At 48.9% G+C, this 57,671-nt stretch carries 44 protein-coding genes, 3 tRNA genes and 4 pseudogenes (1 of these 51 cut by a window edge); 8 read left to right on the forward strand and 43 right to left on the reverse strand.

Translation table 11 applies throughout. The features are described 5' to 3' along the window. The 5 genes from NE473_RS01680 to NE473_RS01700 form a co-directional block, all read right to left on the reverse strand. Positions 1-221 carry the 5' end (the start) of a carbohydrate ABC transporter permease gene (locus NE473_RS01680; RefSeq protein ID WP_006776571.1) on the reverse strand. The gene continues 694 nt to the left of window position 1, outside the view, so the window shows 221 of its 915 coding nt (coding positions 1-221); its start codon is at positions 219-221; its stop codon lies beyond the left edge, outside the window. Between the two features lie 13 nt (positions 222-234). Beyond that, positions 235-1,356 carry a glycoside hydrolase family 88/105 protein gene (locus NE473_RS01685; protein WP_055648959.1) on the reverse strand — a complete coding sequence of 374 codons (1,122 nt, stop codon included), beginning with the start codon at positions 1,354-1,356 and terminating at the stop codon, positions 235-237. A gap of 121 nt (positions 1,357-1,477) precedes the next feature. After that, entirely contained in the window at positions 1,478-2,842 is a 1,365-nt protein-coding gene (locus NE473_RS01690) for an ABC transporter substrate-binding protein (protein ID WP_006776567.1), read from the reverse strand. A gap of 24 nt (positions 2,843-2,866) precedes the next feature. Further along, positions 2,867-3,610, reverse strand: a complete 744-nt coding sequence (locus NE473_RS01695; RefSeq protein ID WP_055648960.1) for a cupin domain-containing protein — start codon at positions 3,608-3,610, stop codon at positions 2,867-2,869. 14 nt (positions 3,611-3,624) lie between these two features. Beyond that, a complete protein-coding gene (locus tag NE473_RS01700; protein WP_055648961.1) occupies positions 3,625-4,917 on the reverse strand; it encodes an ABC transporter substrate-binding protein in 1,293 nt (430 codons plus the stop codon). 312 nt (positions 4,918-5,229) lie between these two features. Here NE473_RS01700 and NE473_RS01705 point away from each other — a divergent pair, with 312 nt between their 5' ends. The 3 genes from NE473_RS01705 to NE473_RS01715 all read left to right on the forward strand — a co-directional run bounded on the left by NE473_RS01705 (position 5,230) and on the right by NE473_RS01715 (position 10,032). Beyond that, a complete protein-coding gene (locus tag NE473_RS01705) occupies positions 5,230-7,197 on the forward strand; it encodes a sensor histidine kinase (protein ID WP_055648962.1) in 1,968 nt (655 codons plus the stop codon). After that, positions 7,194-8,813, forward strand: a complete 1,620-nt coding sequence (locus NE473_RS01710) for a response regulator transcription factor (RefSeq protein ID WP_055648963.1) — start codon at positions 7,194-7,196, stop codon at positions 8,811-8,813. The genes NE473_RS01705 and NE473_RS01710 overlap by 4 nt, the downstream gene beginning before the upstream one ends. A 361-nt stretch (positions 8,814-9,174) precedes the next feature. After that, positions 9,175-10,032, forward strand: a complete 858-nt coding sequence (locus NE473_RS01715) for an Rpn family recombination-promoting nuclease/putative transposase (RefSeq protein WP_055648964.1) — start codon at positions 9,175-9,177, stop codon at positions 10,030-10,032. 75 nt (positions 10,033-10,107) lie between these two features. Here NE473_RS01715 and NE473_RS01720 read toward each other — a convergent pair. From NE473_RS01720 to NE473_RS01735, 4 genes and pseudogenes are all read right to left on the reverse strand, one after another. Next, positions 10,108-10,431: pseudogene (locus tag NE473_RS01720) on the reverse strand (diguanylate cyclase domain-containing protein); the annotation flags it as partial. 175 nt (positions 10,432-10,606) lie between these two features. After that, positions 10,607-12,265 carry an ABC transporter ATP-binding protein gene (locus NE473_RS01725; RefSeq protein ID WP_055648965.1) on the reverse strand — a complete coding sequence of 553 codons (1,659 nt, stop codon included), beginning with the start codon at positions 12,263-12,265 and terminating at the stop codon, positions 10,607-10,609. Between the two features lies 1 nt (position 12,266). Beyond that, positions 12,267-14,099: an ABC transporter permease gene (locus NE473_RS01730; protein ID WP_006777150.1), complete on the reverse strand. Its 1,833-nt coding sequence runs from the start codon at positions 14,097-14,099 to the stop codon at positions 12,267-12,269. Positions 14,100-14,183: 84 nt separating this feature from the next. Further along, the gene (locus tag NE473_RS01735; RefSeq protein ID WP_006777149.1) at positions 14,184-15,590 is read right to left on the reverse strand and encodes a hypothetical protein; all 1,407 of its coding nucleotides are present in this window, start codon (positions 15,588-15,590) and stop codon (positions 14,184-14,186) included. 379 nt (positions 15,591-15,969) lie between these two features. Here NE473_RS01735 and NE473_RS01740 point away from each other — a divergent pair, with 379 nt between their 5' ends. After that, positions 15,970-16,254, forward strand: coding sequence for a hypothetical protein (locus NE473_RS01740; protein ID WP_055648966.1), 285 nt, complete (start codon positions 15,970-15,972; stop codon positions 16,252-16,254). 74 nt (positions 16,255-16,328) lie between these two features. Here the strand turns inward: NE473_RS01740 and NE473_RS01745 are convergent, their stop codons facing one another. The 4 genes from NE473_RS01745 to yicI all read right to left on the reverse strand — a co-directional run bounded on the left by NE473_RS01745 (position 16,329) and on the right by yicI (position 22,328). Next, positions 16,329-17,093 carry a response regulator transcription factor gene (locus NE473_RS01745; RefSeq protein ID WP_022031202.1) on the reverse strand — a complete coding sequence of 255 codons (765 nt, stop codon included), beginning with the start codon at positions 17,091-17,093 and terminating at the stop codon, positions 16,329-16,331. Then, positions 17,086-18,840 carry a sensor histidine kinase gene (locus tag NE473_RS01750; RefSeq protein WP_022031201.1) on the reverse strand — a complete coding sequence of 585 codons (1,755 nt, stop codon included), beginning with the start codon at positions 18,838-18,840 and terminating at the stop codon, positions 17,086-17,088. Before NE473_RS01750 ends, NE473_RS01745 begins: the two co-directional genes overlap by 8 nt. 12 nt (positions 18,841-18,852) lie before the next feature. Continuing rightward, positions 18,853-19,932: an ABC transporter substrate-binding protein gene (locus NE473_RS01755; protein WP_055648967.1), complete on the reverse strand. Its 1,080-nt coding sequence runs from the start codon at positions 19,930-19,932 to the stop codon at positions 18,853-18,855. A gap of 143 nt (positions 19,933-20,075) precedes the next feature. Continuing rightward, positions 20,076-22,328 carry an alpha-xylosidase gene (gene yicI, locus NE473_RS01760; RefSeq protein WP_055648968.1) on the reverse strand — a complete coding sequence of 751 codons (2,253 nt, stop codon included), beginning with the start codon at positions 22,326-22,328 and terminating at the stop codon, positions 20,076-20,078. A 243-nt stretch (positions 22,329-22,571) separates the two neighbouring features. Between yicI and carB the strand changes: the two genes are divergently transcribed. Continuing rightward, on the forward strand, positions 22,572-25,799 hold the full coding sequence (gene carB, locus NE473_RS01765) for a carbamoyl-phosphate synthase large subunit (RefSeq protein WP_055648969.1): 3,228 nt from the start codon (positions 22,572-22,574) through the stop codon (positions 25,797-25,799). 48 nt (positions 25,800-25,847) lie between these two features. Here carB and NE473_RS01770 read toward each other — a convergent pair whose 3' ends face one another. From NE473_RS01770 to NE473_RS01780, 3 genes are all read right to left on the reverse strand, one after another. Then, a complete protein-coding gene (locus tag NE473_RS01770; RefSeq protein WP_055648970.1) occupies positions 25,848-27,032 on the reverse strand; it encodes a radical SAM/SPASM domain-containing protein in 1,185 nt (394 codons plus the stop codon). Next, the gene (locus NE473_RS01775) at positions 27,032-27,853 is read right to left on the reverse strand and encodes a hypothetical protein (protein WP_055648971.1); all 822 of its coding nucleotides are present in this window, start codon (positions 27,851-27,853) and stop codon (positions 27,032-27,034) included. Before NE473_RS01775 ends, NE473_RS01770 begins: the two co-directional genes overlap by 1 nt. Before the next feature lie 249 nt (positions 27,854-28,102). Beyond that, positions 28,103-29,614 (reverse strand): catalase, encoded by a 1,512-nt coding sequence (locus tag NE473_RS01780; RefSeq protein ID WP_155560679.1) that lies wholly within the window; start codon positions 29,612-29,614, stop codon positions 28,103-28,105. A gap of 384 nt (positions 29,615-29,998) precedes the next feature. Here NE473_RS01780 and tdh point away from each other — a divergent pair, with 384 nt between their 5' ends. Both tdh and NE473_RS01790 read left to right on the forward strand, forming a co-directional pair. Continuing rightward, a complete protein-coding gene (gene tdh, locus NE473_RS01785; RefSeq protein WP_022031194.1) occupies positions 29,999-31,054 on the forward strand; it encodes an L-threonine 3-dehydrogenase in 1,056 nt (351 codons plus the stop codon). Between the two features lie 15 nt (positions 31,055-31,069). After that, a complete protein-coding gene (locus NE473_RS01790; RefSeq protein ID WP_022031193.1) occupies positions 31,070-32,275 on the forward strand; it encodes a glycine C-acetyltransferase in 1,206 nt (401 codons plus the stop codon). A gap of 74 nt (positions 32,276-32,349) precedes the next feature. Here NE473_RS01790 and NE473_RS01795 read toward each other — a convergent pair whose 3' ends face one another. From NE473_RS01795 to NE473_RS01915, 26 genes and pseudogenes are all read right to left on the reverse strand, one after another. Beyond that, a complete protein-coding gene (locus NE473_RS01795) occupies positions 32,350-32,784 on the reverse strand; it encodes a YolD-like family protein (RefSeq protein ID WP_006777283.1) in 435 nt (144 codons plus the stop codon). 22 nt (positions 32,785-32,806) lie between these two features. Beyond that, positions 32,807-34,336: a Y-family DNA polymerase gene (locus NE473_RS01800; protein ID WP_055648972.1), complete on the reverse strand. Its 1,530-nt coding sequence runs from the start codon at positions 34,334-34,336 to the stop codon at positions 32,807-32,809. Positions 34,337-34,489: 153 nt separating this feature from the next. After that, a complete protein-coding gene (locus tag NE473_RS01805; protein ID WP_172682229.1) occupies positions 34,490-36,007 on the reverse strand; it encodes a DUF4240 domain-containing protein in 1,518 nt (505 codons plus the stop codon). A 228-nt stretch (positions 36,008-36,235) separates the two neighbouring features. Further along, a pseudogene (locus tag NE473_RS33055) lies at positions 36,236-36,631 on the reverse strand (SMI1/KNR4 family protein); the annotation flags it as partial. A gap of 76 nt (positions 36,632-36,707) precedes the next feature. Further along, positions 36,708-38,399: a DUF3592 domain-containing protein gene (locus NE473_RS01810; RefSeq protein WP_055648974.1), complete on the reverse strand. Its 1,692-nt coding sequence runs from the start codon at positions 38,397-38,399 to the stop codon at positions 36,708-36,710. A 14-nt stretch (positions 38,400-38,413) separates the two neighbouring features. Further along, on the reverse strand, positions 38,414-38,854 hold the full coding sequence (locus NE473_RS01815) for a TetR/AcrR family transcriptional regulator (RefSeq protein ID WP_242866047.1): 441 nt from the start codon (positions 38,852-38,854) through the stop codon (positions 38,414-38,416). A gap of 6 nt (positions 38,855-38,860) precedes the next feature. Further along, positions 38,861-39,034, reverse strand: a pseudogene (locus tag NE473_RS32765) (TetR/AcrR family transcriptional regulator); the annotation flags it as partial. Between the two features lie 204 nt (positions 39,035-39,238). Beyond that, positions 39,239-40,246: a response regulator gene (locus NE473_RS01825; RefSeq protein WP_055648976.1), complete on the reverse strand. Its 1,008-nt coding sequence runs from the start codon at positions 40,244-40,246 to the stop codon at positions 39,239-39,241. A gap of 12 nt (positions 40,247-40,258) precedes the next feature. Beyond that, entirely contained in the window at positions 40,259-40,450 is a 192-nt protein-coding gene (locus NE473_RS01830) for a hypothetical protein (RefSeq protein ID WP_006777171.1), read from the reverse strand. Between the two features lie 102 nt (positions 40,451-40,552). After that, positions 40,553-41,266, reverse strand: a complete 714-nt coding sequence (locus NE473_RS01835; RefSeq protein WP_055648977.1) for a response regulator transcription factor — start codon at positions 41,264-41,266, stop codon at positions 40,553-40,555. Next, positions 41,229-43,205 (reverse strand): sensor histidine kinase, encoded by a 1,977-nt coding sequence (locus tag NE473_RS01840; protein ID WP_055648978.1) that lies wholly within the window; start codon positions 43,203-43,205, stop codon positions 41,229-41,231. The genes NE473_RS01835 and NE473_RS01840 overlap by 38 nt, the downstream gene beginning before the upstream one ends. A 60-nt stretch (positions 43,206-43,265) precedes the next feature. Beyond that, the gene (locus NE473_RS01845) at positions 43,266-43,922 is read right to left on the reverse strand and encodes an ABC transporter ATP-binding protein (protein WP_055648985.1); all 657 of its coding nucleotides are present in this window, start codon (positions 43,920-43,922) and stop codon (positions 43,266-43,268) included. Next, entirely contained in the window at positions 43,919-44,383 is a 465-nt protein-coding gene (locus NE473_RS01850) for a hypothetical protein (protein WP_256265148.1), read from the reverse strand. The genes NE473_RS01845 and NE473_RS01850 overlap by 4 nt, the downstream gene beginning before the upstream one ends. Positions 44,384-44,407: 24 nt before the next feature. Then, complete coding sequence (locus NE473_RS01855; RefSeq protein WP_256265149.1) at positions 44,408-45,418, reverse strand: hypothetical protein; 1,011 nt, start codon at positions 45,416-45,418, stop codon at positions 44,408-44,410. 4 nt (positions 45,419-45,422) lie between these two features. Further along, positions 45,423-46,184 (reverse strand): hypothetical protein, encoded by a 762-nt coding sequence (locus NE473_RS01860; protein WP_055648987.1) that lies wholly within the window; start codon positions 46,182-46,184, stop codon positions 45,423-45,425. A gap of 145 nt (positions 46,185-46,329) precedes the next feature. After that, positions 46,330-47,622 (reverse strand): sensor histidine kinase, encoded by a 1,293-nt coding sequence (locus NE473_RS01865; protein WP_055648988.1) that lies wholly within the window; start codon positions 47,620-47,622, stop codon positions 46,330-46,332. After that, positions 47,619-48,344 (reverse strand): LytR/AlgR family response regulator transcription factor, encoded by a 726-nt coding sequence (locus tag NE473_RS01870; protein ID WP_055648989.1) that lies wholly within the window; start codon positions 48,342-48,344, stop codon positions 47,619-47,621. Before NE473_RS01870 ends, NE473_RS01865 begins: the two co-directional genes overlap by 4 nt. A gap of 437 nt (positions 48,345-48,781) precedes the next feature. Then, positions 48,782-49,351, reverse strand: coding sequence for a hypothetical protein (locus NE473_RS01875; RefSeq protein WP_256265150.1), 570 nt, complete (start codon positions 49,349-49,351; stop codon positions 48,782-48,784). 223 nt (positions 49,352-49,574) lie between these two features. Continuing rightward, positions 49,575-49,982, reverse strand: a complete 408-nt coding sequence (locus NE473_RS01880; RefSeq protein ID WP_022032166.1) for an ASCH domain-containing protein — start codon at positions 49,980-49,982, stop codon at positions 49,575-49,577. A 140-nt stretch (positions 49,983-50,122) separates the two neighbouring features. Beyond that, positions 50,123-50,956, reverse strand: coding sequence for a nitroreductase family protein (locus NE473_RS01885; RefSeq protein WP_081034784.1), 834 nt, complete (start codon positions 50,954-50,956; stop codon positions 50,123-50,125). A 154-nt stretch (positions 50,957-51,110) separates the two neighbouring features. Then, entirely contained in the window at positions 51,111-51,767 is a 657-nt protein-coding gene (locus NE473_RS01890; protein ID WP_155521554.1) for a hypothetical protein, read from the reverse strand. Between the two features lie 292 nt (positions 51,768-52,059). Further along, positions 52,060-52,407, reverse strand: a complete 348-nt coding sequence (locus NE473_RS01895) for a hypothetical protein (protein WP_006777074.1) — start codon at positions 52,405-52,407, stop codon at positions 52,060-52,062. Between the two features lie 176 nt (positions 52,408-52,583). Then, on the reverse strand, positions 52,584-52,808 hold the full coding sequence (locus NE473_RS01900) for a helix-turn-helix domain-containing protein (RefSeq protein WP_039893653.1): 225 nt from the start codon (positions 52,806-52,808) through the stop codon (positions 52,584-52,586). A gap of 411 nt (positions 52,809-53,219) precedes the next feature. Further along, positions 53,220-53,291: transfer RNA gene (locus tag NE473_RS01905), tRNA-Glu, on the reverse strand. Positions 53,292-53,297: 6 nt separating this feature from the next. Next, a tRNA-Lys gene (locus NE473_RS01910) sits at positions 53,298-53,369 on the reverse strand. 4 nt (positions 53,370-53,373) lie between these two features. Continuing rightward, positions 53,374-53,443, reverse strand: a tRNA-Cys gene (locus tag NE473_RS01915). Between the two features lie 635 nt (positions 53,444-54,078). Here NE473_RS01915 and NE473_RS01920 point away from each other — a divergent pair. Beyond that, positions 54,079-54,457, forward strand: a pseudogene (locus NE473_RS01920) (ATP-binding cassette domain-containing protein); the annotation flags it as partial. A gap of 80 nt (positions 54,458-54,537) precedes the next feature. Here NE473_RS01920 and NE473_RS01925 read toward each other — a convergent pair. After that, positions 54,538-57,456, reverse strand: coding sequence for an InlB B-repeat-containing protein (locus NE473_RS01925; RefSeq protein ID WP_055648991.1), 2,919 nt, complete (start codon positions 57,454-57,456; stop codon positions 54,538-54,540). Positions 57,457-57,671: the final 215 nt, after the last annotated feature.

A 57,671-nucleotide genomic window follows, 5' to 3' on the forward strand; every position in this document is an offset into this window, starting at 1 on the left:
TATTTCTTTGTATGAAATATGCTTAAATAGTTATCGAGACCGATGAATTCCGTTCCCGGCTTAAATAAGCTGTAGTTAGTAAAGCTGTAAAACAGGGACATGATAAATGGATAAAATTTAAAGATCATGAATCCTATTATCCATGGAAGGATGTAGAAAAATCCCCTGTATTTACGGTAAAAATTCTTCCAGTTTCGTGTCTTTGCAGGCTGTGCTTCCATACTCTCACTCCTATCAATCCATTTTCATCAGTTCGGCCGTTACCATCATAAGTACCCCCACGGCCTTTACATCATCATCAACTACCGGCTCCGATAAGTAGTAGGCGATGCTTCCATCCCGTTCTGTACGGGGTCCCAGACCTGCCACTGCGCACGTTCCGGATAAATGGTAAGCTCCGTCTTCTGCCTGGTATATGTTCTGTTCCAGCACGGCATCGTAGATTTCTTTTCCTCTTTCGGCATATTTTTCTTCCAGAAGAGCGCCCAGGCGGCAGCCCTTTAAAACTGCGTAGGCCACCATGAGCGACCCTGATGTTTCCAGGTAATTCCCCTCCTGATCCGGCAGTGCAGGAAGCTGGAAGAACAGTTTGCTCTTCTCATCCTGATACTTTAAAATTCCGTGAACCGCCTCTCTTAAAAGCTCACCGAATCTGGCTTTCACCTCATAGATTTCCTCGGAAGCCAGCTCATAGCAATCCACCAGCGCCATTAAATACCAGCCGATGGAGCGAAGCCAGAAGTTGGGTGACAGCCCCGTCTCGGGATCGGCCCATTTTCTGTCTTTGTATTCGTCGTAAGCGTGGTAATACAGGCCGGTCTTCTCATCATAGAGAAGCGTTCTTGCCTGGTTGAACTGGTTCATAATATCGCTGTAATTCTTCCGTTCGTTAAAACGGTTTTCATACTCCATATAAAACGGCTGTCCCATGTAAAGGCCATCCAGCCAGACCTGGAACGGATAGATCAGCTTATGCCAGAAATTGCCGGTAGTCAGGCGGGGCTGATAGGTCAGCTGGGTCATCAGAGTATCGCACGCCCTCCTGTACCGCTCCTCTCCTGTCTCATCATAGAGAAAGTAGAAGATTTTTCCCGCATTGATAAAATCGAGATTGTACTCTTCCCGGTGGTAACTCTTTATCGTTCCGTCCTCTTCAATATAGGGACTCACCATCTTTACGATAAAATCCAGATACTCCCGGTCTCCCGTCAGCTTATAAAGACGGGAGGCGCCGACAAATAAGCAGCCGTCCTCATAATTCCATTCATACATGGACTGACCATCAATTTCCACCAGATAATCGTCGAGCCCTTCGTAATTTTTCATGTATTCTTTGAAGAATGGTGTCAGATTCATTAAATACAGCTCCTCCTTTTTATTTTTAGTTGAATTTTCCAGACAATTGGCTGAAAAAGGGTACAAAAAGGGAACGCCGCCCCGGCAGCGTCCCTTTTTTGTTATATCCTGTCACTCTTAATTAGTATGGGTTAGCCGCATTCACGTCATTGATGGAATCGATTAGGTACTGTGCCATCTCCGCCGGATCTGCTCCTGCGCTTAAGTTGTCAAATACTTCATAGTAAGCGCCGGTACGCTCCTTTAATGCAGAGTTCTCAAAATTAGGATCAAAGGTATAATGACAGAACGCAAGCACCTTCTGGTTGCCTTCCAGCGTCTGACCGCCTAAAATGTCCGCATCCTCCAGAATCTTCTTCGCAGCTGTGTTGCACACGGTTCCGCGCTCGGTTCCCATTAATTTCACGCCATTTTCGTTGGAGGTGATGTACTCCAGAAGTAAGGCGGCCTCTTCCTTGTGTTCAGAGGTCTCTGTGATGGCGAAGCCCTGGGAAACCTTGCTCATACCAGCCGGATTCGGTCCCAAATCGGTCGGGTAGTCGCCCAGTACCAACTCCTGGCCTTCATCTAAAGAGTCAGCGATTTCCTGAACGTTGGAATCATACTCGGTCAGTCCTGCGTAGTGTCCGTCCATCCACTTCTTGTTGGATAAGAAATTTTCCGCACCGTCCCCGGCAATGGTGGCGATCTTCGGGAATACATGGTCTTCCTCCAGAGAGTTGATCCATTCCATGCCCTCTGTCACTTCTTCCACCGAGTAATTGACGGATAAATCCTTAATCCATTCTTTTCCGTACTTCTCCTGCAGGTACATGACCATCCAGATCATTCTCTCGTAGCCTTCCTCGGCCAACGGATAGTAATCGTCGCCCAGTTTTTCCTGAAATGCCTTTCCCGCCGCGCGAAGCTCTTCAAAAGATGTGGGAATGGCAACACCGGCCTTGTCGAAGGTAGTCTTGTTGTACATCGGAAGCTTTCCTGTGATGGAAATCGGAACTCCCTGAAGCTTTCCGCCGACGGTCATGGCTGCCAAGTTGGTCTCTGACCAGTTGTCAAGGGAGATGATGTCTTTAAACTGATTTAAATCTGCGAACTTGGAACCGTCGGATGAAAACTGGTAAAGCCAGTTCCAGTTAATCTGCATCAGATCAGGAGCGGTTCCTCCTGCCAGCTGGGTGGCCACTTTATCGGTCCAGCCATCCCAGGAGGAGTATTCACATTCTACGGTTACCCATGGATATTCCTGTTCAAATGCCTCGACGGCCGCCATGGTCGCCTTATGTCTTGTCTCACCGCCCCACCAGGAGAATCTCAGGGTGACCGGCTCTTTTCCATCCGTCGTGGATGCGCCGCCTGCAACTGTGGCTGCCTCCTGAGACGTCTGTGCCGCCGCCTGTGTCGTTTCTTTTGCGCCATTGCCCCCGCATGCCGTAAGTGATGCTGCCATTGCCGCAGCTAAGACCGCAGCCGTTATTCTTTTCATCATATTAAGTCCCTCTCCTTGTATGAATTACTGAGCTTTTTTTGCCGCCAGCTCTGCCTTTGTCAGTTCAATCTCAAACCAGACGTAGTTCACCGTCTCATCCGGTTCAATTTCAATCGCATGTTCAATGTCGGTTGGAATGAAGGCCCAGTCGCCTTCGTGAAGCTCGATCTCCTCATCCGCCGCACGGTAGATGAATTTCGTACCCGGCATTCCATAATACCACTGATAAAGGTTGTCGTGGCTGTGAGGATCCGCCTTGTTCGGTCCTTTTCCGATGATGGCGCCCATCGTCATACGGGTAAGAAAATGGGTATCCAGAATAGAAAGCGCTTTGATGCCTTCCGGACGGAAGCCTTCAATATATTCGATGCAGCCGCTCAGCGGACAAAATCTCGGCAGTGCAATGTGCCAGTGATCGAACTGCTCGTAATCTTCCGGAAGCATGACACAAGTCAGCTGCAAAAATTCCATGTCTGTTACGGCGTGTAAAAGATTCTCTTCTTTGTCCATGTTTGGAATAAACAGAGACGGTTCCTCGATGTTAAACGCCTTCTTCGGTGTGGCCACATAGCCTTCGCCTTTGGTAAAGTAATAAATCTGTGTCTGATCGCCAAAGGTTTCCAGCGTCACCACGGTTCCTGCTGCCACCCTGCATTTGTAGGTATGTACGCCTTCCACCATGCCCGGAAGCATCTCTGCCCTTAAAATTCCATTGCCTGCTGCCTCAAACTTCATGTCTTCTTTTTTCTGATAATGAATCACTGACATTTTGAATAACCTCCCTAATTATGTTTCATATAATCTTTCCAGAGAGATTGATAATCCTGTAAAACCTCCTCCCGGCTCAAATCACCGGTTAAGTAAAAGCCCCAGAGTTCGGCACTCTTATTTTTCAGTTCCCCCGGAAGGCAGTTGACTACGTCGAGCGCGGTCTCGCCTTCGTTTATGCTTTTCTTTACTTCGGCCGCCAGAGGAGACAGCCCCTCTAAGCTTTCGTCGTTCATGTCCATGACCGGAAGACAGCCCATCGTCTCTTTTAGATACCGGGACGCTTCCTCCGATGTGGCAAGCCAGTAAAGGAACTCCCCGGCTTCCTCCGGATGGCGGCTGCTTTTTACCACAGACAGCGCCTGCACTTCCACGATCAGCTTATTTCTCTCCGCTTCCTCGTAGAGGGGGATCGCTCCGATGGAAATATCCTTTTCCAGTACCGGTTTGGACTTTGCCAGAACCGGCGCAAGCCAGCTGCCCTCGTCATTTAGCATTGCGTATTTTTCGATGAAGAAGTAATCTCTCGCGGTCGGTGCTCCCGTCGTTAAGGAATCCCGGTTTCCGAAGCGAAGCGTCAGATCAAAATAGTCCGCCAGCGCCTGCCAGTTCTCTTCATACTCCTGCTGCCGCTCCTCTTCTAACAGAGATTCCATATATGCGGCAGGATTGTCCGCCGCCATCGCAGGAAGCATGAATAAGTTATTGGCCATGGTGAGCAGCGTCTCTTTATAATGGTTCATCATGGGCTTTATTTCCTGGTCTTCCAGATCCGTGCATAACTGTTCAAATTCGGATTTTGTGACGGGAAAACGATCCCAGCCGGCTGCTTTTAAAAGCTTTCTGTTATAGGCGATCCCGATCCCCTGAATCTGAATGGGGACTGAGTAGACCGTTCCCTCCAGACTTCCCATGGTGCGGTACGGCATCGGAAGCTTCTCCAGTGAAGTGAAATCTTCCAATGGAAGCAAATGGTCTTTCCATTCTTCCATGGAGCCCTCAAAGCCTACGCAGATGATATCCGGAAGCTTCTGTGATGCCAGACTGACCCGCAGCAAATCGGAATACATACTGCGGTCCACCAGATTCCACTCAATGCGTTCAATCTCCGGGTGATCCTTTTGATACAGTTTTTCCAGTTCTTTCCCATAGCCGCCCCATTCGGAAGACGGCATGCTCACTGTCAGCACAATTCCCGGTTCTGCGGGTAAATCCGCCGCATCACGTTCCGCATTTTGGCTTCCGCACCCTGTTAATCCCAGTATAATCCCCGCTGTTATCAAACCAGTTTTAATCCTTCTCTTCATCGTAAAACACTCCCCCTGATGGATTGATATCACAATATTTCTTTTAGTATACCATGACACTTTCAGGGAGGAAACTAAAAATAGCCATCACTCTGTTTTCTGGATTCTCTCTCTCTTTCTTTGTTGTGACTTCATTGTAATAGAATGCGGCTCTTTTTTACACTCACGTTTTTGATATGATAGGAGGACAATTTTGACTTCACCGTTTGGAAGAAAGGAATGCACACCCAAACACTTAATGAGGTCTTTCACGAATTTAGTGTTTATGGTAGAATGGTGTCAGATCACTGTGGGGTTGGGGGAAATAAGTGTATGAACAGTCAGCGTTTTGTCAGCATCCGAATCAAATTATTATCACTGCTCTTTATCTGTATTCTCGTACCGTTTCTGGTATATTGGTTCTTTTCCTACGAGTATATCAAAACGTCTCTGGACGAGGAATTTGTCTCTCAGACGACCGATACGATGCACGCCACCGGAAACAGCATTTCCGACTATGTGAAGCTGGTGGATTATACGGCGCGCGGTCTCTACTTTAACTCCGAGGTCATGGATATTCTGTCGGGAAGGGAACAGTCTGTATCCAGCTACCGCCTGCTTCAGACGGAATCGCGGATCTTTGATTTTCTGCAGACGCTCTATTCCAGTGTGCCGGACGCCTCGCAGATTCAGCTTTCCGCATTTAACTTAAAAAAATCCCTGCTGCTCCAGTCCGATATGCAGCGGTATGAAAAGGACCATATTTACTTAAGCCAGGAGCGGCGTTTCCCCTGCGAACCGTACCACTCCTATGTGACATCGGCTCATATGCAGTCCAACTATAATTTCCAGGAATTGTCCGGAAGAGAATTTTCCCTGGTTTTTTCTCTGCACATGCCGATTTACCAGATTCCTTCCGTCACTGATTCCCTGGGAGAAATAACCATCGACATTCCCGTATCTGTCTTAGATTCCATCTGTTCCCCCCTGTTTAAGGAAAAGGAATACCTCTGTCTGGTAGATGGGAATGGAAGTTACGTCTACAGCAGCAAACCGGAAGAAATAGCCACACAGACCCGCAATCCGGTTATTCAGGACATTCTTTCCGCCTCCCTGGAACCGGGAGACCCCGTGGTCCTCGACGCGGATTCCGAGGATATTGTCATCTGCAGCCGCATCTCGGAGGCTCCGGTGGACTGGTATTTAATCAAAATATCACCGAAAGCCTTTGTATATGAAAAGGCAAGCCGCTTCTTCCACATGATGCTGTACTCCTTTATCCTTGTAACGCTGGCGGAGATCCTTCTGATCGTCATAACCGTCATTCGCTTTACCGCGCCGATCCGCAAGGTTACGGCCTATGCGGAAGCCGTCAGTGCCGGCGATCTGGATGCCAATATGTCTTCCTATATCACCTACACGAAAAATGATGAGATTGGATCGCTGCTCATTACTATCCGAAAGATGATGTACTCCATCAAAAACTTCATCATACACCAGTATCAGCTGGAGCTGGCAAACCGGACAAGTGAATTAAAGGCCCTTCAGGCTCAGATCAACCCTCACTTTATCCACAACACGCTCCAGTGTCTGGCAACCAATGCCTTAGAGGGCGGCAATCTGCCTCTGTACCAGTCCATCACGGCTCTGGGCCAGATGATGCACTACTCCATGGATACCGCTCACAATCTCGTTCCTCTAAACAACGCGCTTCATTACATCGAGCTGTATTTGAAGCTTCAGAAGCTTCGTTTTCCAAATTCACTGGAGACAGAATTTGATATATCCGATGAGGCGGGAACCATGCTGATCCCGAAGATGACGCTGCAGCCTCTGGTTGAAAATTCCATACGCCATGGGAATCTGCTGAAGCTGGAATGCAGCCGCTTAAGCATCCGTGCGTATGCAGAAGGCAACTATCTTCACCTCTTCGTGATCGATACCGGAACCGGAATTGCGGCAGAAAAGCTGGAAGAACTGACCCGTTCTCTTCATCAGGTAAAGGCAGCGGCGGCTTCCTCTGACGCGGTAACCTTTGTCGACTCCCTAAACCGCTTTTCAAAAGAGCAGCCATCCCGCAGTTCTGCTGTTTTAAAGAGCGAACAGCAGCTGGAGGCAGATAAGGAAAACCGGTACGTATCAAACAACATCGGGATGCAGAACGTCTATCAGCGTCTCCTGCTGAATTATAAAAACCAGTGTTCCATGGAGATTCTTTCCGATGGAAAGACTGGCACCACCATACATATCCAGGCGGACTACCGGATGCTGGAATACACAGAAGAAAGGAGCAGGTCATGAAAGTACTGATCGTAGATGATGAAGCCCACGTGATCCGGGCCGTAAAACTTCTTGTTCCGTGGCAGGAGCTTGGGATCACAGAAATCCATGAGGCCCTTACGCCCCAGGAGGCGATCCGTATCATGGAGGCAGAACAGCCTGAGATCCTGATTACCGATATCGTCATGCAGGATTTATCCGGCATTGATTTGATGAAATATATTACGGGAACCATGCAGCACATCAAGGTTATCGTCATTTCCGGCTATAATAACTTCGACTATGTGAGAAGTTCCCTGCAGCATGGAGGTGTGGATTATCTCTTAAAGCCGCTGGATCAGGACCAGCTGATCGCGGCTGTAAAAAAAGCGGTCCTCGCCTGGAACCAGGAACACAATTTGTATCATACGGCTCTGGTACATAAGGATCAGATCAGTTCCATGACGGCCTTATGCCGGGAAAACCTGGTGTCAAGACTGATTCATGGCGATCATCCGGAGCATGCATACAATAAGCTGACAGAACTGTCTCCCGAGCTGTCCGGCCTCACCGACTGCGGGATTGCCTATTTTAATGCCGAGCCATTCGTCCTTCCCGGGGATGATTCCTGGAAAGAACCGTTTCACCGCTATCGCGATTCCATTTCTGCTTTCTTAACCAGATGGAATGCCGGTTTTCTGCTTCCGGCAGACCGCGTCCATGAGATCACGGCGTTTTTGACTGTATGGGATCCGTCATTAATGGAAAAGCTGAAGGAATTCCTGACAGACAGGCAGAGCACTCTGCCATTTCCTGCATGCATGGGAATTGCTTCCGGCCGTTTTCCTGCTGGAATTATAGAAGTATATCAGGAAGCCAAAAAGGCATTCGGCGCCTTTGATATGGCTGTCTTTTCTCCTGTATCTTTCAAAACGGATTCCCTGACGCAGGTCATGCAACTTCGAATGACAGACAGTCAAAAGGAGCTGGATAACCGCATGCTGCTCTCCGCCTTTCTAACCGGCAATGAAGAGCTGATCGCTGACAGCCTTGCTCTCTGGATCAAAAACCGCACGGCAAATTATAACCCGTATCTGGCTGTTATATGGAACGCCGTACAGGATGAAAACCAGCTGATTGACTCATGGGCGGATCTGCTGAAACAACGCCATAAAGGCTTTGTTCACGCTTCCGGCTATCAGGTTATGCGCTTCTGCGATACCATGGATGAATCCATGCATTTGTCTTTTCCCCGCTTTTTGAAGCGGATGCAGGCGGATATCTCGTTTCTCTATCAGGAACTTAAGTCTGTACACGCTCCGGAGGCAGACATGATTTACCAGGTTGCCCACTACATTGAACTGAATTATAACCAGCCCTTCAGCCAGGCCGCCTGTGCGCAGATGTTTTTCGTCAATCAGGAATATCTTTGCCGTAAGTTCAAACAGACGTTTCATGTGACCATGATTACTTATTTGAACAATATAAGAATCAGCCACGCAAAGGATATGCTGAAGGATCCCCTGGTAAAGATACGTCAGATCGCTCATGAAGTGGGATTTGAGGACGAAAAATACTTTTCGCGCCAGTTTAAAAAATCCGCGGGTATGACGCCGAATGATTACAGAGCGCTTTATATGGAAAATATTGGGGAGTAAGACAGAGGGAACGGAGGCTGCCGAGAAGTGTGGTTCCTCATAAGGCTGAGAGAGATTTCGGAATTTTCGTTCCGCCAGGGAGCCGGGTCCGGAACGAAAATCCCGAAATCTCGGCTAAAGTAATTGACGAAAGCGGCTTTTCATAATTCTGTAAGTTTACAAGTTTATCCTGCTTCATTGCCGTTTTTACTTGCAAAGTACCCGACAATTGTTTATAGTATTACTATCATAGTTTTGATCGCCGCAGTATTCCGCTGCGCTGCATCTTCTGCCACAGCTTCTGAGTACAGAAGAATCCAGGCATTCTGCCGAAGAAATTCCACATTATTAAATCTAATACTGACCAAGGAGAATCGTGCTTATGAAAAAATGCAAACTGGAAGATTTAAACCTGATGGATGATTTCCTGTTTCAGGAAATGGTTTCCAAAGAAGGAATCGGGGAGGAATTCTGCCGGATTCTTCTCAGTACGATTCTGGGACGGCCTATACAGAAAATTAAAGTTATCCCTCAAAAAGTTTTACTCGGGATCGATACCGGCTGCCACGGCATCCGGATGGATGCGTATATTGAGGACAGGTCCGGAGACGGTATCGAGGTTGCCGCAGATATCTATGATATTGAGCCCAATAACACGTATGAAAAAGAAACACTGCCTAAGCGGACCCGCTATTATGATGCCCTCATCGACTCGCAGCTCCTGGAGACAGGGGCAGATTACAGCAAATTGAGAAATGTCATAATTATTATGATTCTTCCATACGATCCGTTTGGCATGGATCGTATGGTATATACGGTGAAAAACCATTGTCTGGAAGAACCGTCTGTTCCTTACGACGATGGCCTGGTAAAGCTGTATCTGTACACGAAAGGCACTGTCGGAAATCCTGGAAAATCTCTGTACGATATGTTAAAATATATGGAGAAGAGCACGGAAGACAATGTGACAGACGATAACATTGCCAAAATCCACGATCTTGTCAGTAAGGTGAAGCGTGATAAGGAGGTTGGAATTAATTATATGAAATCTTGGGAACGGGAACAGTTCATTCGCAGGGAAGGACTTGAAGAAGGACTGGCTGAAGGCTTGACGGAAGGTCAAAATCGGATCAATCAGTTAAATCTTAAGCTGATTGCCGCCTCCCGCACAGAGGATATGATCCGTGCGGCCGGGGACAAAGAATTTCAGCATAAGCTTTTGGAAGAATTCGGAGTCTGAATAAAAATCAGCAAAATCAGCCCACACAGCATTTTCCACCCTGCTGCGTGGGCTGATTTTTCGTTTAATATTCTGTCACCGTTTCATTTTATGAGTTTCTTTTTTCTTTGTATACATCTTTCGGTCTGTAGGCTCCAAAATATCAGATACGGCTGCAAACGGCAGTTTTCCCACCTCCACCACCCCATAACTGACCGATAGCCGGATCGGCACATTCTGCTCTTTGAAAGTCTCTTTCATCTTCTGACAGGCTTCTTCCAGCATGTTCTCCGCCTCTTCTTCCGTCTTATCCGGAATCAAAATCAGAAATTCGTCACCACCAAGCCGGCATATGTTGTCATCACCGAAAAAATCAGCCATCATCCGTGCCACACCCGTCAGATAGAGGTCGCCTGCCTTATGGCCGTGGGTATAATCAGCAGGATCAGAATCAGATACAGGTAATTCCCCTGATTATCCTCTGTCACTATATTATATGATGGAAATAAAAAAGTGGGAAGGGCCTGAGTTACCATGATAAACGACAGATGACTAAGCACACCTGGCATATCTCATAATAACTCCGGCCCTTCTTCTATTTTACAAATTGAATCTTACCCGCAGTCACGCATTTCCCTGACTTCCGGTCAAACAGCAGAATATCGTTTCCTTCGATATCCACACCGGCCTTCTCACCGATCTGGTAGGTGACGCCTCCAAAGATCACACCCGTCAGCAGGTAATCGCCGACACGGAGTTTCACGGTGGACTCCATACCGGTAGGCATGGCTCCGTAGATCGTAGCATTTAAGCTTCCCTGACCGGCAGGACTCAGCTTAATGCATTCCGGTCTTACGCCGATGACAAAGTCTTCGTCTGTGATCACAGGATCGTCTTCCACCGCGTAATCGCTCTCGTCAACCTTCGCAATATGGTATTTAAAGGTCTCGTCTTTATTTCCTTTTTCCACGGCCTTTTTGTCTTTTAAGATTTCCTGTTTTTTCTTCTCGGCCTCCTCATCAGCCTGGTTCCGTTCCATAAACCAGCGATCCATGGAAAGCGGTTTTTCCGGCAGGAATACGGCTTTTTCACCGTCCAGGACGGTCAGCTCCAGGGAACCATCAGTTCTCTGTCTGCCCTTTGCCTCCATGAAGTTGATAGAAGGATTCCCGACGAAATCTGCCACGAAGAGATTGCGCGGACGGTTGTATACATCTAAGGGGGCCTCGTACTGCTGGAGTACGCCGTTGTTGATGAGACAGATCTTTGTAGCCAGTGTCATGGCCTCCATCTGATCATGGGTGACATAGACGAAGGTACTGCCCGTCTCCACATGCAGACGCTGAAGCTCATAACGCATCTCCAGACGCAGCTTGGCGTCCAGGTTCGACAGCGGTTCATCCATGAAGAGCACCGCGGGTTCGGGAGCCAGGGTCCTGGCAATGGCAACACGCTGCTGCTGTCCGCCTGACAGTTCCGCCGGGTAACGGTTCATGAACGGTCCGATCTTAACGATACGGGAAACACGTCTCACCGCCTGTTCTACCTCTTCTTTATGAAGCTTTCTGTTCTCTGTCAATAGTTTCCCGCCGTTTACTACGGCAAATTCACTGTTTAATTCCTGGCCCTTTCCTCTGTAGGATGCCCGGATCGAATCCAGCTTTGTCTGCAGTTCTGCCGCTTTTGCCTTCGCAGCGCCGTCCGGGTCAGAACTCTCATGAATCTTAAAGTCAAACAGCGTTTTTGCCGTGTAGATCGACAGCGTGTAGGCGTCAATCAGTTTTAAGTAGACCTTATCCATATCCAGTCTGCCCTTTTTGTCCCGGCACTCTTCCACCAGCTCGGCGATCCGTTTTCCGTTCTTCAGGGCCTGTATCAAATCGTTTGCAGTCTTTGCTTCGAAATCAATCTGAGGCATTTCCTCCTTGATGTTGCTCAAACCGAAGGAAATGTTCTGATAAACCGTCATGTTGGGCCACAGCGCGTAGTTCTGGAATAAGAAGCCCACTTTACGTTTGTTAGCCGGTACATTGATCCCCGCCTCACTGTCAAATACCACCCGGTCTCCGATGGAAATCCGTCCGCTGGTAGGTGTCTCCAGTCCTGCGATCATACGAAGGGTCGTTGTCTTTCCGCAGCCGGAGGGGCCCAGCAGGGTGATGAAAGAATTATCTTCTATTTCAAGGTTTAAGTTATCTACCGCGTAGAACTTCCCCCATCTCTTTGTCACATTTGTCAATTTAATTTCTGGCATGTTAATTACCTCCGATACCGTCGTCCAGACTTGCTCCGGTCAGTTTATTTACTAATGTGTTAAATATCAGGATCGTTACGATCAGGATTAAGTTAATGGCGCTGGAAAATGCATATAATCCCATTTCATCAAAGTAATCCAGAGTCGTGGAAAGTATGAAGCCCTGCGTACAGAGAAGCAGGAATAAGGATAACTCTCTTAAACACGTCATAAACGGAAGCATATATCCGCTGATGATAGCCGATTTCTGAATCGGTATGATGATTCGGAACATCCTCTTAAACCATGGCAGATCCTGAATAATCGCCGCCTCCTCAATCTCATTGCTGATCTGAAGCATGGAGTTTAGGGCGCTTCTGCTGGCAAATGGTATGTACTTGATGGTTCCTGCGATGATTAACAGCGTATAGGTGTTGAACAGATTGATCTTTTCGTTGGAAAAGAGAATGAAGAACGCGGCGCCAACGGCGATGGAAGGCATTAAGTACGGCAGGAATGCCACGCCATTTACGTAGTTGGCCCATTTGCTTCTCCTGTTCTTGGATACCGCATATCCAATTAAGGTACCGATCGTACCGGCAATCAGCGCACAGCATACGGAGACGAGAAGCGTGCCCCAGAATGCGTGCCAGATCGTGGAGTTATATAAGATTCCCTTCTGCCCGTACATCCCGTTTTCCGTGATATTTTCACTGGTCAGCCACCATTTTGTTGTCAGGTTGCTTAAATTTTTTGTATATAAAAAGCTGTAATCTCCCGGGTTCGGAAGAAAGGTTTCCAGTGCAAAGGAAAGAATTGGGAATATACTTGTGAAGAAGGTGGCTGCAATCATCACAATACCGATGACATACTTTCCCATTTTCCCCAGATTGATCTTGGAGAGCTGGCCCGATTTACCTGTAACTGTGGTATAATTCTTTCTGCTCTTTAAACTCACCTGGTTCATGGTCAGAATTGCCACTCCGAATACCATCATGATAATGGCAAGAATACTGGCCTCACCGGTATACTTGGAGTTCATGGAGATATATTTGGTGGATAGCGTCGTAAAGCCCAGATAATGCGGTACCGGGTAGCTTCCCATGGCGCTTCCGAATACCAGAAGTACGGTGGACAGAATAGCCGGTTTTACCATTGGAAGGGTAATCCGGAACATGGTTTTCCATTTCGGCGTATCGAGAATGGTGGCAGCCTCTTCCAGATTGGCATCCATGTTGCGGAAAATGCCGCCGATGAGGATATAGGCAAATGGGGCGTAGTGAAGCCCCAGGACAACCGCACTGGGAAAGAGTCCCTGACATACCCACTTGGGCGCCAGTATTCCAAACAGGGAGGCCAGCAGTCCATTGGCCGTTCCCACCACCGCATTGCTGTTAAATAAATTCTGCCATACAACCGCCAGAGTCCACTGAGGCATGATATACGGAAAAATAAAGATGGAACTCAAATACTTTTTAAATTTTAAATTGGTCCTCGTGACAAGGAAGGCAAACACGCCGCCATACAGGATCGAGATAAGACAGGTCAATACCGCTAAAAGCAGCGTATTCCATAACGGTTTCCACAGATTCGTTCTGGCCAGCCGGCTGGTAAATAAGTCAACATAGTTGACAATTGTATAGCCCGATGCCTTTCCCGTTAAATGGGCATCGATGGTTCCCGGATGGATCATGAGCGTATCCTTCACAATTGCCACGATTGGTGCAACCGTTGTAAAAGTCAGCACAATGCCGAACAACAGAAGGATGATATTCTGCGGTTTGGAAAAGTATGTCTTGATCTTATTAAGCACGATGACCTTATTGTTTGACTTACGATTAACTGTCTGGTCCATAGCTAACTCCTTATAAAATGGGCTGCCGCATTAAGAACAGCCTTAATGCGGCACACCCGTTATCTTATTGCTGCGAGTAATCGGCTACTGAGCTGAATCGCTGTATTTTGTCAGCAGCTCAATCCAGCTTCCTACGGTAAAGGATACATCTGCGCAGTATTCCGGATCTTCCAGAACCAGCTCGCCGTCGGTGGTCCACCACTCATATCCTCTGTCATTCTTGCTGTCAAATTCGTTTTCGCCCTTGTCGTTGTAACCGCCCTTGCTGTGGCCGTAGATCTTTTCAGTCTCTTCCATAACCTTTGGATTGGAAGAATAACCGCCCATATCTTTGCCCCATGCGGAGAATCCGTCTGCCGTGTTGGTCATATAAGCGATGAATGCACAGGAGGTCCACGGAAGCGGGCTGTTGTTGGTCAGGAATAAGTAATGGCAGTAGCCGTAGCCGCCGATGCCTTTATAGCCATCCTGATAAGCCGCAACCTTGATATTGTTAACAGATACTTCCGATGATTCCTCTACGGAACGGAGCTTTGAATAGACGAGAAGTCCGCACTGGTCAGTTGCCGTCTTGGATACCAGTGTGTTGCAGATCGGACCGTCATCAGTCTGCTCATTGTAGTTCTCTACCCAGAGCTTGATCCATGCGAGAGCGTAGGCGCCGTTTTCACCGAGCCCCAAATCAGCGGCATCCGTTGCCATCTCGTCGATGACCGGTTTGAAATAAGCCTGTTTGCTGCTGTCTAATGCATCATACGCGTCTTTTAACCAGCCGGCATACTTATCTTCTGTCAGCATGTACAGGAAGTTCTTGCCTACCACCTCTGAGTCAATATCCATGTATAACGGGTGAACGCCCTCTGCCACGAAATCCCAGCAGTTGTTAAATTCAGCAGTTCCCGTAGAGTTGTACATAAATACTTTGTTCAGTGTCTGTAACGGAAGAAATCCTGTGTACGCATCTGCGGTGGTTCCGTTGGCCTCCGCCCATTCCTTCGGAATAAAGGTCTTTAAAATTCCGGTCTGAACCATCTTGGACTCAATCTGATTGCCATCCTGGATCAGTGTCATGGCAAATGTTCCGGTGGATTTTAAGGAGTCTGCCGATAACTGTTCAAAGATCTTATTGTTCTTTGGCTGCTGCCATTCATATTCCATCGTATAGGACGGATCGACCGACTGTAAGTATTCGATGAACAACGGAAGGGCTGTCTTTCCACGGCTGGAGTTTCCGACTCCGTAGAACGTTTTTCCGTTGGACTCTTCAATCGCCTTCTTTGCCAGTTCTTCCATACTCATGGACTCGGCTTCTTTGATGATCTTCTCTACTTCTGAAAGGTTCCCATCATCCGCTTTCGGTTCCTCTGCCTTTGCTTCGGTCTCAGGAGCCTTCGTCTCCTCCCCTTTCGCAGCCTCTGTCTGGGCTGCCGGTGCTGCGGTCGTTGGATCCGCTGCCTTGGAACCGCAGCCGGCCAGTGTTGCCGCCAACATGGTACTGATTAGAACTGCTGATAAAATTTGTTTTTTCACTTCTTACTCCTCCTTCTTCTTTTCCTGCCTTTTCGATGCTGCAGCATCATCTGATGTACTCATTATATCTGGTCTCTTCGTCATTTTGAACTGGACTATCCTGTTATTCCTTTGCCTATTCTGACATTTTGCATTATTTTTTTCGTTTATGCACATTTATTTTTATCTATATTGTACGCGTTTGCTCTGAAATAATCAGAAATCCCAGTGCGGATTGGTGATTATTTCGGTTCCTGACACTGTGGTCACTGTATTTTTTCATATACCATCTGTTTCAATGATTACCTGCTTATGATATACTTGATACAATGAAGAAACCAGAAAAGGAGGCAACACAGCCATGAAGCACTATATCATCGTAAAATTTTCTGAAACTGTCCAGGAGAAAGCCGCCCTGTATCCTGAAATAGAAACTCTCTTTAAAAAGGCAGAAAAAATAGAAGGTATCCACCGGGTATCCTTCTATCCTTCCGTGATTGATCTGCCAAACAGATACGATTTTATGATTTTGTTGGAAATGGAACGCGGTGCGCTTCCTGTTTTCGACGCCTCTGATATTCACCGCGACTGGAAATCAAAGTACGGCAGCCTGCTTTCCGCGAAGACGATCTTTGACTGTGACTGAACCACGGAAAGACGGGGAATCCTCTGCACGCTGAATCAGCGTCAGAGCGTCCGCAGTCTTCCGGCCGTGTGGTCCTAAGAATTTGCAGCCTGGTATTCGGAGGGCGTAACTCCCGCTATTTTCTTAAATGTGCTGGAAAAATAGGTGATGTCGCGGTATCCGACCATCTCTCCCACCTCGTATACCTTATAACGGCAGTTGGTTAAAAGCTTCATCGCTTCCCTTATTCTGCAGCGGGTTATATAGGCCATGACGGTGTAATCCGTCTCCTTCTTAAACAGATGACTTAAGTGTCCCTCGCTGATTCCCAGAGACTCGGCGATGGTGCCCACACTTAAGTCACTGTCATTATAGTGTTCCGTTATGTACGCGATGGCCTCTTTAATATATCGGCTCTTATCGCCCGTCCTGGCTCCGGGCGAAAGAATCTTTGACTCTTCCCGGCGTTCTTTTTCTTCCCGCTCTCTTACCAGCTTATCCCGTACCCGGCTGACCGCGTCTTCCAGTTCCCCATCCTCAAACGGTTTCAGTAAATAATCGAAAGCCAGGAGCTTTAACGCATTTCTGGCATATTCAAATTCGCTGTAGGCGGTCAGAAAGATGACGGAGACATCGTTTCCCTCTTCCCGAAGAATTTTCAGCATCTCGATTCCATCCATCTTCGGCATCCGGATATCGGAAATGATCAGATCCGGATTGTATTTACGGCACGCCTCCAGCCCTTCCAGACCATTCGCCGCCTCACCGGCCACCATACAGTCTAAGGACGCCCAGTCTGTCTCCATAACGATCCCTTTTCTCACAAATACCTCATCGTCGATTACCAATACCTTAAGCATCACATAACTCCTCTCCCTGTCTGACCGGAATCATGATGGTCACCTTCGTGCCTCCTCCTTCCGGCCTGCAGACTGACAGTCCGTATTCTGCGCCGTAGTGCAGCCGGATGATCGTGTCTACATTATAAAAGCCGATGTGTCCAAGACGGAGCAGCGCTTCCTCTCCGCCTTCTTCCGGGACGCCTGCTCCTGCCCCCCGGTTATTTAAATGGTTCAGCACCTCGTCGCTGATTCCGCAGCCGTCATCCATCACCTCTATAAAGAGCCGTCCTTCCTTCGAACACGCCCTGACGAGAATATGGCCTTCCTCACAGTCTTTCAGGCCGTGTATCATGGCATTCTCCACGATGGGCTGAACGACTAGCTTCGGAACCACGCAGCCCGCAAGTTCCTCCGGAAGCTCGTAATCAAAGCAGAACTTTCCCTGAAAACGGATCTTCTGTATCTCTGCATAGCAGTCCACGAGCTCCAGTTCCTCCTTCAGAGTGATAAACTGGGCGTTGGAGATACTGGTCCGCAGGATTTTCGCAAGCTTTGCCGCAAGCGTGGCGATCTCCGGGATGTGGTTCGCCTTGGCAACCCATTTCATCGTATCCAGTGTATTGTACAGGAAATGAGGGTTTAACTGAGCCTGCATCATTGCGATCTGCACCTCATTCAGCTTCTTCTGCTGGCTGACCTGCATTTCCATATACGTCTTCAGCTCCGATGCCATGGTATTGAAGCTTTCGGAAAGCTGGCCAAACTCATCATTTCTCGTGGAATGGACTCTTGCTTCGAGATTACCGCTCTGCACCTCATGCATCGCCTCATTCAGACTCTGAATCGGCCGGGACAGATGGTTGCTCATCTTGGCCGCAACCGCTGCACAAAGCATCAGGCTGGCGGCCGTCATAACAATTAATACGCTGTACATGGATTTCGTCGTATCGGCTGTAAATACCTTTGGCCGGAGAAAAACGCTGTAAAGTCCCGTCCTGCCAATTTCCGATATATAAACGCTGTTGTTGTGAAAAGGTTCATCGACCGCTTCGCCCGCCATCAGGCGGCGCCTCAGAACCGTCCCAATCTCCTCGCGGACTGCGGTTCCGGTACTGTAGACAGGTTCCCAGAAATTATTTAAGATACAGATTCCATCCTGGCTGCCGTAAGTACCGCCCAGAATCTTTTCAAAATTGGATCCGTTGATACTTACCAGAACGTAGCCCACACTGCTGTCTTCTGAATCCAGGACAGGGCGGGCGGCCCGCAGCAGAATATTGGAAGATCCGGAATACTCCTTCTCACGACGTACCGTCATCTCATCCGGATGGGCCTCTGCCACCTTTAAGATTCCCCAGTAAACCGGGAGCTGAGTGTGAAACATGCCTGCACCGGTGGAATAGAGACAGATTCCCTCCTCCGAGTAGAGGTCAAACTGAGCCATCTCCCGCAGGCTGGCAGTCTCCTCGTACAGTTTCGCATAGACTGCGCTTCTTCCGCGGTTTCCCGATTCTCTGATGGAAGCGGCGATCTCAGGCTCTTTACTCAGATGCAGCGTCACGTCATCGATGGTTTGAAACAGGGTGGTCAGCTTCTCCTCCATGACGGCCGCCTGTTCCAGATCCTTTTTCTGATAGTCGCGCTCCAGTTTCACTTTGAACATCTGAATCAGAAAGATACAGCTGAGTATCAGAGGAAGCAGCGCGACGGCCACAAAGCTTACGAGAAGTTCCCGTTTAAACGATTTTCTGATAAAGTTCCACATTGCTTTTCCTCTCTACCGGATCAGTTCCGACCACAGTTCCAGGATCTCGTCCTGATGCGCACTGGCCCATTTGAGATCGAAATCCATGATCTTCATGTCTTCGCCCGCTGCTTTCATCTGCAGGTCCTTCCTCACCGTCCGGCGGCAGAACTGGTCCATAATCAGATTCTGAACATCATCGCTGACTGTAAAATCAATAAACAGCTTTGCATTGTCTTCGTGGGGAGCCCCCTTAACCAGAGCGCAGCCGTCCGGCACGGTACTGGTGCCTTCCTCCGGATAAATCATGGAGATATCCGCCCCTTTGGCAATCCGCTTCTTCGCTGTCTCCTCCAGAGTAATTCCGACAAGACGAATTCCTGTGCTGACCTCATCCACGACTTCTCCGGAACCGGCTGATACATTTCCATCCAGAGCGTATACAAAATCCTCCATCAGCTCCCGCTCGTCCATATCAAGCACTAAAATCATGGTGGCCAGAGCCGTATAGCTGGTACCCGATTTTCCAGGCGCTGCAAATGCGATCTTCCCCCGCCACTCGTCATCCAGAAAGTCTTTCCAGCTGTGGGGAGCCGTCTCTCCGCTTACCAGCTTATTGTTATAAATAAACACGATGGGCAGCTCTGTGAACGCGGTCCATCTGTCATCCGGAGACAAATACCGGTCGTCCAGTTTATCAATCAGCTTACACCGGTATGGTTCAAAATACTCCCGGTATGCATCATAGCTTTCGACCCCGCCGCCAAACATGATGTCACACGTCTGCTGCCCGGCCTCCCCCGCAATGGCCTCCAGAAGTTCTGTAGAACCGCCATCCCTCACCTCGACCCAGATGCCGGTGCGCTCTTCAAATTCCCTGATAATCGGGCCGTACACCTCTTCTTTATGGGAAGTGTATACAATCAGCTTTTTGTCCTCGCTGACTCCGTAAATCTCCGCCTGCTGACCGGCAGCGGTTCCGGCTCCGCCTTTTCCTGTTTTGCTGCAGCCGTATAAAACGGCGGATAACAGGAACAACAGGGCCATACCCTTCACGGCCCTGGCAGCCTGTTTCCGCCAAATTCGTTTTTCTGATCTGATTGCGTTGTCCATACATACCTCCCCCTTGGAGAATCACTTTTTCCATTATACCATCTCAGGAAAAGAATTCCAATATGGACGCACACTCTTATTTTCTGTGAGTCTGGATGCTGTTACTGCACCCAGGCCTGAGAGAAAAAGGCGCGGCCTCCTTCTCAGCTGCAGACGACGGAAAGCAGTTCTTCCCCCAGAACCTCGTACGTATAATCATTGTTTCCGCCATTTACCGTAAGGCGAATCGTGTTCCCTTCCCGCTCCGCACAGGCGGTCATCACGGTTTTTCCGGTCAGATCCGTCACAGCAGTCTCAGCCTTCATCCCAGTCTCCGGCAGATACAGCAGGAATCTGACGCCTTCCGCATAGTTGTAATCCGGTTTTTCACGATTGCTTCCGACTGCTATCACACTGCCCGGCCGGACCATGAGAGGCAGGGAGAAGTAGTCATGAGTCTCCTTCTGCCATCTTCCGCCAGTCACGGTTTTTCCGGTCAGTAAGTTTACCCAGATTCCTTCCGGCAGGTAATACTCCACCTCGCCGGATTCCTTAAAGATCGGTGCAGTAAGCAGGGAATCGCCCAGCATATACTGTTTATCCAGTGTCTCGCAGGCCCGGTCGCCCGGAAATTCCACAAACATCGGACGCATCATTGGAATCCCCTCCTCATGAGCCGTAACCGCCTGCAGATAGAGATACGGCATCAACGCGCATTTCAGTTTTACAAACTTCCGCAGTACGAGGCACGCCTCCTCATCAAAGAGCCACGGAACACGGTAGGAGGAGGATCCGTGGAGGCGGCTGTGGGAGCTCAGAAGGCCAAACTGGCACCACCTTTTATAAATATCGGCCGAAGCCGTATTCTCAAAACCGCTGATGTCGTGACTCCAGAATCCAAAGCCCGCGCATGCCAGGGAAAGGCCGCTGCGGATAGTCTCCGCCATGGAAGAATACGTGGCGGAGCAGTCACCGCCCCAGTGTACAGGAAACTGCTGGCCTCCCACAGTTGCAGAACGCGCAAAAACCACGGCATCTCCGGTTCCCCGCTCTCTCTCCAAAAGTTCAAACACGGTCTGATTGTAAAGATGCGTATAATAATTATGCATCTTCACCGGATCAGAGCCGTCGTAATAAGCAATATCCTTTACCGGAATCCGCTCTCCGAAGTCCGTTTTAAAGCAGTCTGCCCCCATATCCAGAAGCACTTTCAGCTTCGCCTGGTACCAGGCCGCAGCGCCCGGATTGGTGAAATCCACCAGCCCCATGCCAGCCTGCCACATATCCGTCTGCCACACGTCTCCATTCTCTTTTTTTATCAGATATCCCAGTCTCCTCCCCTCTTCAAACAGGGGCGATTTCTGTGCGATATAGGGATTGATCCACACACAGATTTTTAAGCCTCTGTCATGGCAGCGTTTCAGCATTCCTTCCGGATCCGGAAATGTCTTCGGATCCCAGGTGAAATTGCACCACTCAAACGCCTCCATCCAGTAGCAGTCAAAGTGAAAGACGTGCAGGGGAATATCACGGTCCGCCATACCGTTTATAAACCCGGAGGTGGTCTTCTCATCGTAACTGGTCGTAAAGGAGGTCGTGAGCCACAATCCGAAGGACCAGGCCGGAGGAAGGGCTGGTCTGCCGGTCAGTTCCGTATATTTGGAAATGGTTCCTTTCGGACTGGATCCGTTAATCACACAGTAGTCAAGGCGTTCCCCTTCCACGGAGAACTGTACGCGTTCCACCTTCTCGCTGGCAATCTCATAGGCGGCATCCCCTTCGTTTTCCAGAAGGACGCCATATCCTTTGTTGGTAATGTAAAACGGAATATTTTTATACGTAATCTCACTGGCTGTTCCGCCATCCTCATTCCACATCTCCACACTCTGTCCGTTTTTTACGAATGGAGTGTAGCGTTCTCCCAGACCGTAGATATATTCATCCACGTCGATGGCAAGCTGTTCTGCCATGTAACATTTTCCGGTCTCCCGATTTGTCAAATATGCCATATTCCGAAAACCGGTATTCGTCAGTTCCCTGTCTCCGTCCAGAAAACGGATTCCCCAGGAATTCGGCCTTTTATCAATCACCGCGGTGGTACGGCCGCTGCGGTAGCGAATCTCTTCGTCGGTTTCCTCAATCACGGTGTGAGGCGGTGTACCGTAAATCCGGGCAAAAGGACCGCGGATGACCGTACCGTCAAAATGGCTGACAGACACCCGGATGACATCCTCCATCGGACTGGTCAGCCGAATTGTCAGCATCCCTACATTCAGACAGTCGCCGCGGTCTGATATATGTTTCCCCGGCGCATATACGGTAAGTTCAGTTCCGTTCTGTCTGCTGTCTGCGTACTCCACTGCGTAAAGCGGCGTAATCTCTTTTTTTATACACCAGTATCCTTCTGTAAATTTCATTGCGTACCCTCTCAAAACGGCGTGCCGTTTTCCCTTTCATTTTCTATTATTATAAGTAATTATAAGCAGTGAATATAAATACAGGAAGGTTGAAAATTTACCCACCCTTTTCGGGAAAAATATGCATATTTTTTGCCAATTATTGAAAAAAATACTTTCAAACTTGGCCGCCTTATACTAGAATAGACTAGATCGAATCATTATTCTATAGATGAGTCTACATTTTACAAGGAGGACATTATAATGTCACAGAGAACGGATATTCACAAAGTACTAATTATCGGTTCCGGCCCGATCATCATCGGTCAGGCATGCGAGTTCGACTACTCCGGTACTCAGGCCTGCAAGGCGCTTCGGAAACTGGGATACGAAATTGTACTGGTCAATTCCAACCCCGCTACGATCATGACAGACCCGGAGACGGCGGATGTAACGTATATCGAGCCGCTCAACGTGGAACGTTTAGAGCAGATTATCGCAAAGGAGCGGCCCGATGCTCTGCTTCCCAACCTCGGCGGCCAGTCTGGCTTAAATTTGTGCTCCGAGCTTAATAAAGCAGGAATTCTGGAAAAATACAACGTGAAGGTGATCGGTGTACAGGTGGATGCCATCGAACGCGGCGAGGACCGTGTCGAATTCAAGAAGGCCATGAATGAACTCGGCATCGAGATGGCCCGCAGTGAGGTGGCTTACAGCGTGGACGAGGCATTAAAAATCGCAGATCAGCTGGGGTATCCCGTCGTACTGCGTCCGGCCTATACCATGGGCGGTGCAGGCGGCGGTCTCGTATACAACAGAGACGAGCTTAAGACCGTCTGTGCCAGAGGCTTACAGGCCAGCCTGGTAGGACAGGTTCTGGTAGAAGAATCCATTCTCGGCTGGGAAGAGCTGGAGCTGGAGATCGTGCGCGACAGCGAAGGCCGTATGATCACCGTCTGCTTTATTGAAAATATAGATCCGTTAGGCGTTCATACGGGAGACTCCTTCTGTTCGGCCCCCATGCTGACCATATCTCCGGAGTGTCAGAAGCGCCTGCAGGAACAGGCTTACAAAATTGTGGAATCCGTTCAGGTGATAGGCGGCACCAACGTGCAGTTCGCTCATGATCCCGTTTCGGACCGCATTATCGTCATTGAGATCAATCCGCGGACCTCCCGTTCCTCGGCGCTGGCTTCCAAGGCTACCGGCTTCCCTATCGCACTGGTGTCCGCCATGCTGGCTACCGGCCTGACATTAAAGGATATCCCCTGTGGAAAATACGGCACCCTGGACAAATACGTTCCGGATGGCGATTATGTGGTAATCAAATTTGCACGCTGGGCGTTTGAAAAATTCAAAGGCGTGGAGGACAAGCTGGGAACCCAGATGCGTGCCGTAGGCGAAGTCATGAGTGTGGGCAAAACCTATAAGGAAGCGTTCCAGAAAGCAATCCGCAGTCTGGAGACGGGACGCTATGGACTGGGGCATGCAAAGGATTTCGACATGCGCACAAAAGAACAGCTGCTCCATATGCTGGTTACCCCTTCCAGTGAGCGCCATTTCATTATGTATGAAGCGTTAAGAAAAGGCGCCTCTGTGGAAGAGATTCATGAGATCACCAGAGTGAAGACCTGGTTTATCGAGCAGATGAAGGAACTGGTTGAGGAAGAGGAAGCACTTCTGTCCTGCAGAGGCGGACTTCCTTCCGATGAGATGCTTACCGCCGCAAAAAAAGACGGTTTCTCCGATAAATACTTAAGCCAGCTTCTCCAGATTCCGGAAGAAACCATTCGGAATCACCGCATTGCCATCGGTGTGGAAGAAGCATGGGAAGGGATTCATGTGAGCGGGACTGAAGACAGCGCTTACTACTACTCTACCTATAACGCACCGGACCGGAACCCGGTCAGCACAGAGAAGCCGAAGATCATGATTCTGGGCGGCGGTCCCAACCGGATCGGCCAGGGTATTGAGTTCGATTACTGCTGTGTTCACGCCTCTCTTGCCCTTAAAAAGCTGGGCTTTGAGACCATCATTGTCAACTGTAATCCTGAGACCGTATCGACCGACTACGATACCTCTGACAAACTGTATTTCGAACCGCTGACTCTGGAAGATGTGCTGAGCATCTATAAGAAAGAACAGCCTGCGGGTGTGATCGCCCAGTTCGGCGGCCAGACACCGTTAAATCTTGCAGCGGATTTGGAAAAGAACGGTGTGAAGATTTTAGGAACACCGCCATCCGTCATCGATCTTGCCGAGGACCGTGATTTGTTCCGGGCCATGATGGAGAAGCTGGAGATTCCGATGCCGGAATCCGGGATGGCAGTTAACGTGGAAGAGGCGCTGGCAATCGCGGCAAAGATCGGTTATCCGGTGATGGTTCGTCCTTCCTACGTGCTGGGCGGCCGGGGAATGGAGGTCGTGTATGATGATGAAAGCATGATCGGCTATATGAAAGCCGCCGTGGGAGTCACTCCTGACAGGCCGATTCTGATCGACCGTTTCTTAAATCACGCCATGGAATGTGAGGCGGATGCGATCAGCGACGGAACTCACGCATTTGTGCCGGCAGTCATGGAGCATATAGAGCTGGCCGGCGTTCACTCCGGGGACTCCGCCTGCATCATTCCGTCCGTGCAGATCTCTCCGGAAAACGTGGAGACAATCAAGGAATATACCCGTAAAATTGCGGAAGAAATGCACGTGGTCGGCCTGATGAACATGCAGTATGCCATTGAAAATGACAGAGTATACGTATTGGAAGCCAATCCGCGTGCCTCCCGTACCGTGCCGCTGGTATCCAAGGTCTGCAACATTCGCATGGTGCCTCTGGCTACCGATATCATTACGGCCGAACTGACCGGACGTCCGTCACCTGTGCCGTCCTTAAAGGAACAGATCATTCCGAACTACGGTGTGAAGGAGGCGGTATTCCCGTTCAATATGTTCCAGGAAGTAGACCCGATCTTAGGGCCGGAGATGCGTTCTACCGGCGAAGTGCTTGGACTCTCCCACTCCTACGGCGAAGCGTTCTATAAGGCGCAGGAGGCGACACAGAACAAGCTTCCGCTGGAGGGTACGGTTTTAATTTCCGTCAACCGCAAGGACAAAGCCGAAGTTGTGGAGGTGGCCAGAAGCTTCCACGAGGACGGATTTAAGATCGTGGCCACCGGAAATACCTATGAACTGATTCACGATGCCGGAATTCCTGCAACTCGCGTCAATAAGCTTTATGAGGGACGTCCCAACATTTTGGACATGATTACCAACGGACAGATCCAGTTAATTGTCAACTCTCCGGTCGGAAAAGACAGCATCCATGATGACAGCTATTTAAGAAAAGCCGCCATCAAGGGGAAGATTCCTTACATGACCACAATCGCCGCTGCAAAGGCAACAGCCAGTGGTATCCGGTATGTTAAGGAACACGGCAGAGGAGAGGTTCATTCGCTTCAGTCTCTGCACAGCGAAATCAGGGATAAAGAATAACCTTACTTTTCTAATGTAAGAATCCAAAAGCACCGATAACGGTTGAAATCAATCGTTGTCGGTGCTTTTATGCTTCGGAAGAATTGTTTCATTGGAAATCTGCGTGCCTCGTTTTTCCGGTTTCACCATGTCTTCCACCATGGAGATCAGCGGAAACACATCGTTGTAATGCTTCTGTATAAACATTCCGTTTCGTTCCTGGAACAACCGTTTGGCCAGCTTGTCAACGACCGGTATCACGATTCGTTCATGCTGGCACAGCATGGGAGCCACGTGGTCTATACTGCCTGTCACCTGATAATTCAGGCAGCCGCAGTGACAGTTGCAGCGGCCCATGACGGCACAGCCCTTACACTCCTCTTTTTCCAGTTCATTGCGTTCAAACAGCTCCGTACGCTTTTTCTCATCGATTCCGCTCACGACATCCCCGATCGAGAACTCTCTGTGCTCCACAAACTGGGTACAGGGATAGAGGAGGCCGTCAGGGGCGACGGATATCTGTTTTCTTCCCAGCTCACACCGTTCGTGGCAGTACTGTTTTCCCTGAATATGGCTGGCTATCTTCACCTCAAAGGGGCTGAAATAAAATTTCTCCTCCCGCTTCGTCAGTTCATAGTAAAAATCAGCCAGCTCCCGGTACTGGCGTCTTAATTCACGAACCGATTCCTTCGTCCAATTCCCTGCGTAATTCAGGCTGCAGATGAAGTAATGAAATCCCTTCTGCCACAGTTCCTTCACCCCCTGCGCATACTCTGCCGCTGTTTCCGGTGAGACGGTCATCATCACCGGCGCATAGGGGCGAGAGGCCAGAAGCATGTCCGTCACCCCCTCCAGGCGGTCATACGTGCCTGCTCCGCCGTGATCCCGTCTGAAGAAATCGTGAGCCGCTCTCGTTCCGTCGTGGGACAGAGCGATAAATATATTCTCTTTTCGGGAAAACTCCAGAAAATCCCGGTCCAGCAGCGTTCCATTGGTCGTCATCTTAAAATGAAACCGGACAGGCTTTTCCCGTTCCATGGCCCTGCAGTATGCCACCGTATCGCGAATCGTATCGCGGCACAAAAGAGGTTCCCCTCCAAAGAATATAATACCGCAGGAAGGCTCTCCGGAAGCGGCTGCCAGGCGGACTGCGTGTTCCGCGGTGGAACGGCTCATATACTCCGGTTTCTGACATACGTAGCAGTAACTGCACTGCAAATTACAGTCATTGGTCAGGTGCAGGGTCATATGCATCAGATTACCCCCTGTCCCTTCAGCCAGTCTATGAAGTCCCTTACCTGCGCCTTTAAATTCTCTTCGGCAGCTGCCCGTGCCATATCATCCTGCTCTTCTGACATGGCCGCCCAGTAGTTTCCCTCTCTGCTTTCGTACTTCTTCTGGATTTTATCGTACTCTTCGATCAAATCGCCGTAGTCATAAGGATCATAGAATATTCCTACGGCCACTTCCGGAGAGGCCTTTTCCAGGCTTTTTTGCAGCCTCACCGCAGTATCCTGGATCGCATAGCCCTCTACGGTTGCATATACGCCCTCTTCCGTCTCCTTCCAGTTCCCGACATCTGACTTGGACACAAACTCTATGGCGATCCTTTTATCCGGATCCCAACCATCTGTCTGGAGACTGCCTTTCACCGTTTTTTCTTTCGTTTTTTCTGGTTCGGAATAGATATGCGTGACGGGAAGCTTTACATTTTTCAACTCCGGCGCGGCCTCCTGTGTCAGTATGAGGCCGCCGTAGCTTTCCGCCTCCGCCCGTATGATCTCAAATGCCTCCTCTTCAGACAGAAAGTATGGCGAAACGACCGAAACACAGCCGTAGGCCCCGCTTCCACCGCCGTGAATAAAGACCGGAGCGACCCTGTCCGATGCTCCCCGGGCGCCTTCTGTGCTTGCACCGCAGGCGCTTAAGGATACAGTCAGACCTAATGCCGTCATAACGTATGCGTTCTTTTCCCATCTGGACGGTATTCGTCTCAACAGCTGCGGATCCGCCAGTATCTCCTCTTTTACCGGGTATCCGGGCTTTTTATATCTGGTTACCGTTTTTACCTTCATCGCTCATCCTCCTCTGCGGGAATTCGCTGTGTGCTTCTGCGTCCGGTTACTGTTTTCTATTAGAAAAGTATACCAAATTGTCCGGACGAAAGCAACATTTGCCCGATGAAGGAATTCAGTACGGTACCTCCGACACAGGAAAAAGCAAGGCTTCTTAAGTCTTCCCAAAAAGCCTCGCTTTTTCCTGTGTCTTCAATAATAGAAATCTGCTTTGACGATCCCCGGAAGGAACCATCTCTCCTTTGTATGTCAGTTTAGCGTAGCCTGAATCAGTTTCTCATGGCTGTGAGGCTCCGCCAGTTCCAGAACGCGGTTTAAGTCAAGGCCCATGGCCTCCGTGATCCGGATCCCATACTCTTCATCGGCCCAGTAGCAGTGAACGGCATGGCGGTATTTGATATTCTCTGTGACAGACGCAATATTTCTTGCGGTGTTGCCAATCAGCAGCTCCCGCTTGTCCTCTGGCAGGATTCGCCACAGGTCACCGCCTGCCCGGAAGCAGTCGTCTGTGGGATCGTCCTGTGGATCGTAGGCATACATCGATCCGGATAAATCAAGCGGCGGTTCCATAACCTCAGGCTGAGCCGCCCAGTCTCCCATACTGTTGGGCGAATACGCGGGAGCGCCTCCATAATTGCCGTCCGTCCGCATGAGGCCGTCTCTGTGGTAATCATGGACTTCGACCTTAGGCCGGTTGACCGGAATCTGATTGTAGTTGATACCCAGGCGGTATCTCTGTGCGTCGCCGTATACAAACAGGCGGCCCTGCAGGAACTTATCCGGTGAAAAACCGATTCCGGGTACCACATGGGCTGGTGTAAAGGCAGACTGCTCCACTTCTGCAAAATAATTTTCCGGATTGCGGTTTAACTCCAGCACTCCCACCTTCTGAAGCGGAAATTCCCTGTGGCGCCAGATCTTTGTAATATCAAAGGGATTCTCATAATGATTCCTTGCCTGCTCTTCTGTCATGATCTGAACATACATGGTCCAGCGGGGATATTCACCTTTCACGATCGACTCATACAGATCACGGCCATGGCTTTCCCTGTCTTTTGCAATCAGCGCTTCTGCCTCTTCATCCGTCAGGTTTTTAATTCCCTGCTGAGTTATAAAATGGAATTTACACCAGAAACGCTGATTATCTTTGTTGTAAAAGCTGAAGGTGTGTTCTCCGTAAAGGTTCATATGGCGGAAAGAGGCGGGAATTCCGCGGTCCGACATCACGATGGTCGTCTGATGGAACGTTTCCGGCAGCAACGTCCAGAAATCCCAGTTGTTCTGTGCAGAGCGCAGACCAGTCTGGGGATCGCGTTTTACCGCACGGTTTAAATCCGGGAAATTATGCACGTCACGCAGAAAGAAGGTTGGGGTATTATTCCCGACCAGATCCCAGTTTCCTTCTTCTGTATAGAACTTAATTGCTGCTCCGCGGATATCACGCTCCGCATCAGCTGCTCCCCGCTCCCCTGCCACAGTTGAAAAGCGTACAAAAACATCTGTTTTTGTGCCCTTCTGCAGCACCTTTGCCTTCGTAAAAGCGGAGATATCTTCGGTACACTCAAACGTTCCGTAAGCCCCCCAGCCCTTGGCATGCATGCGTCTTTCCGGAATGACTTCTCTGTCAAAATGTGCTAATTTCTCCAGGAGCCAGACATCCTGCATCATGACCGGGCCTCTCGGACCCGCAGTCAGCGAATGTTCATTCTCAGCGACCGGTGCTCCCACTTCATTTGTTAGTTTTTTCGCTTTTGTATCCATAAGTACCTCCTTCTTATCTGTAATTTCATTATATTCCTGCATCTGCACAAAGTCAAAATATTTTTGTGCATATCGCACTTTATCATTGCGATTAATCGTTATATTTTTGTCGTTATATACAAAATTATCAATAATTATGCTTTTGGGATCAGCACCTTTGCCACGCCATGTTTCCAATACTCCGGAGAAGCACCCGTGGTTCCAAATGTATGCCATAAAAAAACAATCGTTCGTGTTTGCTGTACAAATACATTATTTGTAAAAATGTCCGCCTAATACGGAATATTTTTCTTGCTATTTGTTATTTTGCCCATTATAATGTAGGTAAAAGATACCCGAAAACAGCATGTTTCATAATCAAGTATTGTAAAGGGGGTTTATATCATGCAGGAACAAACCATGTGGGCACTGACCAAAAAGAAACCGGAGAAAGGCCTCTGGATGGAACGCGTGCCGGTACCTGTTGTCGGACCGAATGATGTAAAAATCAAGATTCATAAGACAGCGATCTGCGGTACGGATGTACACATCTATGAGTGGAATGACTGGGCGCAGCACACCATTCCGATTGGTCTTACTGCCGGCCACGAATACGTGGGCGAGATCGTCGAAACAGGCGCAGGCGTAACCGGACATCAGGTGGGGGATCTGGTATCCGGAGAAGGCCACATCACCTGTGGCAAATGCCGGAACTGTCTGGAAGGCCACAAAGAAAACTGCCGGGATGCAAAGGGCGTCGGTGTAAACCGGAACGGGGCGTTTGCGGAATATCTGGTGATTCCGTCCTCCAATGTGTGGCCCTGTAATCCCAATATACCAGAAGAGCTCTACTCCATCTTCGATCCGTTCGGCAACGCTGCCCATACAGCGCTCTCCTACGATCTTCTGGGTGAAGACGTTCTGATCGCGGGGGCGGGGCCCATCGGTATTATGGCTGCAGCGATTGCAAAGTTCTGCGGAGCACGCCATGTGGTCGTCACGGATTTAAACGATTATCGTCTGGAGCTTGCTAAAAAGCTGGGTGCTACGAGAACCGTCAACCTGAGGAAAGAGACTCTCACCAATGTGATGAAAGCGATCGGGATGACAGAGGGATTTGACGTGGGCATGGAGATGTCAGGAAGTCCCGCAGGTCTTTCCGATATGATCCACAATATGAAGCACGGCGGCAAGATCGCGCTGTTGGGATTACAGGGACGGGAAACCACGGTTGATTTAGAGACGGTTATTTTCAATGGTCTGAATCTTCGCGGTATTTACGGCAGAAAAGTCTGGGATACCTGGTATAAGATGACCACCATGGTTCAGGCCGGCCTGGATATTTCACCTATCATCACGCACCGGTTTGATATCCGTGATTACGAAAAGGGATTTGAAGCTATGATATCCGGCCAGTCGGGCAAAGTTATTCTGGACTGGTCCCACATCAATGATAAATAAAAAGGAGATTTAAAAATGGAACGCAAAAATGATATTTTAAGCATTTATGCAAAAGAAGTAGAGGATATCAAAGAAGCCGGCTTATTTAAGGGGGAAGCGCCGATTGCTTCCGCTCAGGGAGCCCGCGTGAAGCTGGAGGATGGCCGGGAAGTCATCAATATGTGCGCCAATAACTATCTCGGTCTTGGCGACAGCCAGAGGCTGATCGATGCTGCAAAGAGAACTTATGATAACAGGGGATACGGCATGGCTTCCGTCCGTTTCATCTGTGGAACCCAGGACATTCATAAAGAACTGGAAGCAAAGATTTCCAACTTTCTCGGAACGGATGACACCATCCTTTACTCCTCCTGCTTCGATGCCAACGGCGGCCTGTTCGAGACGATTCTCTCAGAGAATGACGCAGTGATCAGCGACGAGTTAAACCACGCCTCCATCATTGATGGAGTTCGTCTCTGCAAAGCCAAACGATATCGTTATAAGAATAACGACATGACTGATCTGGAAAGCAAACTGAAAGAGGCCGATGCTGCCGGAGCAAGAATCAAACTGATCGCCACCGACGGAGTGTTCTCCATGGATGGGATCATCTGCAACTTAAAGGGTGTCTGTGATCTGGCAGACCAGTATCATGCGCTGGTCATGGTGGATGACAGCCATGCAGTGGGCTTTATCGGAAAGCACGGCCGCGGAACGGCGGAATACAACGGCGTGGAAGGCCGCGTGGATATCATCACCGGTACGCTTGGCAAGGCTCTTGGCGGAGCGTCGGGCGGATACACCTCCGGACGCAGAGAAATCATTGATCTCCTGCGCCAGAGAAGCCGTCCATACCTGTTCTCCAATACCCTGGCTCCCGCGATCGTCGGCGCCAGCCTGGAGCTGTTTGATATGCTGGAGGAGAGTACAAAGCTGCGCGATCATCTGGAGGAAACCACTGCATATTACAGAAAACAGCTGACCGACAATGGATTTGATATCATTCCGGGAACCCATCCCTGCGTGCCTGTCATGCTGTACGATGAAAAACTGGCCGGAGAATTTGCAAAAAGAATGATGGCAAAGGGTGTCTATGTCGTTGCCTTCTCCTTCCCCGTTGTGCCAAAGGGAAAGGCAAGAATCCGCACTCAGGTATGTGCCAGCCATACAAAAGAAGACATTGACTTTATTATAAAATGTTTCAGGGAGGTTCGGGAAGAAATGGGCCTCAATGAAGGCTGATGATCCGTTTACAGCCGTAAGAATAAAGGGAGAGACAGGAAGTGATTCGAAGAGATCACTTCCTGTTCCTTCTCTCAAAGAATAAATACATCACCCTCGATCTCGATCACATCGTCAAGAGGAATTCTGGTTTCATCCATCAGAACAATCATGCCTTCATACTCATCTATTTTCCTGATCATTCCATTGATGGAAGTATAGTAACCGCCATCTTTTTTATCATCCGGAACAAAACGGGTAATCGTTACGGCGGGGTGTTCCCTTAATTTTCCAATCAGCACGTTTATTTTCTCATTTAAAATCTCTTTTCTGTTTTCGTCCAGCTCCATCTTCTGATCCGTAAGCCGCGCAGCTTCATGAATGGCTGCGTCGTGACCGGTCAGGGCGGCAAACGGTGAAAACTGGGCCGCACGGTCAGCAACATCCATGGGAGGATGCACTGCGGATACGTGATGGGGTAAATGAATAATATCGTCATAACGGTGGGGGTCGTTCATTTGATTCTGCATCGATATGACACCTCCTGTGAAATTATGCCTTATGCCCGCCAATCTGGTGGTTGCGTTCCACGGTCATTGCACCCTCTTCCAGATTCATTCCTTTTAAAAGAGCATTTTTTCCGAATTTCTTTTTTATATCCAGTACTGCTTTCTGCAGATGCTTCTCCCGTTCCAGCGCCTGTTCTTCCTGTTCTCTCTGCTTCTGCAGAAGTGTATAATCCGTAAACAGATCCATCTGCTCAAAGCATTCCTGTTGGGCAGCGCTTCTTTCCTCCACCACATGGTTCGCTGTAATATATATCCTGCGGACCAGCAGATTCTTATCGATGATCCTGTCAAAAAGCGTCATCACGGCAGCCATGATCAATTTTGTGGAAGATGTCCGCCGTTCAAGGTTTATCGTTCCGTGAGCATGCTTTGGAACACTGCGTCCATAATGGTCTGTAGTGACAGGCCCCTTGTATTTTTTCCTGATTTCCGGTTTTTTCAGGTTCTCTATGTCATAGCCTACAGTCAGCACCAGCTGATCCGTCACAAGTCCCTTATCCACCAGATCCAGTACCAGCTGATCCGTCATCTCCCGGACAATCAGCCTCGCTTTCCCGCTCTCATAAGGACACTGCAGTACCTGACCGGAGCCTGTGCTGTTTGTCTCCGGCTTATATGCCTTTACGTCCGCCATGGTACACGGTTCCCAGCCCCAGGCATGATCCATGAGCAGTTCCGCGTTGATGCCAAACAGCTTATAGAGCAGCTCCTCATTATGGTAATCCGATGGCTTTCCCAGGGAACATCTGGCAATATCTCCCATGGTGTATAAGCCGTTTTCTTCCAGCTTTCTGGCGTAGCCGCGTCCCACCCGCCAAAAATCGGTAAGAGGCCTGTGTGTCCACAGAATACGGCGGTAGGTATTCTCATCCAGCTGTGCGATTCTCACACCATTCTCATCCGGTACGATATGCTTGGCTACGATATCCATGGCAACCTTACTTAAATATAAATTCGTGCCAATCCCCGCCGTGGCTGTGATCCCGGTCTCCTGCAGTACGTCCATGATGATCTTTCTTACCAGTTCCGGGGCAGAAAGCCTGTAGGTCTGAAGGTAGTCGGTCACATCCATAAAAACCTCATCAATGGAATACACATGGATATCTTCCGGAGCAATATAACGCAGATAGATATGATAAATCCTCGTACTGTATTCCATATACAATGCCATGCGGGGCGGAGCTGTCAGATAGCCGGCGGAAAGAGCCGGATTCGATCTCAGTTCCCGGTCATCCGCTGAAGAGCCGGAAAAGCGGCAGCCCGGTGCCTTTTGCTTTCGTTCTGTATTTACTTCCTTTACCTTCTGAACTACCTCAAACAATCTGGCCCGTCCGGGAATGCCGTAGGATTTGAGTGTCGGGGAAACCGCAAGACAGATTGTCTTATTCGTCCGGCTCGCATCTGCCACAACAAGATTTGTATAAAGCGGGTCCAGGCCCCGTTCCACACATTCCACGGAAGCATAGAATGACTTTAAATCGATAGCCGCATAAATTCGATCCTGCGATTTCATTGACAGCCGCCTCCAATGCAAACATATGTTCTATATATTAATAGAATACCATAGTTTGAAAAGAAAATCCAGTGTAAACAGGATGGAATGTAAAGGAAAAACGCTAAAAAGCATATAGTTTCCCTTATCCCAGCAAACTTTTCAAATGTATATTTATTTCTCCCACAAACGCTTCAGAATTATCTTTGACCGTTCTAAAAGAACCTTTCCATTTGAAGGATCCTGCAGCTCACTGACAGCGAGGAATTCACTGCCCAGTGATTCCTGGCCAAGCATTTGAAGGGCAAGTCCTGCCATCTTCCATGCGCTCCACAATTCCGGGTCAAAATCCAGGGCGTTGATATGGTTGCGCAGAGCAATGGGGTATTGTTCCATCAGCATACAGACGTTCCCCCAATGATTCCAGGAATCACAGGGGCTGTAATTGGAAAATGCTGACTTATCAGTTGTATAGAATCGCTTCAGACTTTCTTCAAAGTGTGCTGCTGCCTGTTGATAGTCACCCTTTTCCAGAAAAAATATCCCCGCAAGACAGTCTGTATCGCTTGCATATAATTCCTTTTGCTTCTTCCCGTTTAAAAGAGCTTCGATCGCTTCATCAATTCTTCCGGCATCATAAAGACAGCAGCCATAATAATAATTAGGGCGTCGCTGGTAGTCATAGACAGCGCCAGTCACGATCCGGCAGCCAGCCTCAATCCTCTGAAAAGCCCGTTGATAATGGGAAACTGCCTCTGAATTTTGCTGCATAAGCTGCAGTGAAAAGGCCGCCCCAAAATGGCCGTCCGGAAACTGTGGGTACTTCTCTTTCGCCTGTAAAAACGTTTCAAATGCCACGGTATGATTTTCCTGCTCCAAATAGTGGTTTCCCTGTTTGATTAATCTGACGAGTTCCGGCGGTGCATCATGGTCCGGTTTTTCATCATCTCCATAAATTTCCCAAAGCTTCGGAAGAAGCCGCGCTAATGTAACGTCATCATTCTCATCCCATGGTCTGTCAATATCAGGCGAATAATGAATTCCCCTTCTGATTTCATCTGACAGTTTTCTTGCTTCACCCTGGAATGAGACCTCCTCCATCATCCTGTCAAATGCGGGACCTATGACTTTTATGCCGATAGTATTGATTGCAGTCATATGGCGATTCAACAGTTCTTCGATACATCCCGGTTCGCCAGTATCCTGTTCTGCATCTTCAACGCTTTTTTGCGCTTTTTCCAGAGCATTTAGACTTTCCTGTACATCAGCTGACAAATCCGGCTGTTTTTTTAACCAGTCTGTCCATTCTTTGGATCGATACCATTCCAATACGGCAGAGCTGCGGGCTGCGGAAAGTATTTTCTCATTTTGAGCGTTCCATTTATCTATCCAAACGTTTGCAAGGAAGTCCGGGTCAGCAAGCGCTTTATGATAAATCATCCGGCCCTGTGTGATAAGCCACCCTCTGAAATAGGCAAAGCTATCGTCTCCGCACCCCTCATTGATAAGGAACGCTGCCGCCCACAGCCCATTCTTGTCCGCCAATACAAAATACTCATCAAATATCCACTTCCACTGCAGCAGGCTTGTCAAAGGAAGGGTATGTAGAAAATCTGTCACCTGTTCTGCCGTTTCGCTGCTTTCGGCCTCCTTTGCCAGTTCGATTATTCTCCAAAATTTTTCTACCGTCATTGCTCCCTCCCAAACAGGAGGTTCTAATACGGCCGGAGATACCGAGGCCAGGTATACCAGCTGATCTGTATGATCAAAGTCAGCAGCGTAAACCGTATGGGCTTCACCGGCCGCATAAAAACCGGTTTGGGGATAGAACCGATTGTTTCGCTGCTCAACAGACATTTCTTTTACAGCTAATTCTTTGCAATCGTTTAAATTCCAGCAAAGGTTATGTGCGAGAAACTCAGAAAGAGTTTTGCCGCTGGGCTTCCAGGTGTATAAATCCTCGTCGCTCATGTAGACGGGAGGATCCGTTTGTGATAAGTCCTCCCTGCAAATGCCTGCAGCCCAAACGCCCTGGTTTTCTGACCAGAAAACCAAAATATCAGGTATGCCCTGGAAGTCAGGGACACCTTCATATCCTTCCTCCTGCCAATCATCGCGAATCATGTCATAAGAAAAATCCAGGTTTTCAGGTGGATAAACCCTGTTTAAACTAAAACTCAGCGGCACGGCTCCATTTTGTATGTAGTAGTCTCGCAGTATAGCCGGCAATTTAATATGCAGCCGGTTTTCGGCGTTTAAAATACGATGAGCGGAAATTCCCCGCCGTATGGTTGGAAAAATGCGCTTCAAGCGCATTGCTGAGGGATAAAGGTTCGTACATACTGCTGCACTCCTTTCACTTAAAACGGTCTGTCGGCATCCGGTATTTCTGTTATGGAATTTCTGTTATGGAGATTCCATCTTCGTCATACATTTTTGTATCACTTCTGTAAGAACCGTTTTCCAAAACTCCGTCAACGGCGATCTGTCCATTCGGGTAATAGAACTTATAAGGGCCGCTTGGTACACCGTCAGAATAACTCATATCAATCTGAAGCTGACCGTTCTCATAATACTGTCTGGCAGACCCATTCAATATACCGTTTTGATAGGTCTGCTCTATTGCAGCTGTCCTGCCATCCGGATAATACTGTATCCACGTTCCGTCCAGCTGACCGTTGTTATATCTGCCTTCAGCCGTAATTCCTCCGGTTTCAGGATCAAACTGGCGTGTCAGTCCATGCCGCTCTCCATTTTCAAAATTTGCATAGTCGACCAAAATACCGGAAGGCGTGTAAAGCCGGAACAGTCCGTTCTGTTTCCCTTCTTTCCAGCAGCCTGTTTCCTTCACAATCCCATCGTAATAAACCACATCAAGGCCGTCAAGCTGGCCATTTTTATAGGAATACACCGACAGGTTCTGATCCGTGCGGGACTTCATTCTTCCGGAAAATGGCTTCCCATCATTACGCCGCACCATTACACCATCAGAATTGACGCAGGCTTCCTCATCCACGGCTGGAAAGCAGCGGTACAGGGTATAGAGATTTTGATCTGCCAGCAGGTAAAGCGCCAGCAGGAAAAGTACGGCTTTGATGCCAATGGACGCAATCCAGCCCAGAGAACCCATAGAGGCAAAAAGCCCCTTGTTCATAACCGCAATTACGATAAAAATAAACAGACCTACTGCAATCGCCGCAATCCCTTTTATCAGACGGGCATGAGAGCCGGCATCCATGATCTGTGCCGGAGCTTCCGGATTATAGTAAATTTCAACTTCATCGCCGATGGCATAGTGGTCTTCTGATTCTCCTTTTACATCTAAACGAGACTGAACCTCACTTCCGCTTTTCGTGGTGAAGTTTACCACTTCAAAATAGGAATAAAAAATCGGTTCCCCGATACCACGGTCTTTCCCCGGACGCATCTCGCTGGCAATCTGGATGACTTCTGCGGTGGTTTTGATTCCGTTTACGCGAAGATTGACAGCATGCCAGGTAACCCCTGCCCCGTACAGCAAGATGTAAAGTGACAGCCATGTAAACAGGAGGGAGCCTGCAAAAAATAAAGCTGTCTTTTTTTTACTTCGTTTCTTTTGGAACTTAACTTCCAACTCATTTGCAGTGTCCGGATTGACTGAGGGCTGCTCAGGAACTGTTTCCATGATTGCAGATACCAGTTCTTCAATATGCGGCTGCCAATCCCTCAGTGTTCCTTCCCTCTCCCACTGCACAGTCAGCACTCTGGCCCGGTCATCGATTATATCGGACACAAGGTCTGTGAGAACGGCAATCATTTCCTGTTTGGACTCTTCATCCATTGTGAAGGAGCGTACGCTTCTCAAGAACGCCGGTACATCAGCCATCTGGTCATACTGTTTAAATTCCAAATACAGCTCCGCCAGGATCAGATAGGTGCTGTCATAGTAATCTGAGTTTTGGGGATTGTCATCCATAAATGAACTATCCAGGCAAAGTATAAAAAGGTTCTGCAATGTCCAGACTGGATTCTCCTGCGCCTCCATTTCCAGAACCTCCATCAGCATCCGGACGCTGTCATTTTGTGTCTGCTTGTAGTACATCATAGAATCGCTCCTCCTTAAGTAACCTTCGAATCCCTTGCCTGCTCCATTTTATGAATCAGGGCATCGATTTGAAACTCCACCATATTCTCCGCAGTTTCAGGGAAAAGAAACGGCATGGTATCCGGGATTGCCTTGTGAACCATAATCATTGTCAAAATCAGATTTCCAAACAGTCTGGGATCAAAGACTTGAACAGAAATGCCAAAAATATTCATAAGACTGCGGGATAAAGCGATCTGGCTCTGCCGGAATACCTGAAAGTTTTCCGGGTTCAGACAGTGATACACTTTTTGTGCCTCTTCTATAGAAAGGACCGCGATCCCACTTCTGCTGCCATAGCAGCAGCTTTTCAGAAACTCCTCAACGCCTTCGCGCCAGTTGAGTGTCGGATCATCCATCAGAGTCTGGGCATAATACAGAATTTTAGGCTGCTGGTACTGCAGGGCACAAAGCACAAGTTCCTCCTTAGAGGAAAAGAAACTGTAAAAGTAGGATTTTGAAATACCCACTTTCCTGCATATAAATTCTATGCTGCTATGGATAATTCCTCTCTCGTTAATGCATTGGAGCATTGTGACGAAAAGGGCTTCTTTGATTTGTTTTCGTTCCTGTTCGGTATATGCTTTTCTGGACATTCCTCTCCCCTTCCTCTATATTTAAAATACAAAAATAAAAAGTGGTATTTATATAATAAACCAAAAGTATCATTCATACAACAATATTTGCTTAAAAATCAGATAAATACAGGTTTTTCCCGGTAACTTGTTTGCTTCGAAAGGAAAAGCGGCCGCTACCCAATGGCAGCCGGCCGCTTTCCAGTTTTTTGTTATGTTGAGCGATTAAGTTATTCTGGCTCCGTCTCTTTTCCTGTCCGTTTTTTCTCCCACTGCCTCAGCCACGGCTTTCTGCAATTCCTCCATCTGGTAGGGCTTTGTCAGGAATGCACAGCTCCCGGCCTCCGCGCCCTTCTGCACGGTCTGTGCATCAGAATGTGCGGTCAGGAACACCACCGGGATATTGGCCGCAGCGCGCAGCTCCCGGCAGAAGTCCAGTCCGTTTCCGTCCGGCAGGTCGATGTCCAGGACAATGGCATCCGGTGCCGTCTGATCTAAGACCGCCCTGGCTTCCCCCAGTGTCCCCGCACAAAAAAGGGAGTACCCCTCGGGGCGCAGGACACGCTCGTTTAGGTGCAGCAGCTCCGGACTGTCATCCACCAAAAGGACTGTTTTTCCCGTGTACCGTGCGGCAGCCCCTGGCTTTTGCAGGGGTACATGCCGCTCCCTGAGCCTCGCCAGTTCCCGCTGACTGACCAGGGAACAGACGAAATACGCCAGCACATCGAACACTACCGAGATATGTTCCATTTTCTCCGGCGGGGGATTGTCCGCGCCTAAAAAACCGTACATCTTACCCTGGGACAGCAGGGGGCTTAAAATGATGGAGTGGATTTTCTGGGGCTGCAAAAATTCATAAATCAGCGGATCCCTTTGCCGCAGTGTTTCCACTTTCGGTTCGATGATGTTTTCGCCTGCCGTCAGCTGCCCATACCAGGGAAGCAGGTCCTTTTTTGCGACATATGGCAGTTCTTCAATACCGGACGACATGCCGGGAGTACACCATTCATAAGTATTGCGGATATGCTGCCGGTCCATTTCCTCAAATACATATACCCGGTCACATTCCAGCCGTTCCCCTAAAAAGCGCAGAAGGCGGCGCAGCCCTTCCTCCGCGTCCGGGGCCGCTCTGATTTTCTTTAAGCACTCCCCAACAAACTGCTCGTTGCGCGCGGCGCTTTCCTGATAATGCAGATGTGGGGGACAGCCGGCGCTGCCTGCATGGAGTTCCATCTGTGGCTCCTCCTATCTTTGTGCAGAAGTTTTATGGAAAGTTTTTTCACACGGTTCATTCACCAGTCGGTTGATCAGCAGCAGCAGATCCAAATCACTTTGAAATGGAATTGTCTGCCCGTTCATTCTCACAGTTCCCTGCCACGTATGATTATTGTATTCCTCTATGCTCACCTCAAACGTTACTGGTTGATTCTTTTTCATATGCCCCTTCCTCCTTTGTTATAGAATAGCAAAAAAAAACGGTAAAAACGCGAAACTGACTAAATTGTCAGGTTCATGTTTTTACCATTCATATCGCTGCCATTATTTTACCGGGCTGTCCTCTACAATCTCCAATAGATAACCCTCATTCCGAAAATTCATCAGGGAAACCTTCCCATTAGAAACCGCCAGTTTATTTTTAAGCCTCGACATACATTTCCAAAGGGCACTGGAATTTCCGGACATGGGCTGTTTCCATATCTCCTCATAGATTTTCGCAGCCGGGAGGGTACTGCCCTCATGTCTCAGCAAGTACAAAAGGACGCTGAACTCCCGTGCGGTAAGCAGCATATCCTGTCCGTTTAAAAACGCTCTGAGGGCCACGGTATCCAGTACCAGGGGGTCACGCTTCAATATCTTTGTCTGCTCCATCTCCCGCCTGGTTATCTCTACAAAACGGAGCTGGGCCTTGACACGGGCCACAAATTCGTCTACGTCGTAAGGCTTAGTAATGTAATCATTGCCGCCGGCCACCAGCCCCTCGATGATTTCACTCTTTTCGTCCAGCGCAGTCAGGAACAGCACTGGCGCGGAAGTAGTGGGACGGATTTTTTCGCAGAAGGAAAGACCGCTGCCGTCAGGCAGCATGATGTCCAGTACCAGCACATCAGGCGTATGTGTCTGAAGCAGCTCCCTGGCTTCAGAAAGTGTGCCGGCACATAAAACCTGAAACCCTTCTCGTTCCAGAATCCGGCGGTTGATCCGCTGGATATTTTTATCATCCTCTACCAGGAGGATTATTCCCGTCCTGTTCATGCTCTGCCTCCTTCACCGGCAATGTAAACCAGATCTCAGTTCCTTTGCCTTCCTCACTCTTAACGCCGATCTTACCGCCGTGTTCCTCAATGATTGCCTTGCAGATGGTAAGCCCCAGCCCGGAGCCTCCTGAATCTCCCCGCTGGAACCGTTCAAATACGTGCGGCAGCAGCTCCGGGCTGATACCGTCCCCATTATCGGTGACACTCACCAGCACCCGGTTTTCCAGGGCTTTTGCCCGGACCAGGACTGAGCCGTTCCTGGTATGACGGTTCGCGTTACTGAGCAGATTAATCAGCACCTGCACAAGCTGGTCGGCACTGCCTTCTACGAAAGGCAGGCCCGGCTCTGTATCTTCTGTCAAAGTATTCCCCTGACGTGCAAACATGGACTGATAGATACGCACCGTCTCCGCCACCAGGGAATCCAGGGCCAAGAGCCGGCTCCCGGAATCTGTCCCCTGCATACGGCCAAGCCCCACAAGGCTCGTCACCATCTGAGCCAGCCGCCTGGCCTCGGTTGAGATGGCAGTTAAATCCGTCACGGTTTCCTCATCTATCGCACCCGACCTGATACTCTGGGCAGCAAACTGGGCATTGACCGAAATGACCGTCAGAGGGGTTTTCATCTCATGGGACATATCCGTGTAGAACTGGTTCTTCATGCGGTTCATCTCCGCCAGCATTTCCTTTTCAGCCGCAATGCGCGCCTCACTCTCCCTGGCCCGTTTTACCTCCCGCATCGTAGCAAGGAAAAGGGCAGTCATAGAATACAGGACGAACACCGCCATTGCCATTTCAGAAATAGCGAAGCGAAGGGCCGGCAGCAGATAAATGTCCCGGTGATACAGCATATCCCACAGCGCCGCAAACAACAGGAAACCAAAGCCCAAAAGCACGGCAAGCTGCCCGGTGTCTGGCCGCTGCCAGCGAAGGAGAAGCCGGGCAAAGAAGAACAGTCCGATCACTCCCAATATCGCGACGCGCCATACCATTGTGTGGGATATCAGCAGGGTGGAACCGAATAGATCCACGGCAGCAAATCCCCCGCACAAAAAACTGGCAGCAGGAGGAAACCATTTTGGCAGTACGCCGGGAAAAAGAAGGTATAAAAGCCACACCAGCAGGATCCCGCTGATCGGCATTGTTAAGTACTCCAGACGGAACATCACCGTCCACGGCAGACCCGGAACCATCACCTCCAGCATGCGCTGGCCGGTGACTCCAGTACGGATAAACCAGGTCAGACAGAATAAGGCAAACAACAGATTCGGCCTGTATCCCCGCATCAGCAGATAGAGGATCAGATGGACTGCAAACAGCACCAGATAGCCGCCCATGAGCACCGCTTCCGGCCAGAGATCCCGGAAAACGTATTGATTCATCTGCTCTGGAGGGCCTATAAAAAAAGAGCCATAGGTGCCGCCGTCCTTGTGCGTGAAGTTAGCTGCCTGCTGGACAATGACCAGCTCGCCATTTGCGTCAGGAGACACCGGAAGCAGATAGAATTTTACTCCGGGTGTGGTAGTCTCCCGGCTGTTCCCCGGAATTCCTGCTTCAAAAATCAATTCACCGTTCACATACATGCGGCTGGCAAAGTCCACGCTGTAGCCACAGATAAGGTAACTGCCCTGAGGGACTGTCAGATGCATTCGGCTGGTGGCATACTGGGTTTCACTTCCCGGCTGACCCACATGAATGTCCGGACGCTCTGAAAACTCTTGCGGAGTCAGAAGGGCATCTGCTACATACTCCACAGCACCGGTAAGCCTCACAGCCTTCTGCCTGATACCGGTCTCAGATAAATCCCAAAATCCATTTGCCGAGGTTTCGATTATCATTTCATCGGTACGGGGCTTGGCTCCCCACACTGCCAGCAGCAGGATTACAATCAGCGGTAAAACAGCGGCAAGTATCCATCTTTCTTTTTTCTCTGACATTTCACCGCCCCCCTGCTATCGTTTGGAATTGATTATACCAGAAAATTACAGGGATATAAACTAATTTCGGCCTGTGATCCCTGGAAATTCCAGTTTTCCCTCGTTTATGGCATAGATATGGGTGCAAAGCGTTTTCAGATCATCGTAATTGTGGGAGGTCATTAAAATGGTCCGTCCCTCTGCCTGGAGGATTCGGATGATCTCTTTTGTGTCATTATAGGTCTTATAATCGAGGGCGTTAAACGGCTCATCCAAAATCAGGATATCCTGATCTTCCATTATGGCCTGTGCGATGCCCAGCTTTTGTTTCATGCCCATGGAGTAATGTTCTACCTTTGTTTTATCCTCCGGGTCGAGCCCTGTCTTTTGCATGGCAGAACGAATTTCTTTTTCACCTGCCACGCCGCGGATCCCCGCCAGATACCGCAAATTCTGCAATCCGGTATTGAGACCGATGAAACCGGGGGAGTTTATCAGCACTCCCACGTTTTCCGGAAAATCTCGGCCCTTTCCCAGAGCCTGCCCTCTCACATAAACCTGTCCGCTGTCCGGGGGCAGAAAGCCGCAGATAATATTGAACAGGACCGACTTTCCGCTCCCATTGGCTCCAACGATGCCAACAGTGCTCCCTTTTTCGACATCCAGGGAGACATCAGACAGAACTCGCCGTCCGGAAAAACTTTTGCTCACTTGATCTAAAGAAATAATAGGTTTCATATGTTACCTCCTTCATGATTAAACAGCCGCCTGATGCCCCGGATGGAAAGCCAGAGGATCAGGACCAGGGAAAGGGCCGCCAGTAATACAGCCGCGGCTGCGGCCGGGATGGTTCCTCCTGTCTGCGGAAGCTTCAGCCGCGCCAGACTGGAAATTCCTGCCGGGAGCCACGAAATGGGCAGCAGACAAAGGAAATGCAGCAGCAGAACGGCCGAAAATCCTGCCGTCACCTGCCCCGTCACACAGAGGACGGACAGGATTATTAGGAATTGAAATGCAATATCCAAAAGTTTCAGCCCTACTACGGCTGCAGTCAGGCCCATATCCGGAGAAAATCCCTGCAGAAGCGGAGGGATAACAGCCGCAAGAGCCAGCAGGCAGCCATACAGAAAAATCCAGAGAAACCCGGTAGAAAGAAGCGCCTTCAGAAGTTCAGTTCTCCGCCGCAGGCGGACTGTCAAAAAAACAGAACGTTCCCCCACGGCCTAACTGCAGAATACCCCCAGGGGCCACAGAGGAAGTATATCCATAGTCAGCAGCATGAAAAGCCCCATCGGATAAAAATATCCGGTGCCATGTCCTGCAAACAGACGGACCAGCCAATCCGTGCCCTCTTCCGGCGCTCCTCCGGAAATCCAGGTCCAGACCGTCATAAGGAGAATCAGGCCAATCAGAAGCAGCCCATTTTTCCTGGTAAACAGGATCCTGCGGTAACAGGAAGCCAGCCCCTTCCCACCGTGCTTAGAAGCCGAATGCCACCACTGCCATCTTTGGGTGACGAGCCACACCATTCCTGCCGCCAGACCCGCCGTCGTCACAGCAGTCAGCGGAAAGCGCCAGGGAGAGGCCAGATTGTGAAGCAGAAAAACCCAATGATTGAATCCGGTTAAAAATACAAAAGGCGGACGGGACATAACCGGCAGCTGGATCCAGAGTACCGCGAACAAATACAGCGCCATGAGCAGTCTGACCGCCAGGGAGCGGCTGCAAAAATGGCCCAGACAAAGGGCTGTCAGCGCAATCAGACCGTACCCCAGAAGCGTTTGTCCGGCACAGCAAAGGATTGCGGACCACGGTGATGGAAAGATTCCCTGCAGCAGCGTAAATACCTCCCGCCACTGGCCTCCCGACGTTCCCGGCCATCTTCCGGCGATGGGAAGCCCCAGACCGGTGATCAGAATCGCAGTCATCTGCCCAAGCCACAACAATGCTGCAATCATTAACAGCGCCCGATATTTGTGAAAAAAGTACCGCCCAAAGGTCCCGTACCGCACCAGCACGAAAGGCGTGTCATCCTCCATCACACTGGTACAGAGAAGCAGGAAAACAGGCAGCACAGCGAAAGTGTAATAGTATTGGTCGTTCAGGACTGCCAGTAAATGAACCGGAAGGGTGACTTGTGTACTCACCCTCTCACTCAGCCCAAACAGAAGGGATAAGACAAAAAGCAGGAAAAATTTACCCAGGCCAGCCTTCTCCCATACACGGCGCATCATAGGATCACACCTGATAAATGGTGCGTTTCTTCACTTTCTGAAAATAGAGCGCCACCAATCCCATCACAATACACATCAGCACCGGTCCCGCTGTAAATGAAGCTGCATGAACTGCCGCAGCGCTTAGGCTGGCAGGCTCAAACGCTGTCACAAAGCGCAGTCCCGGCAGGCCGAGGATTGCCCAAAAGAAATTCTCCAAAATAACATAGATAAACGGACCTGTCAGAATTACGAACACATTGCTGCCATAAAGAGCCAGCACAAAACCAAAGGTCATGGTCAGGATGCCCAGCAGCCCCTTCCACAGAGAAAGCAATAATGCATAGAGAACCGGCATTTTGGCATAAAGGTTCGAGAATACGTGGGCATAGCCTGTGGGGATCGGCCAAAGCGCCTGTAGCTCCCTGATATACAGGGCAAACAGGGCGGAGATGAAACAGGGGATCACCAGAATGATAAATGCGGATACCGCACACGCACACCACTTTATGACCAAATAACGCTGCCTGCCGATGCGGGTCAGGGTGTAGGTCAGAAAACGGTCCCGGCGCTCATAGTAAAGCTGCCAGCAAATCGGGATGGTAACAAACAGGGGAAACAAAAGGCTTAAAAACTCCGTACCGATTTCCCATGCGTCAAGTTCAAAATGGAGGGTATACCCCCGATACAGGGTGCAGGAAAGAATACAGGTCAGCAGTGTAAGAAGACACGTTGTGACAAGGACCGGTTTGGCTATTTTCTTTCCCTCTAATATAAAGTTTCGCATATCAGCACTTCCTTCCGGTTGATTTTTATTTGCACCTTTATCTTAGCATCTGCCTCCGGAAAAACAAGGCCTGGGGAACAAACAGGGGTTTTACGGGAACGAAACGGTCCGCCCATAAACCCCCTGCTCTTCTATGCTTCAATTTTCAGGAAACCAATACTCCAATGGTGATATAAGGAATTCCATTCAGCCGGTCGTTGCCGGTAATAATCTTTCCCCCATGACGTTCCACGATCTGTCGGACATTATACAGGCCATAACCATGCCCGGCTTCCCCTTTTGTTGACCAGCCCCGCCGGAACATCTGAATAAACTCCATATTGGTCAGAGCCGCATGGGGATTCAGAACAGAAAACCGGAGGCTGTCCCCTTCCTCGATGGCTCTGGCATACAGCACGTCTCCGGGTGCGGCAGCCTCGATGGCATTGTCCAGCAAAATGGCAATCACCTCCACCCAGTCGGCCTCAGATAAAACGCGGCGGAGAAATGCACCAGCAATCGTCACTTCCACACGGACCTGTTTGAATTCCGCCTGCTTCATTTTTCCAAACAGCAGTCCGCTGATCACTTTACTGTCACATTTTAATAATTCTTTATCCGCGCCATCCAGTCTTACATGCTGAAGCAGGGCTGTCACTGCCTCCTGCGCCTCCTGTAAATCCCGGGCAGTAGAAACCGCTGCTGCAACCGCCATCATCTGGTTGTTAAAGTCATGCTGACGCGCCCGCACCTGTTCAATCAGTTCCTCTACCAAAGGAAGATACTGTTCCAACAGCGCGGTTCTCCGCCTGGCCTGCACACGGTGCTGCCGAAGGAGCATGGCAATCACGTCGCCAACCGCCAGCAGCCCCACCGCTCCCACCGTCACCGGAAGCCAGCGAATCATGACAGAAAAGTCAAACTGAAACAGGATGAGCATCAGCAAAAGCAGAAGCGCCGTATTGCTGCACATGATACAAATGACAGGGTCTCCATCCGCCAGCTTCTCCCTCAGCCACCGGAGTGCCCCCGTTCCCCAAAGCGCCAGCCAGAGGCCCAGGGACAGCACCCGGCCCACATAGAGATACCAAACGGGTTCCGCCGAACCGCATAGGGCCAGGAACAATAAGCAGAGTTCTCTCAGCAGGAGATACAGCGCAAAGGCGGCAATCGTGCCGAAAAGCGTATGTCCCTCGCTCTTTTGAAACCACAAACTGTTTAATAACAGCACACCAAGGAAATAAAACAGAAACGATACGATTTGATCCACCGGGAGTACCGCATATGCCATCTCTGTATCGTGGTCCCCAAGCCCCAGCCGGGAGAGCAGGCAGATGCCGGCAAACGCCAGCGGAAGCAGCCGGTCCAGCTTTCCCCTTGACCGGCCCAGCAGTCCGAGGCTGGAAAGAGACAGAAGAAGCCCGTCTAATACACTCTGCGAAATGATGGAAATTGTCATGGCTGTTCACGCTCAAACACTGCTTTCTGATATTTCTCACCAATCGGGACTGCTGTTTTGCACCCCTTTAGGTAAAGCAGGCGGTTTGCCTTGTCTATTTTACTAATATGAACCGGATTCACCAAAAAGCTCTTATGACACTGCAGCAGGCGGTTCTGCGGCACCATGTTCAGCAGCTTTGACAGACTGTAACCAGAAATCTGGTCTGCTATTTCGCCGTCGCCGTATTGTTCGGAATGAATGACAAGCTTTTTGCCAAAGGATTCAATATAAAGGATATTTCTGATTTCATATTCAAACAGAAACTGTTTCTGCTCAATCCGAAGGATTTCCGGAGCGGTCTGCATCTGCGCCCCCATCTCAAGAGCCGCTTGAAATGTTTTTTGAAATTCAGCCTCCGTGAAGGGCTTTACCAGGAAATCGTAGCCTTTGATTTCCCGGTAGGCAGATAACTCCTCTCCTGCCAGTTCCGTGGTAAAAAGAATTGGCGTAAACCGATATTCCGGCATGGAACGCAGCTGCCTTGCCAGTTCGGTCCCCCGGTAATCCAAAAGCTGTATATCCAGAATAAACAGATCAACCTTGTTTTTCACCGCATAGAAAAGAGCCTCTGCGGCCTTCTCAAATACTGCAAGTTTATGTTCCATTGAGCTGTTTTCCATGTACCGGCGCATGAGCGCAACTGCGCCCGGCTCGTCTTCAACCAATAAAATAAGTCCCATAGGCGGCCTCCCTCCACATGTTCTGCCAAATATTTCAATAATAACCGTATTCTATCATATACCAGCAAATCCGTCTATCTCATAATCCTGACCTCGCCAATCTCAGGTTTGGTCTTCCAACAGCCATAATAGCGTATATTTTTCTGCCACGCTGCTGTTAAACCTTCATCCGTTTTGGCCAGTTCTTTACAGCAAATGGCATACAGACCATTCCAATTAAAACCGGAACCGTAATAAGTAAATAGAGCGACCAGATCACTTTACCAAAAACAGAAAAGGTATTGGTTCTGCAAATGTCGGCAGAGCTTCTTATGTTCTGCTAAAAATAATCCCATTCTAATGCCCCTTGCCCCTGTCGAAAAATAATATAAGTAAAGATCCTCCAACGCTGCCCCACACGGGGCCGCATTTTCCTGCCATACTGTTTTGTTAATCGATCAGGCGATAATTCCATACATCTTCCCTTCCTTTCTCATCAGTCCAATATAGCGGATTTCATTGATAGAGAATGCTGAAAAAGCCAAAAACAAAATAAGCCATAAACCGGTTGCCGCGGCTTCGTATAACCATGGCAATGTATTCGCCGATAATCTCCAGAAAGCGCAGAAACCGAGCATTACAAAGACACATACCCGCATGCCCTCTCTCTTTCTCATGCGTATGATACGCAGCAGGGAAACCAGGCATACCAGATATGGAACCAGGCAGTATAGAATCATTTGTCCGATACCTTCGAAGGAATTCTGTTGATAAAGCTCCATAAATAAAAGTATAGTGATGCACACCAGGTTTGCTGACCTGGCCAGGACCAGCTTCGCCAGCATGATCTGAGCGCCGGATGCTCTCGTTACCGCTTCCATCTCACTCATGCCATAGTACTGGCCTTTGAAGATCACCGGCACGAAAGCCAAAACAAATAGCGGGATAAAGAGGGGGATACATTGGGGGATATCTGACAGATTGGAAATAAAAAGGACTGTGAAAATATCGAGTTGAATTAACTCCATATTTTCACAGTCCCCTTCTATTCTTCTATACAGATAGTTATTGAGGGATCCGTATCCCTCATCCGCTGCCGGATTTATCAATGTTAATGTTATGAACTGCCTTACCTCTCGGTCGAAATAAACGTGGGAAAGGTATCAGAGCTGCCGATACGCTGCATCGTATTTGTATTAATAATTTCTTTCCTATTTATTTGTCCCTCACTAACAAGAGATTGTATCGAAATTAAAACACTTCGACAACTTTGAAACGTTCAAACGTGATAGGTGTTTGATCTGTAAAAGTATAACCGCGATTGGCTGCATCCCGTGTCCAATAACGTATATTTCCCGCCTTCCAGTGTTCAAAGTCTTCATCTTCACCCTCTAGTTTTACCATATCCCAGGTTAAGTCGCAAAAATTGACTGTTTCCAGATACACTGTCTTGATCACACAGGCTGGATTGCCGCGTCCATCGAGCACCAGTGATAAATCTCCCACGCTTGGGGCCTGCTCATCCTCCAATATAACCGAGACTGTTGCAGTTTTCTTTCCGGCAAGCACCAGCGCTAAAAGTTCGTCCGCCATTTCAGGACTGTCGCCAAAAGCAAAGCATTCAAAATAATCTTTCTTTGTGTTTTCTATAGTATCCATTTCTTATTCAATCCTCCATAACTTTTAATTTACCGTTATTCCTTTTCCGACAGACCGGCTTTATTCAATACGGCACCCTCGTCTATGTCCGTTTCAGCGATAATATGGGACACATATCTGTCAGTTTCTCTGTAAACACACTACCACTTATCATAATGCACCATGGCTGTTTCCCATCTGGGACGCAATTCCTTTTCCTCATCCGGCCAGCCAAATGCAATCACAGAAATAGGTTCCACCTTATGGGGGAGTGATAATTGCTCAATGAGCAGCTTTCGCCAATCGGAATTAGGCACTACCCCACACCATACGCCTCCAAGACCTAAGCCATGAATACTGAGCAGTATATTTTGAGCAGCGGCGGCACAGTCTGCATACAGGAACTCCTTTATTCCCTCCCTGGTTTTATCTCCGCAGATAATAATGGCTCCTGCGGAAATCTCCAGCATCGCAGCATTGGAATTATGCCGGGCCAGCATGGATAGAACACCTTTGTCTCTTACTACAATAAAGTGGTATGGGCGCTTATCCTTTGCCGTGGGAGCACACATGCCCGCAGAAAGAATGGCTGTTACCATATGTTCGCTAACCGGTTTTTCAGTAAATTTTCGTATGCTCTGCCGTGTTTTTATCACGGTGAGCACGTCCTGATCGCACTTGATATCGGCGGTATTATCAGGAACATTTACAGCAGCCGGCAGATCTTCGGAGAACATCGTAATCTCCGCAGTCATTTCCTGCCCATGAAATCCGATGGACTTTTGCATCGCTTTATCTAAAACCATAACAAATTTGCCGCTGCCGCGGGACAACAGTTTACTTCGGTATTCAATGCCATTCATTGTACCGCTTACATAAATGGTTCCCCTGGATTTGTGGAATACTTCTTTTGCATTGAACGGAATTTCGACGATAGTCAGCCGGCCAGAATCGTCCTTTTTGATTTGCGCATCAAATCGTTCTATTGCAATCACCTCCCGTGTATTTATTTTTTCGAAACGGCTTTTGATGATCAGGAAAGAGAAATACAGGAGCCCAACCGAAACTTACATCATTCCGCATAAGAATGACTCATAGTATAAAATTCTTCCCGGCAGGTGTCTGAGCAAGCATGCGCCAGTCCGGCAGTCAGGCCCTCTCTCTTTTCTTTTTCCCCGGGATTAAACTGGGAAAAATACCTGCTTTACAGCCTGCAATGTGAAATGCCATAAAACATAAAACCGCTGCAATTGCCTTAATATAAATGGTATACTGCTCATCGTAGCTCTCCACGCTGACCAAACCAGATCCGCTGTTCCCGTTCATGTCCAGATAGAAATCAGTCTGGCTCAGGGCGTCAGAGCGTTCAATCCCGTTGATAAATTCAACGTCCTTTGACAGATCCGCTTCCACCACCTTTCCAACTGGCATGATAAAATAGTCTTCCTCATAATTCTGCTGCACTGCATCGCTGTTGATGCAGGCGGCCACCCGCTCGCCTGATGGAAGTTCAAGATTCATCAGATAGATGTCACCGAAATAATCTGTATCAGCAGTCAATAAAGAACCATATTCGACTTGAACGGTAAATGTATTGTGAGAAAAGAGTTCCTCCACATTTTCCACACGGTAAACATCATCTCCGGCTTTTCCCCCAATATCACCGTCTGACACCATGTGCGTCTGCGTATATCTCTGATAGAGCATGGAATAAAAAACAGGCAGAATTTTACTGATTCCCAATACCACCAACGAGGAAAGTACGATACATAGTAATACATCAAATCTAATTTTATAAATTCTCATTTCACACCTGCCATGAGGCCGTCCTTTCATAATACTTCCTGCGCCCAGTACTTTTCGATCCCGGTTTGTACCTTTGACAAAACTATTTTGATTAGTTAAATATATAATAACTAATCAAAATAGTTTTGTCAAGTCAAACAAAGTGCCGAAGGCACTTTGTTCATCGTCTGTTTTCTGTGCCTTGCTTTTGCAGGGCTATTTGTTTACATAATTCATGATTTAAAAGGAATTTCCTAAAAAGAGAAAAAAGAGACACGATTGATTTCGTGTCCCCTTTTGATTTTTGATGTGATTACTCAGTATAAGAAGCTGGGGGAACGCACTGCCCGGCACTTTCGGATGCATCGCTACAATGATTGCTGCATTCCTCCTTAATTTCGGATTTTTCAGCGGTAGCACCAGCGTCAGGCAAATCCATTTCCATAATCTCTAACTCCTTCTTCAGCTTATCGAATTCTTTTGCCAATTCTTTAAAGTCTTCACTGTAGTCGGCAAAAACATGCCGCACAATTTCTTTCTTATGCTGCATCATGAACTTATCCATCATCTGTTCCAGTTCCGTTATGTGTTCCTTTTTTGCGTTCCGTTCAATTTCCAACAGACGTTCCGCGATTGAAACCGGATGGGGTTTCGCAACCACTTCGTCTTCTCCCGGAACGCGGCATAAAATGAAACGCAGTTTGTGTGCATTATCTTAAATCTCCTCTCAAATATCTATATTTTGGTTACAGACAAATTATGGTACAGCATAAACGATGATAAAAAATTATTTATTTATATTTTCATCAAAAAAGGAGCTGATGGTGAGTCAGCTTCTTAGTGATATACAATCAAATCGTTCATAGAAACATTAAACAGAACACTTAACGCAAGAAAATTGTCTAACGTAGGAAGGGAATCCCCCCGCAGCCACTTATAGATTGCGTTGGTCGTTGAAAGGCCAAAATACTCTCTTAGGCTCGCAACGCTGAATCCTCTGTCTATTCTGTATGTGTTAATTCTCGCACCGGTTGCGACCGGATCAATTACGGGGTAACTCATTACCGTATCCTCCTCATAAAAAAAATCCACCTGCCGCATGGCTGGTGGATGGAGGACGCAAAAACTTTTAGCGATGTGTCAGATACCTCTCCCATACCATAACGGCAATAAAACAAAGCGCTGTTTACGAGCGCGTTCTTCTTGCTGTTTCTGGCATTTTCGAGAATCCATCCTTAACATCTCCTTATCCTTCTTTCCCATTTTTGCTTATCGACATCATACTATATCCTGAGTGCTTCTGCAAGATACTATTTTCCTGTAGATAATAATTTTTCAAATGCGCGTGGCAGGATTCGAACCTTTGATCTGCCGGTTCAGAGCCGGCCGCTGCTTCCAACTGAGCTAATCCGCAATACTGGCGTCTGAGGGAATTAAACCACCCCATCATAACATTTCGACTAAAGTCTCATATGATCCCAAAGGGAATCGAACCCTTGTTTCCGGCGTGAAGGGCCGGCGTCTTAGCCGCTTGACTATGGGACCTTGAAATACAGGTGACAGGACTTGAACCTGCGATATACCGGTTAAAAGCCGGTTGCCATACCACTTGGCTACACCTGCAGAAAGCACCGTGCTGGAATCGAACCAGCTTCAGACAGATTTGCAGTCTGTCCCCACGCCGCATGGTACGGTGCATACTGTGCTTCGAATCCAGAAGTTATGCACAAAAAAACCGCCTATCCATTACGAATAAGCGGCCTTGACTGAATCGAATTCACCAACGGCATCAGGGAATCGCATACGACTTCCATCCTCTTTCACCCATTCTTAATGGCATCACAACAATACGCTGCCTGCAAGCGCGTTCTTTTTGCTGTTTCTGACATAATTTGAAAGTATTCATGGTAGTCATGGCGTTTCTCCTTTCGCTTATTTCTTATGAATTGATTATAGCAAGCTATATTTCAGTTGTAAATCTACTATCAGTAGACAAATTTGGCTACCATATCCAAAAAAGCTTCCTGCATTGGCGCCAGTTCACTTAAGTTCTACTCAAGCCTGCTGATAACCTGCTGGTTGCCAGTATAATGTTCCTTCCCAAGAGTCATTTGCTTTTTAACCTCTTCCGTCGCTTTTTTAGCATCCTCTATGGCCTGCCTAGTATATTTTACTAAATGGTAACTAAATCCCATAGCCAACAGTTAATGCGTTCTGGTAATAGCCGGGACTGGTGTGTGGTCATAAGTATGGATGGAGTTCAAATCTTCATGGAATCTTCAAACCTGTTCCGTATCCTATTGCTATCAACCACAAGAAAGGATTTTATAAGATGGAAATGATTTTAGAAACCGCAGATCTCTGCAAAAGTTTCAAAAACCAGATGGCCGTGAACAATGTATCGCTTCATATTAATTAAAAGGAATTCCGTCTATGGGCTGCTCGGCCCAAACGAAGCAGAAAAATCTACCATTCTGAAAATGGTCACGGGAATTTTACGTCCTACCTTCGGCTGTATCGTATTTAACGGCCATTCATGGAACAGGGAGGACTTGAAAGAGATTGGTGCTTTAATTGAAACGCCGCCGCTATACGAAAATCTGACTGCTTGTGAAAACCTGAAGGCAAGAACGCTTGCGTTGTGCCTGCCGGCCTGCCGCATTGATGAAGCGCTGGAAATGGTGCAGCTCCAGAATGCAGGGAAAAAGAAAACGCGACTGGGGAACACACGGGATTGTGTCCGTCAGTCGCGTTCATTTTTATAGTGCGAAGGGATAACAGGCGGCAAATTTTACTTTTCTTTCCCGTCCCACACTCCATTTTCATCCACATAGCGTCCGTCCGGGGCCTTGGTGTTTCGGAACAATCTTCCTCTTGTGCCGTCCGGCTCTTCATTAAAGTAATAATAGCTGCCATCAATGAGGACCCAGCCTGTCATCATACGGCCCTTGGTATTGTCTGACACCGGATTTAGATAATAGGAGCCGCCTTGGCTGTCCGTATACCACCCCGTCACCATATAACCGTCCACATCAAACATAAACCAGTCAAACGCCTGCTGACCGGCGCTCAAGTCTGCATATGGATTATAAGTAGCTACCCATGTATTCACATAATCACTGCCATCTGCCCTGCGCATTCTCCATCTGCCGTCCTCCGTCATGACCCAGACAACCTTTTCCACATAGCTGGGGACTATGACACCGTCTATATTTTTAGTCTCGCCTGTATAATTCTTCGGCAGGCTTTCCTTGGGGCTGCTGTTTCCGCCTGCGAAACCATGACCGCTGCCGGAACCTCCGCCGCCGCCAGACCCGCCACCGCTGCCGGAACCTCCGCCAATGTAAGTCCAATGGGCGTAAATAGTACAGTTTTCCGTGAATACGATTGTAGTTGTTATTTTAATACCGCCATTGGCGGCCGTAAACCAGCCGTCAAACTGATAGCTGCCGCCGCGGACTGGAGTCGGCAGGCTTCCCAGCCGCCCGTCCGTGTCGGTTCTTCCAGTGGCAGGTGTCACACTGCCGCCATTCGCATCGTAGATGATCGTGTGGTTCGTACCGGCGGCTTTGACTGTGATCGCCAATGTGGCCGTCTTAGCAATACCGCCCTCAGTGTAGGTGACCGTCACTCTGGAATCAGCCTCAGTCAATGCGCCGGACGGGGTTACTGTATAGCCCGTCACCGCACGGGTGGAACCATCAGAATAAGCTGCCGTCACCACCATACCGCTGCTGTCAAAGCTTTGTCCCGCCGTATAAGTGGTTTTGGCCGGCCCGGTTGTCACGGCGATGGAAGACAAGCCGGCCGCTATGGTGATTGACATTGCTTTCGTATCGCTGCCTATGTCGTTGGAGGCCCTGACCGTAAAATGGCTGGTTCCCGCCTTCGTAGGGATACCGCTGATCTTACCGCTGCCGTCCAGTGACAGTCCCACAGGCAGGCTGCCTCCGCTCTCTAAAGACCACGTGGCCCACGCGCTGCCGTCAGCCGCCAGTGTCTGGCTGTAGGCCACGCCGATCGTGCCGTCCGGCAGGGTCTCGGTGATGATTGCAGGAGCAGATTTTACCATCACTCCGGGCAACGTGATGAAGCCATTGTTTATTCCGCTCACGTCGTAGAAAACGCCTCCCTGACCGTTCTGTGTACTCCACTCTGCCTTGACTGCGGCGGGAGATACGTCAAGATCTGCCGCGGAGCCTTTGAGGTACGTCGTCTTGTCTCCGGCCCATGTGATGATGGCGGCAGTGCCGCCCGGAACAGGCTGTGTACCCGCTGTTTTAATTGCGCCGCCTGTACTGTCTAGGTCTTTACCGAAAATCACGGCGCTGCCGCCAATCTGGATCCCGCTTGATGAGGAATTGTCAATCATCGCGTAACCGCCGGTGTTTACTATCTTGCTTCCAGACACCACGACAGTTCCGCCTTCATTCATGATGCAGACTTTCTTCTTACCATCAGCATTGATGGAGCCACCTTTAACAGTGATACTGCTGTTTTCCTCGTTGACGATGCCTACGCTGATGGAGGTGCCTTTACCGCCATCAATCGTTCCGCCTGATACAAGCAAGCTGTTGGGAGAGTCGTTGAGTATACCACAGGTATTGGCACCATAGCCGCCGCTGATATTGCCACCCGATATTACACTATTGGTACTGTTTTTAAACACGATACCAACGTTTTCGACAGAACCAGTGCCTCCACTGATGCTGCCTCCTGATACTCTGATTTCGCCGCTTCCTTGAATGCCGTAGCTTTCTTCGCCGCCGCCTCCGCTGACAATGCCTTCCGATACTTCGGTTATACCGTTAAAAGAGTTGAATATGCCATAGTTCTTTGTTCCTGTGCCTCCGCTGATCCTGCCTCCCTGGATCGATACAAAGCCCTCCCCAAAATTATAGATACCGGTACTGCGATCCCCGCCGCCACCTCTGATGCTGCCGCCCGATACAAGGATGCTGGTATTAGCAGCGGCGTTATAAATGGCTGCATTATCTATAGTATTGTAACTGGAACCGGTATGGTTCTTATTAGAAATGGAAATAATCTCGCCGTCTGTCACGGAAAATATAGAATCCGTGCCAGATTCCTCAACGATCCCAATCACAGGTTCCGCACTGCTCGTTAAAACCGCCCGCCACTCTACAGTCACATTTTCCGGAATTTCCAGTTCGAGTTTATCCGATGCCTCGGTGGTAGTTTTTCCTGTCACGATCACGTCACCGCTGTACGCGTCCACTTCTGCCACAATACCGTTGCCAGCTGCCCAGGTATTGATATCCGCAACCAGCTTTTCTACTCCTGTCAACGTCAATGCCCGCGCTGCTGCTGCCGGGGATGCCACGCTTGCAAGACCGCCATTCTTATCTGCTCCGGCGTTCCCAGCCCCCTCCGCGCCTTCGCTGCTATTTTCCTCCTGCCTGTACCCACAGTCCAAAACTGCTTCATAACAGCCTTCACCATGCTCATGGTCACAAACCAGTTTTTTCATATTGCTGCTGGTTGCGGTCTCATCCCCCTCATAGCAGCTGTCATCATGCTCATGAAGGCAATGCAATTTCTTCCTATAACAACTTTCATCATGGACATGATTACTATCGGATTCAGCATTGGCTGTAAAAGCAGTCATCGGTATCGAAACACAGAGCATCACAGCTGACAGCGCCATTGAACAGATCCTTGCGTACTGTCTCTTATTGCTTCGCTTCATTTATTGTTCCCCTTTCTGTGTTCTTTCTATAAATAAACGCATTGCGAATGCGGAACCACCCTCTTTTCTATATTATCTGCTTTTTTTCTCAACGCGGGCTGCATAACGCCGGAAACAGATTCTTTAAAGTCATCATGCTCATGATGGCAGTTCAGGAACGATTCGGCACTGGCAGGAAAAGACGTAACTGCAAATGCAACAAATAGCCAGGGCCC

Origin of the sequence: Hungatella sp. SL.1.14 (genome assembly GCF_024460495.1) — a bacterium.
In the GTDB taxonomy this organism is placed as follows: Bacteria; Bacillota; Clostridia; order Lachnospirales; family Lachnospiraceae; genus Hungatella; species Hungatella hathewayi.

Coding starts and splice junctions, on each gene's coding strand:
- NE473_RS01865 (WP_055648988.1), bottom strand. CDS start 47,622: ATGACAATTTCCATCATTTCGCAGAGTGTATTAGACGGGCTTCTTCTG.
- carB (WP_055648969.1), top strand. CDS start 22,572: ATGTCACAGAGAACGGATATTCACAAAGTACTAATTATCGGTTCCGGC.
- NE473_RS01845 (WP_055648985.1), bottom strand. CDS start 43,922: ATGAAACCTATTATTTCTTTAGATCAAGTGAGCAAAAGTTTTTCCGGA.
- NE473_RS01725 (WP_055648965.1), bottom strand. CDS start 12,265: ATGCCAGAAATTAAATTGACAAATGTGACAAAGAGATGGGGGAAGTTC.
- NE473_RS01880 (WP_022032166.1), bottom strand. CDS start 49,982: ATGGATACTATAGAAAACACAAAGAAAGATTATTTTGAATGCTTTGCT.
- tdh (WP_022031194.1), top strand. CDS start 29,999: ATGCAGGAACAAACCATGTGGGCACTGACCAAAAAGAAACCGGAGAAA.
- NE473_RS01730 (WP_006777150.1), bottom strand. CDS start 14,099: ATGGACCAGACAGTTAATCGTAAGTCAAACAATAAGGTCATCGTGCTT.
- NE473_RS01780 (WP_155560679.1), bottom strand. CDS start 29,614: ATGGATACAAAAGCGAAAAAACTAACAAATGAAGTGGGAGCACCGGTC.
- NE473_RS01710 (WP_055648963.1), top strand. CDS start 7,194: ATGAAAGTACTGATCGTAGATGATGAAGCCCACGTGATCCGGGCCGTA.
- NE473_RS01770 (WP_055648970.1), bottom strand. CDS start 27,032: ATGCATATGACCCTGCACCTGACCAATGACTGTAATTTGCAGTGCAGT.
- NE473_RS01795 (WP_006777283.1), bottom strand. CDS start 32,784: ATGCAGAATCAAATGAACGACCCCCACCGTTATGACGATATTATTCAT.
- NE473_RS01925 (WP_055648991.1), bottom strand. CDS start 57,456: ATGAAGCGAAGCAATAAGAGACAGTACGCAAGGATCTGTTCAATGGCG.
- NE473_RS01860 (WP_055648987.1), bottom strand. CDS start 46,184: ATGCGAAACTTTATATTAGAGGGAAAGAAAATAGCCAAACCGGTCCTT.
- NE473_RS01750 (WP_022031201.1), bottom strand. CDS start 18,840: ATGTGGAACTTTATCAGAAAATCGTTTAAACGGGAACTTCTCGTAAGC.
- NE473_RS01740 (WP_055648966.1), top strand. CDS start 15,970: ATGAAGCACTATATCATCGTAAAATTTTCTGAAACTGTCCAGGAGAAA.
- NE473_RS01695 (WP_055648960.1), bottom strand. CDS start 3,610: ATGTCAGTGATTCATTATCAGAAAAAAGAAGACATGAAGTTTGAGGCA.
- NE473_RS01715 (WP_055648964.1), top strand. CDS start 9,175: ATGAAAAAATGCAAACTGGAAGATTTAAACCTGATGGATGATTTCCTG.
- NE473_RS01870 (WP_055648989.1), bottom strand. CDS start 48,344: ATGGGACTTATTTTATTGGTTGAAGACGAGCCGGGCGCAGTTGCGCTC.
- NE473_RS01775 (WP_055648971.1), bottom strand. CDS start 27,853: ATGAAGGTAAAAACGGTAACCAGATATAAAAAGCCCGGATACCCGGTA.
- NE473_RS01855 (WP_256265149.1), bottom strand. CDS start 45,418: ATGATGCGCCGTGTATGGGAGAAGGCTGGCCTGGGTAAATTTTTCCTG.
- NE473_RS01705 (WP_055648962.1), top strand. CDS start 5,230: ATGAACAGTCAGCGTTTTGTCAGCATCCGAATCAAATTATTATCACTG.
- NE473_RS01790 (WP_022031193.1), top strand. CDS start 31,070: ATGGAACGCAAAAATGATATTTTAAGCATTTATGCAAAAGAAGTAGAG.
- NE473_RS01690 (WP_006776567.1), bottom strand. CDS start 2,842: ATGATGAAAAGAATAACGGCTGCGGTCTTAGCTGCGGCAATGGCAGCA.
- NE473_RS01810 (WP_055648974.1), bottom strand. CDS start 38,399: ATGATGTACTACAAGCAGACACAAAATGACAGCGTCCGGATGCTGATG.
- NE473_RS01685 (WP_055648959.1), bottom strand. CDS start 1,356: ATGAATCTGACACCATTCTTCAAAGAATACATGAAAAATTACGAAGGG.
- NE473_RS01890 (WP_155521554.1), bottom strand. CDS start 51,767: ATGAGAATTTATAAAATTAGATTTGATGTATTACTATGTATCGTACTT.
- yicI (WP_055648968.1), bottom strand. CDS start 22,328: ATGAAATTTACAGAAGGATACTGGTGTATAAAAAAAGAGATTACGCCG.
- NE473_RS01875 (WP_256265150.1), bottom strand. CDS start 49,351: ATGGAGTTAATTCAACTCGATATTTTCACAGTCCTTTTTATTTCCAAT.
- NE473_RS01735 (WP_006777149.1), bottom strand. CDS start 15,590: ATGTTGGCGGCAACACTGGCCGGCTGCGGTTCCAAGGCAGCGGATCCA.
- NE473_RS01800 (WP_055648972.1), bottom strand. CDS start 34,336: ATGAAATCGCAGGATCGAATTTATGCGGCTATCGATTTAAAGTCATTC.
- NE473_RS01700 (WP_055648961.1), bottom strand. CDS start 4,917: ATGAAGAGAAGGATTAAAACTGGTTTGATAACAGCGGGGATTATACTG.
- NE473_RS01745 (WP_022031202.1), bottom strand. CDS start 17,093: ATGCTTAAGGTATTGGTAATCGACGATGAGGTATTTGTGAGAAAAGGG.
- NE473_RS01835 (WP_055648977.1), bottom strand. CDS start 41,266: ATGAACAGGACGGGAATAATCCTCCTGGTAGAGGATGATAAAAATATC.
- NE473_RS01805 (WP_172682229.1), bottom strand. CDS start 36,007: ATGACGGTAGAAAAATTTTGGAGAATAATCGAACTGGCAAAGGAGGCC.
- NE473_RS01755 (WP_055648967.1), bottom strand. CDS start 19,932: ATGGACAACGCAATCAGATCAGAAAAACGAATTTGGCGGAAACAGGCT.
- NE473_RS01830 (WP_006777171.1), bottom strand. CDS start 40,450: ATGAAAAAGAATCAACCAGTAACGTTTGAGGTGAGCATAGAGGAATAC.
- NE473_RS01825 (WP_055648976.1), bottom strand. CDS start 40,246: ATGGAACTCCATGCAGGCAGCGCCGGCTGTCCCCCACATCTGCATTAT.
- NE473_RS01900 (WP_039893653.1), bottom strand. CDS start 52,808: ATGAGTTACCCCGTAATTGATCCGGTCGCAACCGGTGCGAGAATTAAC.
- NE473_RS01840 (WP_055648978.1), bottom strand. CDS start 43,205: ATGTCAGAGAAAAAAGAAAGATGGATACTTGCCGCTGTTTTACCGCTG.